The 56187-nt window shown below is 68.6% G+C and carries 49 protein-coding genes and 1 tRNA gene (1 of these 50 only partly in view); 29 read left to right on the top strand and 21 right to left on the bottom strand.

What is annotated here, in order from left to right; all coding sequences use genetic code 11:
• From P2PM1_RS01195 to P2PM1_RS01180, 4 genes are all read left to right on the top strand, one after another.
• Positions 1–1273 carry the 3' portion of an ABC transporter substrate-binding protein gene (locus tag P2PM1_RS01195; RefSeq protein ID WP_186390314.1) on the top strand. It extends 47 nt beyond the left edge of the window, so only the last 1273 of its 1320 coding nucleotides appear in the window; the start codon falls outside the window, past its left edge; its stop codon occupies positions 1271–1273.
• A 40-nt stretch (positions 1274–1313) separates the two neighbouring features.
• On the top strand, positions 1314–2132 hold the full coding sequence (locus tag P2PM1_RS01190) for an ABC transporter ATP-binding protein (RefSeq protein WP_186390315.1): 819 nt from the start codon (positions 1314–1316) through the stop codon (positions 2130–2132).
• Between the two features lie 44 nt (positions 2133–2176).
• Complete coding sequence (locus P2PM1_RS01185; RefSeq protein ID WP_186397887.1) at positions 2177–3418, top strand: phenylacetate--CoA ligase family protein; 1242 nt, start codon at positions 2177–2179, stop codon at positions 3416–3418.
• Between the two features lie 117 nt (positions 3419–3535).
• On the top strand, positions 3536–4015 hold the full coding sequence (locus P2PM1_RS01180; RefSeq protein WP_186390317.1) for a response regulator: 480 nt from the start codon (positions 3536–3538) through the stop codon (positions 4013–4015).
• A 33-nt stretch (positions 4016–4048) separates the two neighbouring features.
• On the opposite strand, the gene P2PM1_RS01175 is transcribed toward P2PM1_RS01180, so the two are convergent.
• On the bottom strand, positions 4049–4534 hold the full coding sequence (locus P2PM1_RS01175) for a response regulator (RefSeq protein ID WP_186390318.1): 486 nt from the start codon (positions 4532–4534) through the stop codon (positions 4049–4051).
• A gap of 403 nt (positions 4535–4937) precedes the next feature.
• On the opposite strand from P2PM1_RS01175, the gene hemH reads away from it, so the two are divergent.
• The 3 genes from hemH to P2PM1_RS01160 all read left to right on the top strand — a co-directional run bounded on the left by hemH (position 4938) and on the right by P2PM1_RS01160 (position 7592).
• Positions 4938–5969: a ferrochelatase gene (gene hemH, locus P2PM1_RS01170; protein ID WP_208985160.1), complete on the top strand. Its 1032-nt coding sequence runs from the start codon at positions 4938–4940 to the stop codon at positions 5967–5969.
• A gap of 157 nt (positions 5970–6126) precedes the next feature.
• Entirely contained in the window at positions 6127–7137 is a 1011-nt protein-coding gene (locus P2PM1_RS01165; protein ID WP_186397886.1) for an SPFH domain-containing protein, read from the top strand.
• Positions 7138–7139: 2 nt separating this feature from the next.
• Positions 7140–7592 carry an NfeD family protein gene (locus P2PM1_RS01160; RefSeq protein WP_208985159.1) on the top strand — a complete coding sequence of 151 codons (453 nt, stop codon included), beginning with the start codon at positions 7140–7142 and terminating at the stop codon, positions 7590–7592.
• A 140-nt stretch (positions 7593–7732) separates the two neighbouring features.
• Here P2PM1_RS01160 and P2PM1_RS01155 read toward each other — a convergent pair whose 3' ends face one another.
• The 3 genes from P2PM1_RS01155 to P2PM1_RS01145 all read right to left on the bottom strand — a co-directional run bounded on the left by P2PM1_RS01155 (position 7733) and on the right by P2PM1_RS01145 (position 10542).
• Positions 7733–8584 (bottom strand): flagellar motor protein MotB, encoded by an 852-nt coding sequence (locus P2PM1_RS01155; protein WP_186390322.1) that lies wholly within the window; start codon positions 8582–8584, stop codon positions 7733–7735.
• A 27-nt stretch (positions 8585–8611) separates the two neighbouring features.
• Positions 8612–9379: a motility protein A gene (locus tag P2PM1_RS01150; protein WP_186390323.1), complete on the bottom strand. Its 768-nt coding sequence runs from the start codon at positions 9377–9379 to the stop codon at positions 8612–8614.
• A gap of 155 nt (positions 9380–9534) precedes the next feature.
• Complete coding sequence (locus tag P2PM1_RS01145) at positions 9535–10542, bottom strand: SIS domain-containing protein (protein ID WP_186390324.1); 1008 nt, start codon at positions 10540–10542, stop codon at positions 9535–9537.
• Between the two features lie 222 nt (positions 10543–10764).
• Between P2PM1_RS01145 and P2PM1_RS01140 the strand changes: the two genes are divergently transcribed.
• The 3 genes from P2PM1_RS01140 (at position 10765) to P2PM1_RS01130 (ending at position 14313) form a co-directional block, all read left to right on the top strand.
• Complete coding sequence (locus P2PM1_RS01140) at positions 10765–12255, top strand: outer membrane beta-barrel protein (protein WP_186397885.1); 1491 nt, start codon at positions 10765–10767, stop codon at positions 12253–12255.
• A gap of 128 nt (positions 12256–12383) precedes the next feature.
• A complete protein-coding gene (locus tag P2PM1_RS01135) occupies positions 12384–13619 on the top strand; it encodes a lytic murein transglycosylase (RefSeq protein WP_186397884.1) in 1236 nt (411 codons plus the stop codon).
• 4 nt (positions 13620–13623) lie between these two features.
• Entirely contained in the window at positions 13624–14313 is a 690-nt protein-coding gene (locus P2PM1_RS01130; protein WP_186390327.1) for a helix-turn-helix transcriptional regulator, read from the top strand.
• Here the strand turns inward: P2PM1_RS01130 and P2PM1_RS01125 are convergent.
• A complete protein-coding gene (locus tag P2PM1_RS01125; RefSeq protein WP_186397883.1) occupies positions 14265–14660 on the bottom strand; it encodes a VOC family protein in 396 nt (131 codons plus the stop codon). The two genes, P2PM1_RS01130 and P2PM1_RS01125, sit on opposite strands and share 49 nt — an antisense overlap.
• A 162-nt stretch (positions 14661–14822) precedes the next feature.
• Here P2PM1_RS01125 and P2PM1_RS01120 point away from each other — a divergent pair, with 162 nt between their 5' ends.
• Together P2PM1_RS01120 and P2PM1_RS01115 are read left to right on the top strand one after the other, a co-directional pair.
• Positions 14823–16031, top strand: a complete 1209-nt coding sequence (locus tag P2PM1_RS01120; RefSeq protein ID WP_186397882.1) for a GDSL-type esterase/lipase family protein — start codon at positions 14823–14825, stop codon at positions 16029–16031.
• 150 nt (positions 16032–16181) lie between these two features.
• Entirely contained in the window at positions 16182–17498 is a 1317-nt protein-coding gene (locus P2PM1_RS01115; protein ID WP_208985154.1) for a methyl-accepting chemotaxis protein, read from the top strand.
• Positions 17499–17736: 238 nt separating this feature from the next.
• Here P2PM1_RS01115 and P2PM1_RS01110 read toward each other — a convergent pair whose 3' ends face one another.
• Together P2PM1_RS01110 and gltB are read right to left on the bottom strand one after the other, a co-directional pair.
• Positions 17737–19167 (bottom strand): glutamate synthase subunit beta, encoded by a 1431-nt coding sequence (locus P2PM1_RS01110; protein WP_186397881.1) that lies wholly within the window; start codon positions 19165–19167, stop codon positions 17737–17739.
• A gap of 15 nt (positions 19168–19182) precedes the next feature.
• On the bottom strand, positions 19183–23901 hold the full coding sequence (gene gltB / locus P2PM1_RS01105; RefSeq protein ID WP_186397916.1) for a glutamate synthase large subunit: 4719 nt from the start codon (positions 23899–23901) through the stop codon (positions 19183–19185).
• Positions 23902–24587: 686 nt separating this feature from the next.
• On the opposite strand from gltB, the gene P2PM1_RS01100 reads away from it, so the two are divergent.
• On the top strand, positions 24588–25622 hold the full coding sequence (locus tag P2PM1_RS01100; protein ID WP_186397880.1) for a low specificity L-threonine aldolase: 1035 nt from the start codon (positions 24588–24590) through the stop codon (positions 25620–25622).
• A gap of 141 nt (positions 25623–25763) precedes the next feature.
• Positions 25764–26222 carry a hypothetical protein gene (locus P2PM1_RS01095; RefSeq protein WP_186397879.1) on the top strand — a complete coding sequence of 153 codons (459 nt, stop codon included), beginning with the start codon at positions 25764–25766 and terminating at the stop codon, positions 26220–26222.
• A gap of 169 nt (positions 26223–26391) precedes the next feature.
• Here P2PM1_RS01095 and P2PM1_RS01090 read toward each other — a convergent pair whose 3' ends face one another.
• A complete protein-coding gene (locus tag P2PM1_RS01090) occupies positions 26392–26853 on the bottom strand; it encodes an Hsp20 family protein (RefSeq protein WP_186397878.1) in 462 nt (153 codons plus the stop codon).
• Positions 26854–27122: 269 nt separating this feature from the next.
• Here P2PM1_RS01090 and P2PM1_RS01085 point away from each other — a divergent pair, with 269 nt between their 5' ends.
• Both P2PM1_RS01085 and P2PM1_RS01080 read left to right on the top strand, forming a co-directional pair.
• Positions 27123–27500, top strand: coding sequence for a hypothetical protein (locus P2PM1_RS01085; RefSeq protein ID WP_186390334.1), 378 nt, complete (start codon positions 27123–27125; stop codon positions 27498–27500).
• A 175-nt stretch (positions 27501–27675) separates the two neighbouring features.
• Positions 27676–28635 (top strand): alpha/beta fold hydrolase, encoded by a 960-nt coding sequence (locus P2PM1_RS01080; protein ID WP_186397915.1) that lies wholly within the window; start codon positions 27676–27678, stop codon positions 28633–28635.
• A gap of 19 nt (positions 28636–28654) precedes the next feature.
• On the opposite strand, the gene hisN is transcribed toward P2PM1_RS01080, so the two are convergent.
• Together hisN and P2PM1_RS01070 are read right to left on the bottom strand one after the other, a co-directional pair.
• The gene (gene hisN / locus P2PM1_RS01075) at positions 28655–29485 is read right to left on the bottom strand and encodes a histidinol-phosphatase (RefSeq protein WP_186397877.1); all 831 of its coding nucleotides are present in this window, start codon (positions 29483–29485) and stop codon (positions 28655–28657) included.
• A 548-nt stretch (positions 29486–30033) separates the two neighbouring features.
• The gene (locus P2PM1_RS01070) at positions 30034–30924 is read right to left on the bottom strand and encodes an N-formylglutamate amidohydrolase (RefSeq protein WP_186397876.1); all 891 of its coding nucleotides are present in this window, start codon (positions 30922–30924) and stop codon (positions 30034–30036) included.
• 305 nt (positions 30925–31229) lie between these two features.
• Here P2PM1_RS01070 and cpdR point away from each other — a divergent pair, with 305 nt between their 5' ends.
• The 5 genes from cpdR (at position 31230) to P2PM1_RS01045 (ending at position 34214) form a co-directional block, all read left to right on the top strand.
• A complete protein-coding gene (cpdR, locus tag P2PM1_RS01065) occupies positions 31230–31589 on the top strand; it encodes a cell cycle two-component system response regulator CpdR (protein ID WP_067218617.1) in 360 nt (119 codons plus the stop codon).
• A 251-nt stretch (positions 31590–31840) separates the two neighbouring features.
• Positions 31841–31915, top strand: a tRNA-Val gene (locus P2PM1_RS01060).
• A gap of 243 nt (positions 31916–32158) precedes the next feature.
• Positions 32159–32284, top strand: a complete 126-nt coding sequence (gene ykgO, locus P2PM1_RS01055; protein ID WP_029059454.1) for a type B 50S ribosomal protein L36 — start codon at positions 32159–32161, stop codon at positions 32282–32284.
• Positions 32285–32412: 128 nt separating this feature from the next.
• Positions 32413–33078, top strand: a complete 666-nt coding sequence (locus P2PM1_RS01050; RefSeq protein WP_186397875.1) for a tetratricopeptide repeat protein — start codon at positions 32413–32415, stop codon at positions 33076–33078.
• 65 nt (positions 33079–33143) lie between these two features.
• Positions 33144–34214 carry an alpha/beta fold hydrolase gene (locus P2PM1_RS01045; protein ID WP_186397874.1) on the top strand — a complete coding sequence of 357 codons (1071 nt, stop codon included), beginning with the start codon at positions 33144–33146 and terminating at the stop codon, positions 34212–34214.
• Positions 34215–34262: 48 nt separating this feature from the next.
• Here P2PM1_RS01045 and pyk read toward each other — a convergent pair whose 3' ends face one another.
• From pyk to P2PM1_RS01025, 4 genes are read right to left on the bottom strand one after another with little or no spacing between them, the layout of a single operon-like run.
• Positions 34263–35699 carry a pyruvate kinase gene (gene pyk / locus P2PM1_RS01040; protein WP_186390339.1) on the bottom strand — a complete coding sequence of 479 codons (1437 nt, stop codon included), beginning with the start codon at positions 35697–35699 and terminating at the stop codon, positions 34263–34265.
• Positions 35696–36190, bottom strand: coding sequence for a DUF1036 domain-containing protein (locus P2PM1_RS01035; protein WP_244293230.1), 495 nt, complete (start codon positions 36188–36190; stop codon positions 35696–35698). Before P2PM1_RS01035 ends, pyk begins: the two co-directional genes overlap by 4 nt.
• A 33-nt stretch (positions 36191–36223) precedes the next feature.
• Positions 36224–37540 carry a glycerate kinase gene (locus P2PM1_RS01030; RefSeq protein ID WP_186397873.1) on the bottom strand — a complete coding sequence of 439 codons (1317 nt, stop codon included), beginning with the start codon at positions 37538–37540 and terminating at the stop codon, positions 36224–36226.
• The gene (locus tag P2PM1_RS01025) at positions 37537–38493 is read right to left on the bottom strand and encodes a DMT family transporter (RefSeq protein ID WP_186397872.1); all 957 of its coding nucleotides are present in this window, start codon (positions 38491–38493) and stop codon (positions 37537–37539) included. The genes P2PM1_RS01030 and P2PM1_RS01025 overlap by 4 nt, the downstream gene beginning before the upstream one ends.
• Before the next feature lie 193 nt (positions 38494–38686).
• Between P2PM1_RS01025 and P2PM1_RS01020 the strand changes: the two genes are divergently transcribed.
• From P2PM1_RS01020 to P2PM1_RS01000, 5 genes are all read left to right on the top strand, one after another.
• Positions 38687–39499 (top strand): N-formylglutamate amidohydrolase, encoded by an 813-nt coding sequence (locus tag P2PM1_RS01020; protein WP_186397871.1) that lies wholly within the window; start codon positions 38687–38689, stop codon positions 39497–39499.
• A gap of 31 nt (positions 39500–39530) precedes the next feature.
• Positions 39531–39836, top strand: coding sequence for a DUF1244 domain-containing protein (locus P2PM1_RS01015; RefSeq protein WP_186397870.1), 306 nt, complete (start codon positions 39531–39533; stop codon positions 39834–39836).
• 176 nt (positions 39837–40012) lie between these two features.
• Positions 40013–40276, top strand: coding sequence for a DUF2312 domain-containing protein (locus tag P2PM1_RS01010; RefSeq protein WP_067218634.1), 264 nt, complete (start codon positions 40013–40015; stop codon positions 40274–40276).
• Positions 40277–40811: 535 nt separating this feature from the next.
• A complete protein-coding gene (locus P2PM1_RS01005; protein WP_186397869.1) occupies positions 40812–41306 on the top strand; it encodes a hypothetical protein in 495 nt (164 codons plus the stop codon).
• Entirely contained in the window at positions 41300–43279 is a 1980-nt protein-coding gene (locus P2PM1_RS01000; protein ID WP_186397868.1) for a bifunctional diguanylate cyclase/phosphodiesterase, read from the top strand. Before P2PM1_RS01005 ends, P2PM1_RS01000 begins: the two co-directional genes overlap by 7 nt.
• A gap of 97 nt (positions 43280–43376) precedes the next feature.
• Here the strand turns inward: P2PM1_RS01000 and P2PM1_RS00995 are convergent, their stop codons facing one another.
• The 7 genes from P2PM1_RS00995 to P2PM1_RS00965 all read right to left on the bottom strand — a co-directional run bounded on the left by P2PM1_RS00995 (position 43377) and on the right by P2PM1_RS00965 (position 51234).
• Positions 43377–44774 carry an NAD(P)(+) transhydrogenase (Re/Si-specific) subunit beta gene (locus tag P2PM1_RS00995; protein ID WP_186390346.1) on the bottom strand — a complete coding sequence of 466 codons (1398 nt, stop codon included), beginning with the start codon at positions 44772–44774 and terminating at the stop codon, positions 43377–43379.
• 13 nt (positions 44775–44787) lie between these two features.
• The gene (locus P2PM1_RS00990; protein ID WP_186390347.1) at positions 44788–45264 is read right to left on the bottom strand and encodes a proton-translocating transhydrogenase family protein; all 477 of its coding nucleotides are present in this window, start codon (positions 45262–45264) and stop codon (positions 44788–44790) included.
• 11 nt (positions 45265–45275) lie between these two features.
• Positions 45276–46415: a Re/Si-specific NAD(P)(+) transhydrogenase subunit alpha gene (locus tag P2PM1_RS00985; RefSeq protein ID WP_186397867.1), complete on the bottom strand. Its 1140-nt coding sequence runs from the start codon at positions 46413–46415 to the stop codon at positions 45276–45278.
• Positions 46416–46464: 49 nt separating this feature from the next.
• Positions 46465–46749 carry an aa3-type cytochrome c oxidase subunit IV gene (locus P2PM1_RS00980; RefSeq protein WP_186390349.1) on the bottom strand — a complete coding sequence of 95 codons (285 nt, stop codon included), beginning with the start codon at positions 46747–46749 and terminating at the stop codon, positions 46465–46467.
• A gap of 165 nt (positions 46750–46914) precedes the next feature.
• On the bottom strand, positions 46915–48297 hold the full coding sequence (locus tag P2PM1_RS00975; protein WP_186397866.1) for an AarF/ABC1/UbiB kinase family protein: 1383 nt from the start codon (positions 48295–48297) through the stop codon (positions 46915–46917).
• Positions 48298–48388: 91 nt separating this feature from the next.
• Positions 48389–49390 carry a DUF3445 domain-containing protein gene (locus P2PM1_RS00970; RefSeq protein ID WP_186397865.1) on the bottom strand — a complete coding sequence of 334 codons (1002 nt, stop codon included), beginning with the start codon at positions 49388–49390 and terminating at the stop codon, positions 48389–48391.
• Complete coding sequence (locus tag P2PM1_RS00965) at positions 49387–51234, bottom strand: M3 family oligoendopeptidase (protein ID WP_186397864.1); 1848 nt, start codon at positions 51232–51234, stop codon at positions 49387–49389. The genes P2PM1_RS00970 and P2PM1_RS00965 overlap by 4 nt, the downstream gene beginning before the upstream one ends.
• A 209-nt stretch (positions 51235–51443) precedes the next feature.
• Between P2PM1_RS00965 and P2PM1_RS00960 the strand changes: the two genes are divergently transcribed.
• The 3 genes from P2PM1_RS00960 to P2PM1_RS00950 all read left to right on the top strand — a co-directional run.
• On the top strand, positions 51444–53006 hold the full coding sequence (locus P2PM1_RS00960; protein WP_186397863.1) for a sigma-54 dependent transcriptional regulator: 1563 nt from the start codon (positions 51444–51446) through the stop codon (positions 53004–53006).
• Between the two features lie 122 nt (positions 53007–53128).
• Positions 53129–54991 (top strand): murein L,D-transpeptidase, encoded by a 1863-nt coding sequence (locus P2PM1_RS00955; RefSeq protein WP_186397862.1) that lies wholly within the window; start codon positions 53129–53131, stop codon positions 54989–54991.
• A 328-nt stretch (positions 54992–55319) separates the two neighbouring features.
• A partial coding sequence (locus P2PM1_RS00950) for a DUF882 domain-containing protein (RefSeq protein ID WP_371636251.1) occupies positions 55320–56187 on the top strand: 868 nt, incomplete at its 3' end.

Genomic DNA, 56187 nt, shown 5'->3' with positions numbered 1-56187 from the left:
CTCGCCGATCGCGGCCACGACGGCGTCGGCCTACGAGCTGACAATTCCGTCGCTCGTCTATCGCACCGGCCCCTACGCGCCGGGCGGCATTCCCTTCGCCAACGGCTATGCGGATTATTTCAAGCTCATCCAGGAGCGGGATGGCGGCATCAACGGTGCCACCATCAACTTCATCGAGTGCGAGACCGCCTACAACACCCAGCAGGGCGTCGAGTGCTACGAGAACACCAAGGGTCAGGGCCAGAGCAAGGCGCTGATCTACCAGCCGCTGTCGACGGGCATCACCTATCAGATCATCCCGAAGGCGGCGGTCGACGAGATCCCGATCTTCACCATGGGCTATGGCCGCACCTCCGCCGCCAACGGCACGGTGTTCCCGTGGATCTTCAACTTCCCCGGCACGTACTGGGATGCGGCCTCGGGCATGGTCAACTATGCCGCGGCCATCGAAGGCGGGGCAGACAAGCTCGCGGGCAAGACCATCGCCCTCGTCTACCACAACTCGGCTTATGGCAAGGAGCCGATCCGGACCCTCGAGGAACTGTCGAAGAAGTACGGCTTCAAGCTGGAGCAACTGCCGGTCGATCACCCGGGCCAGGAGCAGAAGGCCACCTGGCTGCAGATCCGCCGCATGAACCCGGACTGGGTGCTGATGTGGGGCTGGGGCGTGATGAACCAGGTCGCCGTCAAGGAAGCCGCCTCGATCCGTTATCCGATGGACCGCTTCATCGGCAACTGGTGGGCCGGATCCGAGCAGGACGTGCTGCCGGCCGGCGCGGGCGCCAATGGCTATCTCTCGGCGACGTTCCACGCGCCGGGCGCTTCGTTCCCGCTGCATCAGGAGATCCTCGAGACCCTCTATGACAAGAACATGGGCGCCGGCGAGCGCGGGCGTGTCGGCGAGGTGCTCTACAATCGCGGCCTGATCGCCGCGGTGTGGACGGTCGAGGCGATCCGCAAGGCGATGGAGATCAAGGGATCGAACGAGATCATCGGCGCGGATGTGCGCGAAGGTCTGGAAGCCCTGGACGTCACCGAGGAGCGTCTTGCCGAACTCGGCCTGCCGAACTTCACCTACCCTGTGAAGATCACCTGCGCCGTGCACTCCGATCCGGGCACCGTGCTGATCCAGCAGTGGGATGCGAGTGGCGGCGTCTGGAAGGTGGTCGCTTCGGGCATCGAGCCCGACCGCGACGTCATCGCGCCGCTGATCGAGGAGGACTCCGCAGCCTACGCGGCGGAGAACAACATCACCCCGCGCGACTGCAACTGACCTTACGGTCCAGCGCAAGTCCACAGGAGTGGAGACAGGAATGAGCGAGACGTCCGCTTCGACGATCCTCTCGGTGAACAATATCGAGGTGATCTACAACCACGTCATCCTGGTGTTGAAAGGCGTTTCGCTCACCGTTCCCGAGGGGGGCATCGTCGCTCTCCTCGGGGCCAACGGCGCGGGCAAGACGACCACGCTCAAGGCGGTGTCGAACCTGCTGCATGCGGAGCGGGGCGATGTCACCAAGGGCAATATCGTCTTCCGCGGCGAGGAAGTGCAGTCGCTGTCGCCGAACGATCTGGTGCGGCGCGGCTGTATCCAGGTGATGGAGGGCCGTCACTGCTTCGGCCACCTCACCATCGAGGAGAACCTTCTGACCGGGGCCTTCACCCGTCGGGACGGGGCGGCCGCGATCAAGGCCAGCCTTGAGAAGGTCTACACCTATTTTCCGCGCCTGCGCGAGCGGCGCACCAGCCAGGCCGGCTATACGTCCGGCGGTGAGCAGCAGATGTGCGCTATCGGCCGGGCCTTGATGAGCCGGCCCAACATGATCCTTCTCGACGAGCCGTCGATGGGCCTTGCTCCGCAACTGGTCGAGGAGATCTTCGAGATCGTCAAGGAACTCAACGAGAAGGAGGGCGTGTCCTTCCTGCTCGCCGAGCAGAACACCAATATCGCGCTGCGCTATGCCACTTACGGCTACATCCTGGAGTCGGGCCGGATCGTGCTCGACGGGGCTGCCAAGGCGCTGCGCGAGAACGAGGACGTCAAGGAATTCTACCTTGGCGTCGGCGGCGAGGGGCGCAAGTCGTTCCGCAATGTGAAGCACTACAAGCGTCGCAAGCGCTGGCTCGCCTGAGGCCGAGCCCCTCCCGCCAAGCCAAGAGTCACGAGGAGCGCGTCATGAGCGCAGAGCATTTCGACAGCCTGGAGATCCGGGAACCGGGCGAGCGGGACGCCGACCTCTTCGCGCGGCTGCCCGGCCTCGTCGCCCATGCGATGGCGCAGGCGCCCGGCTGGGCGCGGCATCTGGAGGGGTGCACGCCGACGGCGCTTGTCGACCGGGCGGCGCTTGCCCGCCTGCCGGTGCTGCGCAAGGCGGATCTGATGGCGGCGCAGGCGGCAAATCCGCCGTTCGGGGGCTTCGCCACCGCTCCGGTCTCGGCCATGGGACGGATCTTCATGTCGCCGGGCCCGATCTGGGAGCCGCAGGGCGGCGACAACGACCCCTGGCGGGTGGCGCGGGCTTTCTTCGCCGCCGGCTTCCGCGCCGGCGACATCGTCCACAACGCCCTGTCCTATCACCTGACGCCGGGCGGCTTCCTGCTCGATCACGGCGCTCGGGCGCTCGGCTGTGCCGTGTTTCCCGCCGGTGTCGGCAACACCGAAATGCAGGTCGAGGCGATCGCCACCCTGCGGCCGACCGGCTATGCCGGCACGCCGGACTACCTGAAAGTGCTGCTCGACAAGGCGGCGGAGCTCGGCCGCGACGCCTCGTCGATCCGCCGCGGTCTCGTGTCCGGCGGCGCCCTGTTCCCGAGCCTTCGGGCGGAGTACCGCGCCCGCGGCATCGAGGTGCTGCAGGCCTATGCCACCGCCGATGTCGGCGTCATCGCCTATGAGACCTCGGCCGACCAGGGGATGGTCGTCAACGAGGACGTGATCGTCGAGATCGTCCGGCCGGGCTCCGACGTGCCGGTGCCCGAGGGCGAGGTCGGCGAGGTGGTGGTCACCAATTTCAACCGTGCCTATCCATTGATCCGCTTCGGAACCGGCGACCTGTCGGCCGTGCTGCCGGGCCGTTCGCCCTGCGGGCGCACCAACATGCGCCTCAAGGGCTGGATGGGCCGCGCCGACCAGCGCACCAAGGTCAAAGGCATGTTCGTCGATCCGAAGCAGATCGCGGAACTTCTCGGCCGCCACCCGGAGATCGTCCGTGCCCGCCTCATCGTCGAGCGCCAGGCGGAACAGGACGTCATGCGTCTCGCCTATGAGGCGGAGGCCCATGGCGAGGGGCTCGACCAGGCGATTTCGGCGAGCTTGAGAGAGGTGACGAAGCTGTCCGGCCGGGTCGAGCGGGTGCTTCCCGGTGCCTTGCCGAACGACGGAAAGGTGATTGCCGACGAGCGCAGCTACGAGGCGTGACGCCCCGGGCCGGGGATAGCGCCGGCGGCGACCGGCCTCCTCGGCTCTTGCGCAGGTACAACGCTCTGGCCTATGCAAGGAGACCCGGTTGCGCGGGACCCGATGACGGCGGCCGGCATGGCCCAGATGCGGACGAGCGATATCATGCAGGATGAAGCGGCGAAGGCTTCCGACAGCGCGCTTGTGTTGCTGGTCGAGGACGATCCCGACGACGTCACCATCATTCGCCAGTCGCTGAAGGCGTCGAGCGTGCCGGTGCGTCTCGAGGTCGCCTCGGACGGCGCCGAGGCGCTCGACCATCTCAACCGGGCGGTGGCGGCAGGCGCCCCGGCGCCCGACCTGATCCTGCTCGACCTCAACCTGCCGGTGATGACCGGAACGGAGTTCCTCGGCAAGCTGCGCCAGCACGCGCGGCTCAGCGCCGTGCCGGTCTGCGTCTTCACCACCGCCGACGATCCGGTGACCATCCGCCGCGCCTATGCGGCCGGCGCCAATGCGGTCGTCACCAAGGCGGACAGCCTGGCCGGCATGAGCGAGGTGCTGCACACCATCGTCGAGTTCTGGTTCCGTGTCGCCGAGCGCTATCGCGGCGAGTGAATCGCGCGCTGCCGGCCCGTTCCGGATCAGCGTCTACAGATAGACGATCTCGTAGGGATCGTCGGTCGGGCCGGTCACGGCCTCCGCGTCCGCCGGAGTGGAGACGGCAAGGGGCGGGGCAGGCATTGCCCGGTCGAGCGGCTTGGAGAGTGCCGCGTCGATATGCGACCTCAGCACCTGCATCGAGAACGGCTTGACGATCACCGACTGGGCGCCGAGGGTCGCCGCCTTCTGCAGCACGGTGAGATCGACATGGGCGCTGATGATGATCGCCGGCGTTGCCGCGCAGACGGGATTGTCGTGGGCGCGCAGCCTGGTCAGGAACTCCGCGCCGTCCTGGAGCGGCATGCGCCAGTCGACCAGCATCACGTCGAAGCGGTGCAGCTTCAGCAGCTTCTCGGCTTCGATTCCGTTCCCCGCCTCGGTCACGGCCTGGTAGCCGAGCTCCTTCAGCATGCCGCGCAGCAGGCGGCGGGTGAAGGCGCTGTCCTCGATCAGAAGAATCTTCTCGTTCTTCACGGCGGTCTGTCCCGGTGGCGGCTTGCGGCGTGGCCGCCGCATGCGGCGGCGTCAGGGTACAAGCCTCAGTAATATCGACAGGTTTACCTATCTGTTTGAAAGGACCGTTAACGCTGAGCCGCAGGCGTGCGCGCGAGCGGCCTGCGTCAGCCTGTCGCGGGTTCCCGCCGTGAACCCCTTGGACCGATCCTGCGTAGAGATTACCGGTGGTTCGGTGCCGACATTTGATCCAGCGCCTGGCCGCAAGGAGACTGCAAGTGGCACATTCGTTCCACCAGCAACTGGACCATCCGGCGTTTGCGCCTTATGTGCGGCGCAGCCGGACCGGAACATGATCGGGAGCCAGAAAGACAGCATGAGCGTGATCGACAGCGACAGCGAGCGGGAAGCGAGGCGTCGCGAGATGGGGCGGGTGCGGCTGCCGGAGGGACATCCGGGCGTCAAGGCGGGAAAGATCGGCGTGCTCATCGTCAATCTCGGCACGCCGGACGGCACCGACTTCCGCTCCATGCGCCGCTACCTGAAGGAGTTTCTGACGGACAAGCGGGTCATCGAATGGCCCAGGGCGATCTGGTACCCGATTCTGTTCGGCATCGTGCTCAACACCCGGCCGAAGAAGTCCGGCAAGGCCTATGACGAGATCTGGAACCGGGAGCTCGACGAATCGCCGCTGCGCACGATCACCCGCTCCCAGTCCGACAAGCTCGCTGCCGCCCTGGCCGGCGTCGACGATCGCATCGTCGTCGACTGGGCGATGCGCTACGGCCAGCCCTCGATCCCGGACCGGCTGGCGAGGTTGCGCGAACAGGGCTGCGACCGGCTGCTGGTGTTCCCGCTCTACCCGCAATATTCGGCCTCGACCACGGCGACGGTGAACGACGTGGTGTTCCGCGAGCTCTTGAAGCTGCGCTGGCAGCCGGCGCTGCGCACCGTGCCGCCCTATCACGACGATCCGGTCTATATCGACGCGCTGGCGCGCTCGATCGAAACGACCCTTGCCGGCCTCGACTTCGAGCCGGAGACGGTGCTCACCTCCTATCACGGCATCCCGCAATCCTATTTCCGCAAGGGCGACCCCTATCACTGCCATTGCCAGAAGACGACGCGGCTGCTGCGCGAGCGGCTCGGCTGGCCGCAGGACAAGCTCAAGGTCACCTTCCAGTCGCGCTTCGGGCCGGAAGAGTGGCTGCAGCCCTATACGGACAAGACCGTCGAGGCGATGGCGAAGGCCGGCACCCGCAACATCGCGGTGATCAATCCGGGCTTCGTCGCCGACTGTCTGGAGACGCTGGAGGAGATCGCCGGCGAGGCTGGAGAGATCTTTCACGAGAACGGCGGCGAGAATTTCGCCCATATTCCCTGTCTCAACGACAGTGAGGACGGCATGGACGTGATCCAGACACTGGTGCGACGCGAGTTGTCGGGCTGGATCTGAGTCGCCTGCGTCGATCTTCTTCACCACCGCGCGATGCTTGCGCTTGCAGATCGTCGCCCGCCGGGTACATGTAGCGGCGGGCTGGCCGGTCGGGCGCGACCGGCCTTCGATCCGCTCCGCCGCGTCGAGGACGCGGCCCTGGTGAAGGATGACACAGATGCTCGAAGGCGTTTTCGGATTCGATATCCTGGTCCTTGTCCTGCTGGTGCTCCTGGTTCTCGTCGTCCTGGCGGGCGTCAAGACGGTGCCGCAGGGCTACAACTACACGGTCGAGCGCTTCGGCCGCTATCGCAAGACGCTGATGCCGGGCCTCAACTTCATCGTGCCCTTCATCGATCGGGTCGGCCATCAGATCAACGTGATGGAGCAGGTCCTCGACGTTCCCTCGCAGGAAGTGATCACCAAGGACAATGCGACGGTGACCGCCGACGGCGTCACCTTCTACCAGGTGCTCGAGGCGGCGCGCGCTGCCTATGAGGTGTCGGGGCTGGAGAACGCCATTCTCAACCTGACCATGACCAACATCCGCTCGGTCATGGGGTCGATGGATCTCGACGAACTGCTGTCCAACCGCGACGAGATCAACGAGCGCCTGCTGCGGGTGGTCGATGCGGCCGCCTCGCCCTGGGGCATCAAGATGACCCGCATCGAGATCAAGGACATCAACCCGCCGCGCGATCTGGTCGAGGCGATGGGCCGGCAGATGAAGGCCGAACGCGAGAAGCGCGCGGCGATCCTGGAGGCGGAGGGCAAGCGGGCCTCCGAGATCCTGCAGGCGGAAGGCCAGAAGCAGTCGCAGATCCTGGAGGCGGAAGGCCGGCGCGAGGCCGCGTTCCGCGATGCGGAGGCGCGCGAGCGCGCCGCCGAGGCCGAGGCCAACGCGACCCGCATGGTCAGCGAGGCGATCGCCGCCGGCGACATGCAGGCGATCAACTACTTCGTCGCCAACAAATATGTCGAGGCGCTCGGCCAGTTCGCCCGCTCGCCCAACCAGAAGCTCCTGATCCTGCCGACCGAGACCACCGCCGTGCTCGGCTCGCTCTCGGGCATCGCCGAGATCGCCAAGGAGGCCTTTGGCGGCGGGGGAGCGGCGTCGCGGTCGCGCGCCAGCGTCCCCTCGACCACGGCGCCCTCCGCGCCGCGCGATGGCGACGGTCCACGCTCATGAGCCTGGTCGAACGCATCGTCATGGAGGTCGGGCCGTGGCTGTGGTGGATCGTCGGCCTGTTGCTGCTCGGCCTGGAGGTGCTCGCTCCCGGCACGTTCTTCCTGTGGTTCGGCCTCGCGGCCATCGTCGTTGGCACGCTGGCGATCATGATCGACATGCCCTGGCAGCTCGAGATCGTGCTGTTCGGTCTGCTGTCCGTCGCCAGCGTGCTGGTCGGACGGACCTATATGCGCCGCCAGGGCAGCGAGGGCGACGAGGCCGGGCTGAACCGGCGCGGCGCGCGGCTGGTCGGCCGCGAATTCGTGCTGACCGCCCCGATTTCCGGCGGCCAGGGTTCGGTGCGGGTGGACGACAGCGTCTGGCGGGTCAGCGGGCTGGACTGCCCGGCCGGCACCAGGGTCCGGGTGGTCGGCATCGACGGCAGCGCGCTGGTGGTGGTGCCGGTCGAGGCTTGACGCGACCGCCAGCGACCGGCTTCGCCGCCGTTTCACGTTCATTGCCGTTCAAGGCGGCTCGACACATGCGAAAGGGCCGGAAATTCCGGCCCTTTTGTCGTTTCTGCCTTGCCGCCCCGGCTGTTCCGGTGCCCGCCCCCTTACGGATTGTGGCCGAGCGGGATCGGCGGCTCCTCGCGCATCAACAGGATGCCGATGCGGCGGTTGGCGGCGAGATAGGGATCGTTGGGAAACAGCGGTTCGCTGTCGGCCTTGCCGACGACGCCATAGAAGCGGTCGGCCGGCACGCCGAATTCGGCGAGGATCTGGCGCGCGGCATTGGCCCGGTCGGCCGACAGTTCCCAGTTGGTATAGCCGGGATTGAGCGGGATGCCGCCGGAGGTGGTGTGACCGGTGATCTGCACCCGGTTCGGCATGCGGGCGATCACGGGCGCCATCCGGGCGATCAGCCGGCGGGTCAGGTCATAGGGGTATTTCGAGCCTTCCGGGAACATCGAGCGCCCGTCCTGGTCGACCAGGCTGATGTTCAGGCCTTCGTCGGTCTCCTCCAGAATGATGTTGGACGAGACTTCGGTGATGTCCGGCATTTCCTGCCAGGCCTGGCGCAGCGAGGCGGCGGCGGTGGCGAACTGGCGCGGTTTCTCGATCTCGGCCTTGCGCACGTCGTGGGTGTTGGCCTCCGGCCCCTGCTTGCGCCGCTGCTCGTGGCGCTCCTGCGCGAAGTCGGAATCGAGCTCTTCGGGAACCCGGCTGATATCCTTCATGTAATCGCGGACGGGAATGCCCTCGACCTCGATGATGCCGGTGCGCCGGGCCGTCTCCTTGACGCCGAAGGCCTCGCGCATCGAGCCGGCGACCACCTGCAGCTTCTGCTTGTCCTGGATCGAGAAGGAGATGATCAGCACGAAGAAGCAGACGAGCAGGGACATCAGGTCGGCGAAGGTGACCAGCCACTCCGGGGCGCCGCCGCCTGCTTTTTTCTTTCTGGACATGGGGCGCCGCTCTCCGTCGCGTCTTGATCAGGCGGCTTCCGCGAACTCGGCGCGAGCCTTTTCCGGCAGATAGGCGATCAGCATGTCGCGGATCAGCGCCGGGCTCTTGTTCTCGCGGATCTGCAGGATGCCGTCGATGACGAGGGTCTGGTTGACCTCCTCGGTCTCGAACTTGGAATCGAGCTTGTCGACCAGCGGCAGGCAGACGATGTTGGCGATCAAGGCGCCGTAGAGCGTCGTCAGCAGCGCGATGGCCATCGACGGGCCGATGGTCGAGGGATCGTCCATGGTCGCGAGCATCTGCACCAGGCCGACCAGGGTACCGATCATGCCGAAGGCGGGGGCGGAATCGCCAAGCGCCTTGAACACCTTGCGTCCCTCCTGCAGGCGGTCGAGATAGAGGTCGCGGTCGCGCTCCATGGCGTTGCGGATGAACGGGCCCTCGTAGCCGTCGGCGATGTATTGCACGCCCTTGGCCAGGGTCGGGTCGCTCACCTCGACATTTTCCAGCCCCAGCGGGCCGGACTTGCGGACGACGTCGGCGAGGGTGCTGATCTCCTCGATCAGGTCGCGCGGGTTGGACTTCTTGTGGGTGAAGGCGACCTTGCTGCCGACGACGAAGGCGCCGCCGATCCCGGCGAGCGGAAAGCGCACCAGCGTCGCGGCGGACGCACCGCCGATCACGATCAGGATCGAGGGCATGTCGATGAATTGCGTGATGTTGCCGCCGACGAAAATGGCGGCGATCACGACCGCAAATGCCGCGATGATACCGATGATCGAACCGAGATCCATGCCCTGCAACTCTCCGAAAGCCGTCAGGCCCGGTGGCGGACCCGAGACGATCATAGGCAGGCGAGGCTAATCAATCCCTAAACCGGGCGCAGGTTGTCGTCTCCAGCTTGGAAAAAATCCCGAGGGATCCACGCGCGATGCAGGGGGACGCGACGTCAGGCAACCCCGTGCCGCAGCAGATCGTGCAGGTGAATGATGCCGACCGGCCGGCCGTCCTCGACGACGAAGACGGCGGTGATCGAGGCGCGGTTGATGAATTCCACCGCCGAGGCGAGCAGCATGTCGCCCGGAATCGACTTCGGCGCCCGGGTCATGACGTCGCCGGCGGTCTTGTCGAGGAAGTCGTGGCTGAGATGGCGGCGCAGGTCACCGTCGGTGATGATGCCGGTCAGCAGGCCGGCCGCATCGACGATGCCGAGCACGCCGAATCCCTTGCGGGTGATCAGCACGATGGCATCGCGCATGCTGGTCGCCGGGGTGGCGAGCGGCAGCTTGTCGCCGGCATGCATGATGTCGCGGGCATGCAGCAGGCTGGCGCCGAGACGGCCGCCGGGATGGTAGACCTTGAAATCCTGGGCGGTGAAGCCGCGCGCCTCCAGCAGGGCGATGGCGAGCGCGTCGCCGGTCGCCATCTGCAGGATGGTGGAGGTGGTCGGGGCAAGACCGTGCGGGCAGGCTTCCTCCACCTTCGGCAGGGCGAGGACGATGTCGGCGGCCGCGCCGAGGGCGCTTTCGGCGCGCGAGGTGATGGCGACCAGCGGCACCTTGAAGCGGCGGGTATAGGCGATGGTGGCGGCCAGTTCCTGGGTTTCGCCCGACCAGGACAGGGCCAGCACCACGTCGTTGTCGGTGATCATGCCGAGGTCGCCATGGCTGGCTTCGGCGGCATGGACGAAGGAGGCGGGGGTGCCGGTGGAGGCGAGGGTCGCGGCGATCTTGGCGCCGACATGGCCGCTCTTGCCAAGGCCGGTGACGATCACCCGGCCACGGGCGGCGGCGATCGTCGCCACCGCCTCGGAAAAGGGCTGCGACAGGCCGTTGCCGAGCGCCGCCTTGAGGATCTCGAGCCCTTGCGCCTCCGTCGCGATCGTCCGCAGGGCGGAGGCGCAGGCGTCCTGACCGCCGCCGGCCGGCAGGGTGGTGAGGGTCAAGGGTGCGGTCATGGGTGCGGGTCCGGCGATCTCGGTGTTGGGTTGCGCCCGTCTTACCTCCGGGGAAGGGGCGAGCGCAAGGGCGGCGGGCGAGGCGAGAGGCGCGAGCCTAACGCTCCGTTAACCCTAACAGACCATTATCATGGCAAAAGTTGGCCGCAGCCCGGCGGTTCCGGCGCTTGCGGCCTGTCGTAGTCGGCCCGGTGCCCCCGGCCTGCCGTATCTGGACGAAGCATGACACGTCGCGCCCTTTCCGTCGTCGCCGTTCTGGCCCTGCTCGCCGCGCAGGTGCCGATGGCCGCGCGCGTCGGCGCGCAGGAAAGTGGCGGTTTCGGCGGCGGGTTCGGGTCGGCGGCGGATGTCGACGCGGAGGACGACACCGATCCGCTCGCCCGCCAGGACGGGGTGGCGCCGCTGGGGCGGACCGGCACCCGCGGGACGATCTCGGAGATCGGGCCGGGCGCGGGCGAGAGCGCGCAGGGCCTTGCGACCGGCGGGCGCGCCGCACCGGCGCAGCCCTTCGCCGAGCGGCTGCGGGCGGTGCAGCGGCGCGGGCCGATCGGTGGCGGCGGCCGCGTGACGAACACCGCCTATGCCGGCGACACCACCCGCGACGAGCCGCGCGGCATGCGCGTCGGCTCGTTCCTGCTCTATCCCGAGCTCTTTACCGGGCTCGGCTGGTCGGACAACCGGGCGAACAGCGCCAAGGGCGATGGCGGCGCGGTCTATCGCATCGCCCCGAGCCTCAGGGTGCAGTCGGACTGGTCGCGCCACAGTTTCGGCCTCAATTTCCGCGGCAGCTATACCGGCTATCCCGACAGCAGCCTGAAGGCGGACCCGAACGTGACGGCGGACGCCCTGTTGCGGCTGGAGGCGGGGGAGCGCAGCGACATCGGCATTTCCGGGCGCTACGGCCTGTCGATGCAGGATCGCGGTACGGCCGAGGCGGCGGGCGGCGACCGGGAAGTGCACGATCTGGGCGCCGGACTGTCGCTGCGCCGCGATCTCGGCCTCGTCGGCGCGGAACTGCGCGGCCAGGTGGATTCGACCCATTACACCGGCACCGGCGGGGGGCCGTCCAATCGCGACCGCGACAACGCGCTGGTCACCGCGACCCTGCGCGTCGACGGCAACACCGGCGCGGCGGTGACGCCCTTCGCCGAAGGGAGCCTGTTCGCCCGCCGCTACATGGACCGCTGCACCGACCCGATGCTGTGCGAGGATCGCGACTCCACCGGCTACGGCCTGCGCACCGGCCTTGCCTTCGACAATGGCGGCAAGATCTCCGGCGACATCGCCGTCGGCTGGCGCAGCGAGACGCTGAAGGACAAGCGCCTTGCCCGGCTGGAGGGGCTGACGGTGGACGGATCGCTGGTCTGGTCGCCGACCCGCCTGACCACGGTGACGGCGCTCGCCAGCACCAATTTCTCGCCGTCCTCGCTGGCCGGCACGCCGGGCTCGGTCACCTATACCGGCGACCTCCGGCTGGCGCATGGCTTCAGCGAGGCGCTGAGCGGCGAGGTCGGCGTCGGCTATACCTGGCGCGACTATACCGGCCTCGTGCTGACCGAGCAGGAGGCGCGGGCGACGACCGCGCTGACATGGGCCCTGACGTCCAACGTCGCGTTGCAGGGCCGCTACACGTTCCGCCGGTTCATTTCGAGCAACTCGGGATCGAGCTACAATTCGAATGCGATCGAGGCGGGGTTGAGATTCCGGCACTGAACCATACTTGCCGACGGGGATGGCGCCGCCGCCCGTCGGTTCGGTCCGGAAATCCGGGGCGTCGGGGGGCGAGGGAACGGGTCTGCGGGACGAGCGGGCCGTTCCACCGGGAGACGACAGGAGTGTTGATGTTCTTGCTTCAAAGTCATGCAAGGGGCGCCGTCCGCACCGCTCGGCGGCTGGCCGGTGCCCTCGGGCTTGCCCTGGTGCTGTGCCTGCCCTCCGGCACGGCCAAGGCCGATCCCGGCTTCACCGCCTTTGTGGACTCGTTCTGGCCGACCGCCCGCGAGGCCGGCGTGTCGCAGGCCACCTATCGCCGCGCCTTCCAGGGGGTTGTCCCCGATCCGGATACGATCAGGCTGATGAATCGTCAGTCGGAATTCGTCAAGCCGATCTGGGAATACCTCGATACGGCCGTCTCCGACACGCGGGTGGAGAAGGGACGCGAGATGCTGGCGACCTATGCCCGCGAACTCGCCGTCATCGAGAACCGCTACGGCGTCGAGCGCCACGCGGTGGTGGCGATCTGGGGCATGGAGACGAATTACGGCTCCTTCATGGGCCAGCACTATGTGGTGCGGGCGCTGGCGACGCTCGCCTATGCGGCGCCGCGCCGGCGCGAGTTCTGGCAGCGCGAGCTGGTGACGGCACTGCAGATCCTGGAGGCCGGCCATGTCGCCCCCGACCGCATGGAAGGGTCGTGGGCGGGCGCCATGGGCCATACCCAGTTCATGCCCTCGAGCTGGAAGCAATATGCCGCCGACTATGACGGCGACGGCCGCCGCGACATCTGGACCAACATCCCCGATGCGCTGGCCTCCACCGCCAATTACCTGAAACGGCACGGCTGGCAGAGCGGCAAGACCTGGGGCTACGAGGTCGAGCTGCCGCGCGGCTTCGACTACACGCTCGCCGACACCGACCGCTCGATCGCCGACTGGGCGCGGCTCGGCGTGCGCCGTCCGGGCGGGCGCGACTTCCCGCGTGCCTCGGACAATGCCGAGCTGGTGCTGCCTGCCGGCGCCTCCGGCCCGGCCTTCCTGATGCTGAAGAATTTCTTCGTCATCAAGCGCTACAACAACGCCACCGCCTATGCACTGGCCGTCGGCCATCTGGCCGACCGGATCCGCGGCGGCGGGCCGTTCGTCCATGCGTGGCGGCGCGACGCGCTGCCGCTGTCGCGGCCGCAGGCGGAGGAATTGCAGACGCTGCTCAACCGGCGCGGCTTTTCCGTCGGCACCGCCGACGGCCAGGTCGGCCCGGCGACCCGGCGGGGCATCCGTGCCTATCAGACATCGGCCGGCCTGATCCCCGACGGCTATGCCTCGGTGGCTCTGCTGGAGCATATCCGCAACGGGCGGTAAGCGGATGGCGGACGCGGCCGATTTCCTTGCCTGGCGGCATGTGGCGGCGGGCACCGAGCGCGCCCCCGTCCTGCCCGACGGCTGCCGCGACGTGCTGGTGCTGCATGTCCCGGGAGCCGCGCCGCGGGTGCTGCTGACCGGCCTCGACCTTGGCCCGCGCATCGCCGTGCTGGCCGCCGGAACGCGGATCGACGGCTACCGGCTGCGGCCGGGGGCGGCCGTCGGGCCGGCGGAGCTTGAGGCCATCGCCCGCGATGCTGTCCTCGGGCCGGGCGACGGGGCGGCGGACATCCTCGGCAACGCCCTGGCCGGGCGGGCGGCAAGGCCGGACGATGTGGATGCGGCGATCCGGCTGCTGGCCGGACCGGACGCGACCCTTGCCTCGGTCGCCGGCAGCCTCGGCCTGTCGCCGCGTTCGCTGCAGCGGCGGTTTCGCGAGCGGGGCCTGCCGCCGCCCGATCTCTGGCGACTGCTCGGCCGGGTCCGGCGGGCGGCCGGCCGGCTCGACGGCGAGATGCCGCTGGCCGGCATTGCCGGGGACTGCGGCTTTGCCGACCAGGCGCATATGACGCGGGAGTTCCGCCGCTGGTTCGGCGCAAGTCCCGAGCGGCTGCGCCGGGACCGCGCCCTGCTGGAGCTTGCCCGTCAGCCGGCGCTGGGCAACTGGACCGGCGAGCAGATTTCCACCAGATAGCCGTTGGGATCGCCGACATAGGCGGTGGTCTGTCCCCAGTCCTCCTCGCGCACATCCTGCAGCTGCGTGGCGCCGGCGGCGAGGGCGCGGTCCAGCGCCGCGCGCACGTCGTCCGTCTCGAAGGCAAGCTCGAAGACGGGCGCCTTCGGCTCGGCCCGGCCCGGCGTCTTGCCGAGGCGGTGCATCAGGGCCTTGGAGGAAAAGGCGAGGCGGGTCTCGCCGGTCGCAAGCTCGCCATAGTCGCCGCTGTCATGCAGGAAACCGCGCGAAAGGGCGAAGGCGCGCTCGTAGAAATCGAGCGTCGCCGGAACGTCTTCGACATAGAGAATGGTGTATCTGAGGATCATCGCCGTCTCCAAGGACAGGGGGTGGGAAAGGGTTCGGGGCGCAGTCTCGCAGAGGCGGCGGCGGCCGTCTTGAAGGATCGCGACAGGCGAGACGGAGCAACAAGGAATGGCGCGCGCGGGCCATCTATTCCCTTCCCCCCGGAACGGGCTTAAAATCGCGCCATGAAGATCCGCTCGCTCCGTCCCGTCAGGCCGTCTCCCGCATCGCGTGGACCGTGGGCGCGCGGGCGTGCGCGCCTTGCCACGCTGGTGGCGCTGGTCACCGCCCTGTGCCTGTTGCTGCCCGAGCCGGGAGCGGACCTTGCGGCGCCGTTCGGCCCGGCGGCGGCGCTGGCGCAGTCGCGGCCGATCGTGCAGCCGGGAGATACGCGCGACACCGGCTTCCATCCGCTGTCGCCCTTGCTGCGCCTGTTCGGCGTCGACAACAGCCGTCGGCGGACGCGCATCGAGGAGCTGCCGCCGCGCCAGCAGATGCGGCCCCAGCCGACGCGCGAGCCGGCCCGGCCGGTCGTGGTCGAAGTGCCGAAAGAGGCGGACGCGCGCTCGATCCTGGTGGTCGGCGGCGCGCTGGCGGGCGAGCTTGCGGAAGGGCTGGAGGCGACCTACGCGGAGGTGCCGTCGGTGCGTGTCGACAGGCTGTCGCTCGCCGATGCGGGGCTGGCCGGCGCCGGCCCCGGCGTGCTCGTCGACCGGATCCGCGGCGCCGTCCAAGGGCGCAACAGGATGGCGGCGATCGTCATCCTGATCGGCTCGCTCGACGTGCGCGACATCGCCACGGACAGCGGCGGCGCGGCGTTCCGCAGCGATGCCTGGAACGCCATTTACAGCCAGCGGGTCGGCCAGCTCATCGCCGCCGCGCGGGCGCAGCGCCTGCCGGTGCTGTGGGTCGGCCTGCCGCCGCCCAAGGGCGTGGCCCGGCGCGCCGATTTCGGCCATCTCAACACCGTCGCCAAGCAGCAGGTGGAGGCGGCCAACGCCATCTATGTCGATGTCTGGGACGTGTTCCTCGACGAGAACGGCGGCTATACGTCCTATGGGCCGGACGTCGCCGGCACGCGGCGAAAGCTTCGCTCCGACGAGGGCATCGGCTTCACCTGGCACGGGCGGCGCAAGATCGCCTTCTTCGTCGAGCGCCAGATCGCGCGGATCCTGGGATCGTCCGGGAGCTTCGCCTTCGACGGCGTCGACGACGACCCCGATTTCATCGTCCTGACCGGGCGCCAGGGCGCGCCGGAGACCATACTGGCCGGCGGCGCGGAGGCGGCGAACGAGCCGGTCGCCGACACGCCGCAATATCAGTTGATCGTCCAGGGCACGCCGATCCCGCCGCAGAACGGCCGGGTCGACGACTTCCGCGCCGCCACGCCCTGAGAGCGGCCGGCCGGATCGGTCGAATCGACCGAGACATTACCCAAATGTTCATGTTTCTGAGGCAGCTTGTCGGCGACGCAATCTAGCCCGGGTCCCGACATGGCCATTTCCCGTTCCTCTCCCTGGTCCCTCACGGTGATGGGCAGATTCATGCTCATGGTCGCGTCGGCAGCCCTGATCATGATGGGGGGAACGGGCTATGCCTTCTATGTCTTCCGTCATTCGCTGCTGTCGGCGCTGGGCGATCCGGCGCAGGCGCAGGAGTTTCTCGGTCCCACCGCGACGGCGAAGCTCGACGGCCTGATCCTCCACAACATGATCGAGATCGCGCTGGTCTGCACGCCGGTCGGCATCGCCTTCCTGGCGCTGGCCTTCTGGCTGGCGATGGGCGTGCGGCGGCCGCTGAAGGCGCTGCAGGAGGGGCTGGTCGCCCTGTCGGGCGGCGACTTCGGCATCACCGTCGCCGGCGCGGAGCGGCGCGACGAGATCGGCGCCATCGCCCGTTCGGTGGCGGATTTCCGCGTGCGGCTGTCGGAAAAGGCACAGCAGGACGCGCGCGCGGCGCTGGAACAGCAGGAGCAGATGGCGCGCCAGCGCGGCGAGACGCTCAAGCAGGTCGCCTCCGAATTCGAGCAGACCGTCGGCGTCGTCGTGCTGCGGCTGGGCGATGCGGCCGGGCGCGTCGCGCATCTGACCAAGGATCTCGACGGGGCGGTCGACATGGCGACGAGCGCCGTCGACGAGGCCTCCGGCTCCTCGATCCAGGCCTCCAGCTCGGTCTCCACGGCGGCGGAAGCGGCCGACGAGATGACCCAGTCGATCCTGTCGATCGGCCGGGAGATGGAGCAGGCGGCGCAGATGGCGCGGGCGGCGGTGGAGGAATCCCGCTCCACCGACACGATCGTCGGGCGGCTGGCCGAGAGCGGGAGGGCGATCGGCGAGGTGGTCGACCTGATCAAGCAGATCGCCGACCAGACCAACCTTCTGGCGCTCAACGCCACCATCGAGGCGGCGCGGGCCGGGGAGATGGGCCGGGGCTTTGCCGTCGTTGCCAATGAAGTCAAGACCTTGGCCGGCCAGACCTCGCGCGCGACCGAGGATATCTCGCAGCAGGTCGAGGCGGTGCAGCAGGTGTCCGAACAGGCGGTCGGGGCGATCCGCTCGATCGCCGGCACGGTGGAGCGCATCCACGCGATTTCCGACACGATCCTGCAGTCGGTGCAGAAGCAGATGGCGGCGACCGGCGAGATCAGCCAGAGCGTCGAGTTCGCGACGCAAAGCACCGAGAACGTCGCCTCCAGCATGGACGCGCTCGGCCGCGCCAGCGGCTCGACACGGGCGGCGGCGGACGAGATCCGCGGGGCGAGTTCCGAGCTTGCCGAGCTCTCCGAGGCGCTGCGCCAGCAGGTCGGCGGCTTCCTGTCGAGCATCCGCGACAGCTATGAGGGCAGCTCGCGCGCCGCGTGAGGGCGGGGATAGCGAGCGGGCGAAGGGGTCCCGCGCTGCGGGGACAGGCGATGCGCCGGCCCGCCCGCGGAGCGGGGACAAGTCGGGTTCTGAGGCCTTGAGAAATTGAGAAAGGCGCCGCAAGCGGCGCCTTTCCCTTTGATATTGCTCATCTTTTTTTGAGACGATTTTGCAAAATTTTGCGAGATTTTGCGAAAACCCGTCTCAAACGGCCTCACGCGTCGCAAAATCGGCCCGGTCAGCGCGGCAGGTTGGAGCTGCCGGTCAGATGCAGGTCGATGGCCCGCGCCGCCTGGCGGCCCTCGCGGATCGCCCAGACCACCAGCGACTGGCCGCGGCGGACGTCGCCGGCGGCGAAGATGCCGTCGATCGAGGTCTTGTAGTCCTGGGTGTTGGCCTTGACGTTGGCGCGGGCGTCGCGCTCGATGCTGTCTCCGAGCTCGGCGAGATAGGTGCCCTCCAGCGGACCGGCAAAGCCGATGGCGACCAGCACCAGTTCGGCGCGCAGGATGAACTCGCTGCCCGGGATCGGCCGGCGCTTCTCGTCGACGCGGGCGCATTTGACGCCGGTGACGTGGCCGTCCTCGCCGACGACGGCGAGGGTGGCGGCGGCGAATTCGCGCTCGGCGCCCTCCGCCTGGCTGGACGAGGTGCGCATCTTGGTCGGCCAGTACGGCCAGACCGTCAGCTTGTCCTCCTTCTCCGGCGGACGCGGGCGGATGTCGAGCTGGGTCACCGAGAGGGCGCCCTGGCGGAACGAGGTGCCGACGCAGTCGGAGGCGGTGTCGCCGCCGCCGATGACGACGACATGCTTGCCGCCGGCCCAGTAGGGCGGCTCGGCCGTGACGTCCTCGCCGCCGACGCGGCGGTTCTGCTGGACCAGGAAGGGCATGGCATACATGCAGCCCTGAAGGTCCATGCCCGGCAGCTCGGGATCGCGCGGGCGCTCGGCACCTGCGGTCAGCAGCACCGCGTCATGGCGCTGCTTGAGCTCGTCCACCGTCAGGTTGACGCCGACATTGGCGCCGTAATGGAAGACGACGCCCTCGCCCTCCATCTGCTCGACCCGGCGATCGATATAGTGCTTTTCCATCTTGAAGTCGGGAATGCCGTAGCGCAGCAGGCCGCCGGCGCGCGGCTCGCGCTCGTAGACATGCACCGTGTGGCCGGCGCGGGCGAGCTGCTGGGCGGCGGCAAGGCCGGCGGGACCGGAGCCGACGATGGCGACCGTCTTGCCGGTGCGGAACGGCGCCGGCTCGGGGCGGATCCACCCTTCGGCCCAGGCCTTGTCGGCGATCGCCTGTTCCACCGTCTTGATGGCGACCGGCGCGTCCTCGAGGTTCAGCGTGCAGGCTTCCTCGCAAGGGGCGGGGCAGATGCGGCCGGTGAACTCGGGGAAGTTGTTGGTCGAGTGCAGGTTGCGCGCCGCCTCTTCCCAGTCGCCGTTATAGACGAGGTCGTTCCAGTCCGGGATCTGGTTGTTGACCGGACAGCCGACGGGGCCATGGCAATAGGGCACGCCGCAATCCATGCAGCGGGCGGCCTGCCGCTCGACGTCCTTGTCGGCAAGCGGCAGGGTGAACTCGCGGAAGTGGCGGATGCGGTCGGAGGCCGGCTGGTACTTCTGTTCCTGCCGGTCGATCTCCAGGAAACCGGTGACTTTTCCCATGATCTGTCGTCTCCCTTACTCGGCCGCCACCAGGCCGAGCCGCTTTTCTTCCATTTCCCTGAGGGCGCGGCGGTACTCGACCGGCATCACCTTCACGAATTTCGGGCGGAACTCGTCCCACCTCTCCAGGATCTCCTGCGCCCAGGCCGAGCCGGTATGGGCGATGTGGTTGGAGATGATCTGGCGCAGCCGCTCGTCGTCGTGCCGGGTCATGTCGGCCGACAGGTCGACGCGGCCCTTGTGCTCGATGTCGCCGCCATGGTGGTGGAGCTTCTCCAGGAGGTCGTCCTCCTCCGGGACCGGCTCGATATCGACCATGGCGAGGTTGCAGCGGTTGCGGAACGAGCCGTCCTCGTCCAGCACATAGGCGACGCCGCCCGACATGCCAGCGGCGAAGTTGCGCCCGGTCCAGCCGAGCACGACGACGACACCGCCGGTCATGTATTCGCAGCCATGGTCGCCGACGCCCTCGACGACGGCGATGGCGCCCGAGTTGCGGACCGCGAAACGCTCGCCGGCGATGCCGCGGATGTAGCATTCGCCCTCGGTCGCGCCGTAGAGCACGGTGTTGCCGGCGATGATCGAGTAGTCCGGATCGGCGGCGCTCTTCGGGTTCGGCCGGATGACCAGCTTGCCGCCGGCAAGGCCCTTGCCGACATAGTCGTTGGCATCGCCCTCCAGCGTCAGGCTGACGCCGCGCGCCAGGAAGGCGCCGAAGGCCTGGCCGGCGGTGCCGGTCAGCCGCACGTCGATGGTGCCGCCCTTCAGGCCCTTATGGCCGTAGCGCCGCGCCACCTCGCCCGACAGCATCGCACCGGCGGAGCGGTCGACATTGCCGATGGTCTCGGTGATCACGACCGGCTCCTTGCGCTCCAGCGCCGGCGCGGCGGCGGCGATCAGGCGGCGGTCGAGCACGTCGTCGATCGGATGCTTCTGGCGCTGGGTCCAGCGCTTCTCCTCGGCCGGGGCGTCCGGCATGTGGAAGATGCGCGAGAAGTCGAGGCCGCGGGCCTTCCAGTGGTCGATCGCCGTCTCCTGGTCGAGCAGGTCGGTGCGGCCGATCAGCTCCTCGAAGCGGGCGATGCCCATCGCGGCCATGATCTCGCGCACTTCCTCGGCGACGAAGAAGAAGTAGTTGACCACATGCTCCGGCGCGCCCTTGAAGCGCTTGCGCAGCACCGGATCCTGGGTGGCGATGCCGACCGGGCAGGTGTTGAGGTGGCACTTGCGCATCATGATGCAGCCGGCGGCGATCAGCGGCGCGGTCGAGAAGCCGAACTCGTCGGCACCGAGCAGCGCGCCGACGATGACGTCGCGCCCGGTCTTCAACCCGCCGTCGACCTGCAGGGCGATGCGCGAGCGCAGCCCGTTCAGCACCAGGGTCTGCTGGGTCTCGGCAAGGCCGATCTCCCAGGGGCTGCCGGCGTGCTTGATCGAGGTCAGCGGCGAGGCGCCGGTGCCGCCGTCATAGCCGGACACGGTGATGTGGTCGGCGCGCGCCTTGGCAACGCCGGCGGCGACCGTGCCGACGCCGACTTCCGACACCAGCTTGACCGAGATGTCGGCGACCGGGTTGACGTTCTTCAGGTCGTAGATGAGCTGCGCCAGATCCTCGATCGAATAGATGTCGTGATGCGGCGGCGGCGAGATCAGGCCGACGCCTTGCGTCGAATGGCGGACCTTGGCGATCACCGCGTCGACCTTGTGGCCGGGCAACTGGCCGCCCTCGCCGGGCTTGGCGCCCTGGGCCACCTTGATCTGGATGACGTCGGAGTTGACCAGATAGTCGGTGGTCACGCCGAAGCGGCCCGAGGCGACCTGCTTGATCGCCGAGCGCATCGGGTTCTGCGAGCCGTCCGGCAGCGGCCGGTAGCGCTCCGGCTCCTCGCCGCCCTCGCCGGTGTTCGACTTGCCGCCGATCCGGTTCATGGCGACGGCGAGCGTCGAGTGGGCCTCGCGCGAGATCGAGCCGAAGGACATGGCGCCGGTCGAGAAGCGCTTGACGATCTCGGCGGCCGTCTCGACCTCGTCGAGGGCGATCGGCGCGCGGCCGACATCCTCGGCGGTCTTGACACGGAACAGCCCGCGGATGGTGAAGCGGCCGTTGTGCTCGTTGGTCTCGCGGGCGAACTCGCGATACTGGTCGGGCAGGTTGGAGCGCACCGCGTGCTGCAGGAAGGCGACGCCTTCCGGCGTCCACAGGTGGTTCTCGCCGCGCACCCGATAGGCATATTCGCCGCCGACATCGAGCGAGCGGCGCAGCACCGGCACGTCGGCGAAGGCGACGGCGTGGCGGCGGGTGGTTTCCTCGGCGACCTCGGCAAGGCCGATGCCCTCGATCATCGTCGCGGTGCCGAAGAAATACTCGTTGACGAAATCGGTCGACAGGCCGACCGCGTCGAAGATCTGGGCGCCGCAATAGGACTGGTAGGTCGAGATGCCCATCTTGGACATGACCTTGAGGATGCCCTTGTCGATCGACTTGATGTAGCGGTAGACGACCTCGTCGGCGTCGACCTCTTCGGGAAAGTCGAGCTCGGCATGGAGCTGCAGCAGCGTCTCGAAGGCGAGATAGGGGTTGATCGCCTCCGCGCCGTAGCCGGCCAGCACGCAGAAGTGATGCACCTCGCGCGCCTCGCCGGTCTCCACCACCAGGCCGACCGAAGTGCGCAGGCCCTTGCGGATCAGGTGATGGTGCACGGCGGCCGTTGCCAGCAGCGCCGGGATGGCGATGCGGCCGCGGCTGACCAGCCGGTCGGACAGGATGACGATGTTGTAGCCGTTGGTGACCGCCTTCTCGGCATGGGCGCACAGGTTGTCGAGCGCCTCGCGCATGCCCGCCGCGCCCTTGGCCGCGCCATAGGTGATGTCCAGCGTCTTGGCCGAGAACTGGTTGTCGGCGGTGTCGCCGATGGTGCGGATCTTCTCCAGATCGTCATTGGTGAGGATCGGCTGGCGCACCTCCAGACGCTTGGAGGTGGCGAGGCCCTTGAGGTCGAACAGGTTCGGCCGCGGCCCGATGAAGGAGACGAGGCTCATCACCAGCTCCTCGCGGATCGGGTCGATCGGCGGGTTGGTGACCTGGGCGAAGTTCTGCTTGAAATAGGTGTAGAGCAGCTTCGGCTTGTCCGACAGGGCGGAGATCGGCGTGTCGGTGCCCATCGAGCCGATGGCTTCCTGGCCGACGGTCGCCATCGGCTGCATCAAGAGCTTGATGTCCTCCTGGGTGTAGCCGAAGGCCTGCTGGCGGTCGAGCAGGGTCTCGGCGGCGACCGGCGCGCGGCCGCGCACCGCCGGCATCTCCTCCAGCACGATCTGGGTGCGGTGCAGCCAGTCCTTGTAGGGATTGGCGGTGGAGAGCTGGCGCTTGATCTCCTCGTCGGAAATGATCCGGCCTTCCCGGAGATCGATCAAGAGCATCTTGCCCGGCTGCAGCCGCCACTTGCGGATGATCTTCTCCTCCGGCACCGGCAGCACGCCGACCTCGGAGGACATGATGACGAAGTCGTCGTCGGTGACCACGTAGCGCGCCGGGCGCAGGCCGTTGCGGTCGAGCGTCGCGCCGATCTGGCGGCCGTCGGTGAAGGCGACGGCGGCCGGCCCGTCCCACGGCTCCATCAGGGCGGCATGGTACTCGTAGAAGGCCCGCAGGTTCTCGTCCATGAGCGGGTTGCCGGCCCAGGCCTCGGGGATCAGCATCATCGCCGCATGGGCGAGCGAATAGCCGCCGCGCACCAGGAACTCGAGCGCGTTGTCGAAGCAGGCGGTGTCGGACTGGCCCTCGTAGGAGATCGGCCACAGTTTGGTGATGTCGTCGCCAAACAGCGGCGAGGAGACGCTGGCCTGGCGCGCGGCCATCCAGTTGACGTTGCCGCGCAACGTGTTGATCTCGCCGTTATGGGCGACCATCCGATAGGGATGGGCGAGCTCCCAGGACGGGAAGGTGTTGGTCGAGAAGCGCTGGTGGACGAGCGCCAGCGCCGAGGTGAAGCGCGGGTCCTTCAGGTCGGCGTAATAGGCGCCGAGCTGATAGGCGAGGAACATGCCCTTGTAGACCAGCGTCCGGCTCGACAGCGAGACGATGTAGAAGCCGCGGCCGACCGCGTCGGTCTCGGCGCGGATGGTGTTGGAGATCACCTTGCGCAGCACGAAGAGGCGGCGCTCGAAATCGTCCTCGGTCTCGCAGTCGCGGCAGGCGATGAAGACCTGGCGCGAGCGGGGCTCGGTCGCGGCGATGTCCGGCGCCTTGGACAGCGAGGAATTGTCGACCGGCACGTCGCGCCAGCCAAGGCAGGCCTGGCCTTCGGCGTTGATGACGCGCTCGACGATCTCCTCGCAGCGGCGGCGCAGCGCCGCGTCCTGCGGCAGGAACAGGAAGCCGACGCCGTAGCGGCCCTTTTCGGGAAGGTCGATGCCGAGGCCCTTCGCCTCAGCCACGAAGAAGTCGTGCGGGATCTGCACCAGCATGCCGGCGCCGTCGCCCATCAACGGGTCGGCGCCGACCGCGCCGCGATGGGTGAGGTTTTCCAGCACCTGCAACCCATCGGCAATGATGCGGTGGGAGGCGACGCCCTTGAGATGGGCGACGAAGCCGACGCCGCAGGCGTCATGCTCGCGGGCGGGATTGTAGAGGCCGACGCGCGCGGCCTCCGCGCGTCGCTCGTTCAGCGTTTTGCGGGCAGTCGTCGCTTTGGCCGGTGCGGTTTCGGTCACGAAGTCCAGCGCCTCGATCATCGCTTCGGTCTTGCTCATGTCTGCCCTCTTTCATCCTGCGCCGGGACCGTCCTTCTCCGTTCGGGTCGCGCTCGCTCGTGATCGAGGAGCCCGGCTCGTCCGTCGAACGGGCGTTCGCCCTGACGCTGACCAGTGAAGCGGACCTGCCCTTCGGTCCGCCTTTTCCGGCGGTTCGTGTCCCTCGCGGGACGTGCCGTCGGCATCTTCCTGCCGGTGCCGCGCAACAGCGCTGCACCGGTGACGCGGCCCCTGACCTGCATCGCCCCGGCACCGCGGCCGGGCGGGATCGCAGGGCATGCCGCGCCCTGTTGTAGCATATGCCGGCCCTTGCGTTCAGCCACCGGATGCGCCTGGCGCTCCAAGGCCGAGTGCTGCGGGCGCGGGATGCGCTCCAGCGGAAGCCGGCCAGCCCCGGCCGCTTCCGCTCCGTCCAAAAGGGACAGTAATCCTGTCCTATCTGGCGGAGGCGCACAATGCCAGATTTCAAGGGGGGGAGCAAGCGGCTTGCAAGCCCGCGCAAAACTATTTCTTGCGCCGGGCATGGGGCGTTTTGTCATTATCGCAACGCCGGCGCGGCGCGAAGGAAAGAATCTGTCGGCGGACGAGGCAGATGGGTCCCGCGCATGCCCTCAGGGAAGCCTACGGACGGGCTTGCAAGGCTGCGTGCCCCGGTCTTAGATCGCGCCATGATCTTCGCCAGCGACAATTGGGCGGGGGCCTCGCAGCCGGTCATGGATGCGATGCTTCGCCACAACACGGGCGCCGCGCCAGCCTATGGCACGGACCCGCTCACCCTCAAGGTCCGCGACCGGTTTCGCGAGATCTTCGAGAAAGACGACCTGACGGTCTGGTTCACCGCCACCGGCACGGCGGCCAATGCGCTGACCCTGGCGGCCTGCGCCAGGCCGGGCGGGCTGGTGCTGACCAGCGACATCGCCCATGTGCTGTGCGACGAGTGGGGGGCGACGGAGTTCTTCTCGCACGGCATGAAGATGGTGCCGGTGGAAACGCGGAACGGGCGGATCTCGGCGGACAGCCTCTCGCGCGAACTGGCCAAGCACCCGGACGGCAGCCGCTTCGGCACGCCGGTGGCGGTGAGCCTGACCCAGGCGAGCGAATGCGGCACGGTCTATGGCCCCGGCGAGCTGGCGGCGCTGACGCGGGCTGCGAAGGAACGCGGTCTCGTCTGCCACATGGACGGGGCGCGCTTCGCCAATGCCCTGGTGCATCTCCAGTGCAGCCCGGCGGAGATGACCTGGAAGGCGGGGATCGATGTCCTGTCCTTCGGCGGCACCAAGAACGGCTGCTGGTGCGCCGAGGCGATCGTGGTGTTCAACCAGGATGCCTTGCGCGATCTTGCCGCGCACCGCTCGCGCGCCGGGCATCTGTTCTCCAAGTCGCGTTTCGTCGCGGCCCAGCTCGACGGCTATCTGGAGAACGGCCACTGGCTGGACAGCGCCCGCCACGCCAATGCGATGGCGAGCCGACTTGCCGAGGGACTTGCGGCGTCCGGCCATGCGCTCGCCCATCCGGTGGAGGCGAACGAGGTGTTCCCGGTGCTCGACCTTGGTACCATCGCGCGGCTGCGCGAAGCGGGCGCGGCGTTCTACGAATGGCCGGAGATCGAAGCGGGCGAGGGCACGTCCGGCGTGCGGCTGGTGACGTCGTTCGCGACCAAGCCGGAAGAGGTCGCGCGCTTCCTGGAGATCGCCGCGGGGTAGGCGGCTGCCCGTAGAAGAATTTTCTCCGCGCGCGGCTGTCCTGCCGGAAATTTGGAAACGGTTTTCGTATTCTGAGTTGGCGCAAAGCCGAACGGGGCTAGCTTCGCGCCGGTTCAAGCGAAACGACCGGAGCGATTGCCGATGAAGATCCATCCCACCGAGGACATGCATGTCCTGTCGATGGCCCGCAGGCTGACCATTCCCGAGGTGGCATCGGCCGCCGCCGAGCTGTCGACCGTGATCGAGGCGGAGCGCCAGCGCGCCGGTCTTGCGGCGGCGGGGCCCTGGACTTTCCTCGCGCAGAACCTGCCGCGCGACGGCAAGACCGCGTTCGACTGGCGCATCTGCCTGCCGGTGGCGGGTGCCGCCGCCTATGACGGCCCGCTGGAGGTTCTGCATCTGGAGCCGATCATGGTGGCCTCCGCCGTGCATCTGGGGCCGGTCCGGACCCTGTTCACGCAAGGATACGCGCCCTTGCTGCGCGCCATCGGCGAGACGCGGCACCATCTGTCGGGCCAGAGCCGGGAGGTCTATCACGACTGGCGCGGCGGCAAGGCCGGCTACAACCGCATCGAGATCCAGTTCGAACTGTCGCGCTGACGGGGTGCCCCGAACGCAAGGCGCCCGGCCTTGGGAAAGGCCGGCCAGAACGCAAGGCGCCCGGCCTTTCGCAAGGCCGGGCGCGAGGGGCAGGCGTCTCTCTCGCCGAGGGGGGATCGCGAGGGTCCGCCTGCCGGGTGTCGGTGCCTGATCCTTCAGGGGTGGATCTTTAGTGGGTGCTGCCCTCGATCTGCTTCTCGATCTGTTTCTGGCCGGCCTTGCCGATCTCGATCTTGCGGGGCTTCATCGCCTCGGGGATCTCGCGGGCCAGGTCGATATGCAGCAGGCCGTTCTCCAGGCTGGCGCCCTTGACCTCGACATGGTCGGCGAGCTGGAAGCGGCGCTCGAAGGCGCGCGCGGCGATGCCGCGATAGAGCACCTCGCCGGCCTCGGTCTCCTGGGCGCGCTCGCCCTTGATGGTGAGCGTGTGCTCCTTGGCCTCGATCGTCAGGTCACCTTCGCCGAAGCCGGCCACCGCCATGGTGATGCGGTAGGCGTTCTCGCCGGTGCGCTCGATATTGTAGGGCGGATAGCTCGGCGTCTCCTGGCCGCTGGTGCTGTCGAGCATGGAGAGCAGGCGGTCGAAGCCGACGGTGGACCGATAGAGCGGGCTGAAATCGAAGTGACGCATCGGTGTGTCCTCTCGTTGAGCAACAGATGATGGTTCCGGTTCCGCTGTGTCCCGCCGTCATGGCCGGGAGGGGAACCGCGCGCGGGCCCGTTCGTGGCGCCCGCGCCTTACGAGATGGGGAGGGCGAAAACGGCTTTCAAGAGGGACGGGCGGGCCGGATTTTCGACCTGAACGGCAGGTGAACGGCGCCTTCCGGGAGGGTTCACGCGGGGCGGTGCATCTTCATGATCGTCAACAGGCGCTGACGCGCCCCAACAGGAGACAGATCCATGAGGAAGTCGCTTCTCGCCGCCGCCGCCGTCCTTGGCCTCGCCCTTGCGGCGCCCAGTGCCCAGGCTTTCGAGATCCGCACCGGCGGCCCGTCGGCCGGCCTCAGCATCGAACTGCAGGTCGCCGGCTACCGCGGCCACGACCGGCGCGGCTACCGGTATGAGCGGCTCGCCCCGCGCCAGATCGTCCACCGGCTGCACCGCCAGGGCTACCGGGACATCAGCAACCTGCGCTCGCAGGGCCATGTCTATGTCGCCCATGCCCGCGGCCATCGCGGCATGTCGCAGCGCCTGGTGGTCGATGCCTATTCGGGCGAGGTCGTCGGCCGCTCGCCGATCGGCCGCGGCCACGGCTGGGGCGGCTACGGCCGGATGTGACCTTTCGGCGGGCCGCGATGCCCGCCCGCCGACCGCAAACGGGGCCGCCGGAGTTGAGCCGGCGGCCGCGCTCCTGTATGGGTCAAGATACCGGGATCGTTGGACTTGTCCCGACGCGGCGGGGCCCCTCCCGTCGCCAACAAGGCCGACAGGCTGGAGCACGGCGCGGGTGGCAATGCAGCTCTACGATCATCCGGACAATCCGGTTCCGGCCGGAGCGGTCTGCCAGCAGGTGACGACGCCCGACGGCATCCGCCTGCGCACGGCGCGCTGGATGCCCGACCGCAGCCCGCTGAAGGGCACGGTGACCTTGCTGCAGGGCCGGGCCGAATTCATCGAGAAATATTTCGAGACCGTCGCGGACCTGCGGGCGCGCGGCTTTGCCGTCGTCACCTTCGACTGGCGCGGCCAGGGCGGGTCTGAGCGCCTGCTGTCCAACCCGGCGCGCGGCCATGTGGACGATTTCGCCGATTTCGTCACCGATCTCGACACGGTGATGGACAAGGTGTCGCTCGCCTCGATGCCCGGTCCGCACCATGTGCTGGCGCATTCGACCGGCGGCGCGGTGCTGCTGCTGGCGGCCGGGCGGCTGCGCACCCGCATCGAGCGGGCGGTGCTGTCGGCGCCGCTGCTCGGCCTCGGCAAGGTCGGCCTGCCGCAGGGCCTGATCTGCCCGTTGTCGGCAGCGCTGTCGGCGGTCGGCTTCGGCACCGCCTTCGTGCCCGGTGGCAAGGCGCGGCTCGACATCCCCTTCGAGGGCAATCCGCTGACCTGTGACGAATTCCGCTTCCGCCGCAACGCGGCGGTGCTCTCCGCCCATCCGGAGCTGGAGGTCGGCGGGCCGACCATCGACTGGCTGGCGGCGGCCTGCCGGGCGATGAAACGCTTCTTCGAGCCGGATTTCGGCCCCTCGCTGCAACTGCCGGTGCTGCTGGTCGCCTCGACCGGCGACCAGGTCGTCTCGCCGCGGGCCAGCGAGCGCTTCGCCCGCCAGACCCGCTCCTGCCGCTATGTCGAGATCGCCGGGGCCCGCCACGAATTGCTGATGGAAGACGACTTCCACCGCGACCAGTTCCTTGCCGCCTTCGACGCCTTCGTCAGCGACGGCGAGCCGGCCGGCGCCTGGAGCCTTTGAGCCCAGGCGAGCCGCTGCCTCACACGGCGGCGGAGGCGAGGATCTCCAGCACCTTGTCGTGCAGGACCGGATCGCCGGAAGCGACGATCTGGCCGCCGGCGGCCGGCGAGCCGCCGCTCCAGTTGGTCACCACCCCGCCGGCGCCCTCGACGATCGGCGCGAGGGCGACGATGTCATAGGGCTGCAGGCCGGTCTCGATGACGAGGTCGACCTGGCCGCTGGCGATCATGCAATAGCCGTAGCAGTCGGTGCCGTAGCGGGCGGTGCGCACGGTGCCCTCGATCCGCCGGTAGACCGCCTGCTCGGCGCCCTGGAACAGGCCCGGATGGGTGGTGCACATGATCGCCTGCGAAAGGTCCGCGCAGGGGCGGGTGGCAAGCGGCCGGCGGCCGTCGCGGTTGACCAGCCAGGCGGCCTCGCCATCGCCGAGGAACCGCTCCGCCACATAAGGCTGGTCCATGACGCCGAAGACCGGCCGGCCGGCGCGCGTCACGCCGATCAGGGTGCCCCAGGTGGGCAGGCCGCAGATGAAGGCGCGGGTGCCGTCGATCGGATCGAGCACCCAGACATGCTCGGCATCGAGACGGACGCTGCCATGCTCCTCGCCAAGGATGCCGTGATCGGGAAAGCGCGCCTCGATCAGGGCGCGCAAGGCCTCCTCGCCGGCCCGGTCGGCAACCGTCACCGGATCGAAGCCCTCGGCGATCTTGTTTTCCACCGACAGGATTTCCCGGAAATGCGGCAGGATCGCCGCCGCCGACGCGCGGCACAGGTCATCGGCGAAAGCGGCAAGGTCTTCGGACAGAAGGTTTTCGGGGAGAGGGCCAGGCTGGGGACCTGAATGGGGCATCGGTCGGTTCCTTGCGGGGGCGACTAGCGGGTCGAGGTGCACGGATGGGGCGCGGCGCCACGACGGCGCCGCCCCGCCCGCAATAGCCTGTGAACGGGCGGCGGGCAATGTCCGGAAAGCGACGCTGCCGCCGGATGGCCGCGCCGAGTCGCTGCCTTAAAATGAGGCAGGTCGCCGTATGGCAGCATTTTATGCAGAACCGGACCGGCAAGAACACGCCGCGGCAGGGGGTGCGACGAATTATTCAAGGGGATTTATCAATAGCTATCTATTTGAAATATATTAATAAATTTCATGAGCTTCGGATTTTTTCGGAGAAAATTCGACCGGGTGGCTTGACTTTTGTGCGTCGCGATGGAAACTTGTTGCAGTGCGATATGGCTTGCCATGTCGCGCCGCCCTCCTTGGGCGTTTCCTCCCTAGACTCGGGCCGCCTCGCAAGAGAGCGGCCCTTTTTTCTGCGCGGCTTTCCGGCTGCCGCAGGCGCGGTCGTCCCTGGGTCGACGTGAACGGGTCGGGGAAGGCGAGGGGAAAGGGGCGGGGGGAGGCTATTCGGCCGCCAGCGCGTCCGGCGCGAGATCGGCATCGCTGCCTGCCACCAGCTCCTCGCAGAAGCGGCGCAGGTCGCGGGCAAGCTCGGCGAAGCCGGAGCTGCGGTCGGTGCGCGCCTCGTCCATGTAGAGGCTGCGATTGATCTCCACCTGCAGGGCGTGCAGGCCCTTGGCCGGGCGGCCGTAATGCTCGGTGATGAAGCCGCCGGCATAGGGCTTGTTGCGCGCCACCGTGTAGCCCATGCCGCGCAGGATGTCGCTCGCCTGGTCGATGACCGAGCGGGCGCAACTGGTGCCGTAGCGGTCGCCCAGGATGAAGTCGGGCCGCGGGCCATTGTCGCTGGTGCGGATGGTCGAGGGCATGGAGTGGCAGTCGATCAGCACCGCATGGCCGAAGGCGACATGGGTGCGCGCCAGCAGGCGGCGCAGGGTCTGGTGATAGGGCTTGTAGATGGTCTCGATGCGGTCGAGCGCCTCGCGCACGGGGAGGCGCTCGCGATAGATCTCCTGCGCCTCGCCGACGACGCGGGCGATGGTGCCGAGCCCGCCGGCGACGCGGATCGAGCGGCTGTTGGCATAGGGCGGCAGCCGGTCCTCATACATCTTCGGATCGAGCTCATAGGGCTCGCGGTTGACGTCGAGATAGGCGCGCGGGAAGCGGGCGCACAGGAGCGGCGCCCCCAGATCGACGACGCCGGCGAAGAGCTCGTCGACGAAGGCATCCTCCGAGCGGCGGATCGCCATCGCGTCGAGCCGCGAGGACTGCAGGAATGGAAGGGGGTAATGCCGCCCGGAATGGGGGGAGTTGAAGACGAAGGGGGCGGACTGCTCGGCAGGCTGCAGAACGTCGAAAGGCGGCGTCTCCTGAAACCCGCTGATGACCTGCATGGGCATGCTCTCCGCCGGACGATCTTCGTCAAACTTCCCTATTTGCCCCCGAATCGGCGTTAATGTCCACACGGGCGGTGGGTAACCGATGCGCCCGACCGGCGGGACGCCGCTTTCACTGGATGTTTACCGTCGTTCGGCCTTATAACGATCCGAAAGATGTGCCAAAACGGGATCTTCGGGCGAACCTCCCGCGTCTGCCCGTCCGAGGATGCGCAAGACCGGATGCGCAAGACCGGATGCGCGCAAGTTGGGCGCGCGCAAGATCGGCAGATTCGCCAGGCGAAGCGGAACGGAAGCGACGAATGACACGGATCCTACTTGCGGAAGACGACAATGACATGCGCCGCTTCCTCGCCAAGGCGCTGCAGAAGGCGGGATACGACGTCGTCTCTTTCGACAATGGCAAGAGCGCCTATGAGCGCCTGCGCGAGGAGCCCTTCTCGCTGCTCCTGACCGACATCGTGATGCCGGAGATGGACGGGATCGAACTGGCCCGCCGGGCGACCCAGCTCGACCCGGACCTGAAGGTGATGTTCATCACCGGCTTCGCCGCCGTGGCCTTGAACCCGGACTCGCAGGCGCCCAAGGATGCCAAGGTCCTGTCCAAGCCGTTCCACCTGAAGGACCTGGTGCTGGAAGTGGAGCGCATGCTGGCCGCCTGAGCGGCTTGCTGCCGGCTCTCAACAGGTTTTCCACCGCGCATGGAGCGGGCGCGCGGGCGGACAATTAAGTTTGCGAGAAGGGCTTGCACCGAAAATCGAAGCCCGCTATATCGCATCCCACCGCGCCGTCCCGTCGGCGTCGGGTTTCCGGCTTCCTGCCGGACCACGGCAATTTGCCGGATTTCGACACCTTGTCGCCATCGGCGGCTTGCTGGGTCGACATCGGCGGCTTGCCGGAACCGAAGAGTTTCGGGCGTGTAGCTCAGCGGGAGAGCACTACGTTGACATCGTAGGGGTCACAGGTTCAATCCCTGTCACGCCCACCATCTTCGCCGGACCGCCGAGATTGCGAGGCGGTCGGCACAGCCCGGCAACCGTCCGCCATGGCAGCGCTGCATCACGCCGCCTGCCGTCGCGGATCGGGCATCGCCCCCGGCGCGCGGTTCTTGTCGAACCAGCGCGACGACGGCGGATCCGCCGGGTCAGGACGCCAGAGAGCCGATGCCGCAAGGCGAGGCGCAACATGAGGATGCCGCCGCCAACGTGGCACCGTTGACGGAGACGAGACGATGAAGATCAAGAATTCGCTCAAGGCGCTGATGGGCCGTCATCGCGACAACCGCATGGTTCGCCGCAAGGGCCGCGTCTACATCATCAACAAGAAGGCGCCGCGCTTCAAGGCCCGCCAGGGCTGAGTCGCGACGGCCGGCCGCTGATCGCCCCGCGTCCCTGCGGACGCCTCGGGCGACGGCGTAATGGCCTGACCGCTTTCACTTTTTGCTGATGCCATTGACGATCGCATCCAGGGCGACATACTCCCTGAATGCGATCGTTTCTGCTTGCCTGCTTCCTTGTGTGCTTCGGGGCCTCCGCGCTTGCGCAGGAGCTGTCTCCGGACGTGCTGCCGCCCGAGGTGCTGCCGCCCTCGCTCGACGATCTCGACGCGCCGACGACGGAGATCGAGCCGCCTTCCGGACCCGCTCCGGCGGTGACGGAGACCGAGACGCCGAGAAGCGAGCTCGACGGGCTGTTCACCGAACTTGCCAAGGTTACCAGCGACGAGCAGGCGCGCCCGCTGGTCGGCCGCATCCAGCGGATCTGGTCGCGCTCGGGCAGCGCCACGGTCGACCTGTTGATGATGCGCGCGGGCGCCGCCATGCAGGCCAAGGACTATGCGCTGGCGCTCGACCTGCTCGACGTGACGGTGCGGCTTGCCCCCGATTTCCCCGAAGCCTGGAACCGCCGCGCCACGGTGAATTACCTGCGCGAGGATTTCGGCCGCGCGATGGTCGATATCGAGCGGGTGCTGGCGCTGGAGCCGCGCCACTGGGGCGCGATGTCCGGCCTTGGCATCATCCTGCGGCGGATCGGGCGGAGGGACGAGGCGCTGGAGACCTTCCGCCAGGTGCTGAGGATCCATCCGGTCAGCGAAAACGCGCGTAAAGCGGTCGAGGACATGGAGAAGGCGGCGGCCGGTTCGCCGATCTGACGCGGCCGCGCGGACCCGCCCTTTCCCCTGTCGCCCGTTCTTCGCAAAGCCGGACCCGCCCGCCCATGCCTACCCTTGCCCTTGTCCTGCTGTCGGCACTGGCGCTGCTGCTCTCCGGCCTTGCCCTCTTGGCGGAGATGCGCGGGCGCGAGGCGGAGGCGCGCTATCCGCCGATCGGCGCCTTTGCCGAGATCGACGGCGTGCGGCTGCACTATGTCGACCTGCGCCCCGACGGCTGGCGGGCGGGCGACCCGGTGCTGGTCTTCGTGCATGGGGCGAGCGCCAACTTGCGCGATCCGCATATGGCGCTGGCCGGGCCGCTGAGCGAATGGCCGGCGGAGAAGGGGAGGCCCGCGCGGCTCGTCTTCGTCGACCGGCCCGGCCACGGGCATTCGCAGCGCGGCGGCGGTGACATGCACCGCCCCTTTGCCCAGGCGGCGCTGATCGCCGGCCTTGCCGACAGTCTCGGCATCGGGCGGGCGGTGGCGGTCGGCCATTCCTGGGGCGGGGCGGTGGCGGCGCAGCTTGGACTTGCCCGCCCGGACCTCTTCGCCGGGCTGGTGTTCCTGGCGCCGGCGACCCATCCCTGGCCGGGCGGCGTCAACTGGTATTACGACGCCGCCGCGCTGCCGGTCGCCGGCACGGTGTTTTCCGCAACGCTCGCCCCGTTCGGCGCGGCGCTGGTCGCGCCGACCGCCATGGGCGGCGTCTTCCGCCCGGGCGAGGTGCCGCAGACCTATGCCGAGCGGCTGGGCCTGCCGCTGCTGTTCCGCCCGCGGAGCTTCCGGGCGAATGCGCGGGACGTCGCCTTCCTGAAGAGCGAGGTGGAGGCGGCCTCGCCGCGCTACCGCGAGATCGCCCAGCCGGCGGCGGTGATCACCGGCGAGACGGACGGCGTCGTCTATCCGCATATCCATTCGCACGGGCTGGTGCGGGACCTGCCCAATGCCTGGCTGGTGACGCTGGAGGGCGCCGGCCACATGCCGCATCACACGCGCACCGACGCGGTGCTGGCGGAGATCGCCAAGGTGGTGGCACTGGCCTTCCCGCAGGCGGGATGGGACGGGGAGGGCAGCCGAAACGAAAACGGGACGGCCAGGGCCGTCCCGTCGAAAGCTGCTGCTGCGAGCGAGTGAGCCCCTGAACGTGGCTCAGAGCCCGCCGCTGCTGCGAGCGGCTGAGGCTCAGAGCCCGCCGCGACCGTCGCTGCCGACAAAGGCGATGCGCAGCATGTTGGTCGAGCCGGGGGTGCCGAAGGGCACGCCGGCGGTGGTGATGATGCGCTGGCCGGGCTTGGCCAGTTCCTGCTGGAAGGAGATCTGGCAGGCGCGGTCGACCATGTCGTTCTCGTCGCGGGCGTCGTCCGAGACGACGCAGTGCAGGCCCCAGGCCAGCGACAGGCGGCGGGCGGTCGACAGGACCGGCGAGATGACGATGACCGGCACGGAGGGACGCTCGCGCGCGGCGCGCAGGCCGGTGGCGCCGGAGGTGGTGTAGCAGACCACGGCGGCGAGGTTCAGCGTTTCGGCGATCTGCCGCGCGGCGGCGGCGATGGCATCGGCGCCGGTCGGCTCCGGCTCCTGGCGCTGGGCGTGGATGATGCCGCGATAGTTCGGGTCGCGCTCCACCTGGCGGGCGATGCGGTCCATGGTGGCGACGGCCTCGACCGGGAACTGGCCGGCAGCGGATTCGGCCGAGAGCATCACCGCGTCGGCGCCCTCGAACACGGCGGTGGCGACGTCGGAGACCTCGGCGCGGGTCGGCACCGGGGCGGTGATCATCGATTCCAGCATCTGGGTGGCGACGACCACCGGCTTGCCGGCGCGGCGGCAGGCGCGGACGATCTGCTTCTGCAGGCCCGGCACCTGTTCCAGCGGCATCTCGACGCCGAGATCGCCGCGGGCGACCATCAGCGCGTCGGAGAGGTCGATGATCTCGGAGAGCCGGTCGATGGCCTGCGGCTTTTCGATCTTGGCGAGGATGCCGGCACGCCCACGCGTCACCTTGCGCACCTCGGCAAGGTCGTCCGGGCGCTGGATGAAGGACAGGGCGATCCAGTCGACGCCGGCTTCGAGCGCCGCGTCGAGGTCCTTGCTGTCCTTCGGGGTGAGCGCGCCGACCGGGATCTCGGTATCGGGAACGCTGACGCCCTTGCGGTTGGACAGCTTGCCGCCGACCTCGACCACCGTCTCGGCGCTGGTCCGGTCGCAGGAGGTCACGCGCAGGCGGATCTTGCCGTCGTCGAGCAGCAGGCGATGGCCGGGCTCGAGCGCCTCCAGGATCTCGCGATGGGGCAGGTGGACGCGGGCGGCATTGCCGGGCGCCGGGTCGCTGTCGAGGGTGAAGCCGGCGCCGTTCTCCAGCATCACCGCGTCGCCCTCGAAAGTGCCGACGCGCAGCTTCGGTCCCTGCAGGTCGGCGAGGATGCCGATGGGACGGCCGACCTTCGTCTCGATCTCGCGAATCATCGCCACCAGCGCATGCAGGCGCGGGTGGTCGGTGTGACTCATGTTGATGCGGAAGACATCGGCACCGGCGGTGTAGAGCTTCTCGATCGTTTGCGGATCCGAGGAGGAGGGTCCGAGTGTCGCAAGAATCTTGACCCGCCTGTCACGCTTCATTGTCCGCCTGTCCCCCCTTGCACGGGCTCGGTGAGCTGAACCGTCCAGCTCGTCTGCTCGCCCGTGTCGATTTCGAAGAATCCGGTTCGCTCGAAGCCGCGCGCGACGCAGTCATCGATGCCCCGGATGGTGAATTCCTTCTCGCGGGTGCACATGAAGGCGCGGCCGCCCCATTCCCCGAACTGATCGTAATCCACCGCATAGATATAATAGAAACGTGACACGAGCGAGCCCGCCACCAACGTTTCACAGGAATTTGCCGGCAGGTTCCACCAGCCCTCGGTGACCCAGTCGGCCTCCTCGCGATAGCCGATGGCGACGCCGACCTGGCTTTCGGTCTTGTTGCACAGACGAAGCTCGGCCTGGGCCGGTTGCGCGGTGAGAAGGCCAAGGGCGACAAGGGCAAGCGCTGCCGCGCCGCAGGATGCAAGTCCCCGCCCGATCGTTCCGACTGCCGTGGTTCGCCGCTGCCTCTCGGCTTTTTGCATCATTCGATTTCTCGTGCCACGACTTTGCGCGTCATCTTATGGCTGACCGGCTTCCGCCTTGTCAATGATGACGGCCCTGAAGTCATTGACGTTGGTATAGGTCGGTCCAGGTCTCAGCAGATCGCCGAGTCGCTCGAAGAAGCCGGTGCTGTCGTTTCTCTCCAGAAATGCGGCGGCATCATGACCTGACCTTGCGGCGCGCGCGAGAGTCGTCTCGTCGACAAGCGCGCCGGCCGGATCATCTGCCGAACCGGTGCCGCCATCCGTGCCGTCGGTATCGCCGGCCACCGCGGCGATGCCGGGCGCCCCGTCCAGCGCCAGGGCGAGGGCAAGGGCGTATTCCTGATTGGGTCCGCCATGCCCGTCGCCGCGAATGGTCACGGTGAGTTCGCCGCCCGACAGCAGCACGGCGCGGCGGCCGGCTGCCGCGAGCTCGCGGGCCATGCGGGCATGCTCCGTTGCCACCTCGCGCGCCTCGCCCTCCAGACTGTCGCCGAGGAGCTCCGGCTCGAAGCCGCGGGCGCGGGCGATTGTCGCAGCGCGCTCCAGCGACAGGGCGGGGCGGGCGACGATCTGAAAGCGGGCGCCGGAAAACAGCGGGTCGCCGGGCTTCGGCGTCTCGTTGGCCGGATCGAGAAGCGCCCGGTGGACGTTTTCGGGCGCATCCGGCGCATAACGGGCGACCAGCGCGCGGGCATCCGCCAGCGTCGTCGGATCGGGCACGGTCGGGCCGGAGGCGATGGCGATGGGCTCGTCGCGCGGCACGTCGGAGACGGCGAGGGTCGTCATCGGCACGCCGTCAGGCCGGGCGGCGGCAAGGCGGCCGCCCTTGATGCGGGAGAGATGCCGGCGGACGGTGTTGATCTGCTCGATGGTGGCGCCGGAGCGCAGCAGCGCGCGGGTCAGCGCCTGCTTGTCGGCAAGCGTCAGGCCGTCGACCGGGGCGATCCAGTTGGCCGAGCCGCCGCCGGACAGGAGCACGACGATATGATCGCCCGGCTGGGCCTGGGCGGCGAGTTCGAGCGTGCGGCGGGTGGCGTCGATGCCGGCGCGGTCGGGCACCGGGTGGCCGGCCTCGATCAGCTCGATCCACTCCATCGTCCGCCCGTAGCCATGGCGGGTGACGCCGAGGCCGACGAGCCGGTCGGGGCCGAGGCCGTGGGCCTCGCGATAGTGGCGTTCGGCGACCTGCATCATCGCGCCGGCCGCCTTGCCGGCGCCGAGCAGCACGATGCGGCCGCTGTCGGAAGGGGCGGGCAGATGCGGCGGCAGGCAGGTCTCGGCGCGGGCGGCATCGACGGCGGCGGCGAACAGCTCCTGCAGCAGGGCGCGTCTGGCGGGGATGTCGGTCATTGCGGCGTCCTGAAAGGGTCTGGCGTTGCGGGGGCCGCCGGCGCGGCAACGGGCGCGCGCGGACGGGCGATGTAGATGCCGGCAAGGATGACGGCGCCGCCGAGGGCCTGGGCAAGGCCGATGCTCTCGGCCAGGAAGAGATAGCCCATGGCGGCGGCGGCGACCGCTTCGAGAAAGATCACCAGCGCGGAAAAGCCGGCCGACAGGGTGCCGAGGGCAAAGGCCAGCAGGCCCTGGCCGAGCGCGTGGCTGAAGACGCCGAGCGCGACCAGCATGGCGATGCCCATCAGCGAAGCGGGGAGGATCGTCTCTTCCAGCAGCAGGGCGACGACGAAGAGCACGGCGGCGGTGACGAGCGAGCTGCGATAGACCAGGAGGCCGGGGGTCATGCCGGTAGCACCGCGCCGGGCGAAGCGCATGGCGATGAAGTAGCTGCCGAAGAACACCGAGGTGGCGAGGCCGTAGAGATCGCCGAGGAGGCGCTCCGGCGCGAAGGCGAAGCTGCTGCCGACGAGCAGGGCGGCGCCGAAGAGGCAGGCGGCAAGGCCAAGGGCCATGGCGCGGGTCACCGGCTCCTTGAGCAGGGCGCCGGAGGCCAGCATCACCCAGAGCGGGGCGAGGGTCGCCAGCAGCGTCGCATTGGCGGCGGTGGTGTTCATGATCGCCAGGTGCCAGAAGAACAGGTCGCCGGCGAAGAGCACGCCGGCAGCGAGCGTCGCTGTGTTCCAGCGCGGGGCGGCGGTGCCTGCGGGCCGCTCGATCCGCGCCCAGACGGCGAGCAGCGGCAGGGCGAGGGCGGCACGCCAGAAGGCGCTGGCGAAGGGGCCGACATCCGCGAAACGCACGAAGACCGGCGACACGCCCATGGCGATCGCCCCGGCGAGCAGCGCGAGGAAGGCGGCAAGGAGGCGCTGGTCGGGAGCGGCGGCGAGCGGGGCGGGGGCGGTGGTCATTGCCTTGCGGTCTTTCGGGGAAGCGTTCGGATGGTCCGGGCAAACGGGCCTGGCGAAGATTAGGCATCCGTTGCCGGCCTGTCTCGCCGGAAATCACGGATAGCTCTTATCGCGAGTCGCGACGAAAATGCGGTTGAAAGCGGACGCCGGATATGGTGCACAGCGGGGCCGCAATCCCGCAAACGGAACCGAGATGGCCGAGACGCTTTTCGCTGCCCCGAAATCCCCCGACGAGACGCCGTTCGAAAAGATCGAGGGCGACCGCTCGCGCGGGCTGCTGCTGCTGTGCGACCATGCCAGCAACGCCCTGCCGGCGCGCTATGGCTCGCTCGGCCTGCCGGCATCGGAATTTTCGCGCCACATTGCCTATGACATCGGCGTGCGCGAGCTGACGCTGGGACTGGCGCAGGCCTTCGGCGCGCCGGCATTGATGACCACCTATTCGCGGTTGCTGATCGACCCGAACCGGGGCGAGGACGACCCGACGCTGGTGATGCGCCTGTCGGACGGATCGGTGGTGCCCGGCAATGCCAGCCACGACGCGGCCGAGCGGGCGCACCGGCTCGCCACCTATCACCGGCCCTATCACGCGGCGATCACGGCGGAGATCGATGCGGCGATCGCGGACGGCCATCCGCCGGCGATCCTGTCGATCCACAGCTACACGCCGGTGTGGCGCGGCGTGCCGCGGCCCTGGCATGCGGGCATCCTGTGGGACCGCGATCCGCGTTTCGCGCTGCCGCTGCTTGACGCACTTCGCGCCGATGCCGATCTGGTGGTGGGCGACAACGAGCCCTATGACGGGGCCTTGAAGAACGACTGCATGTACCGGCATGGTACGGCGCGAGGCCTGGCGCATGCGCTGCTGGAGGTCCGCCAGGACCTGATCGCGGATGCGGCCGGCATCGCGGCCTGGACGCGGCGGCTGGTGCCGCTGGTGGCAAAGATCCTGGCGGAGGTGCCGGACCTCAACACGATCCGCCACTACGGATCGCGCTGCGACTGAGCCGGCAGAGCTGCGAGAGAGGGAGACTGAGATGGCTGAAATCGACGAGGCAACGCGCACCGAGCTGGAGGCGGCGGCGTTCCGCCGGCTGGTCTCGCATCTGCGCAAGCGCACGGATGTGCAGAACATCGACATGATGAACCTTGCCGGCTTCTGCCGGAACTGCCTGTCCAACTGGTATCTGGACGCGGCAAACGAGAAGGGCGTGCCGCTCGACAAGGAGACCGCGCGCGAGATCGTCTACGGCATGCCCTATGCGCAGTGGAAGGATCTGCATCAGACGGAGGCCAGCTCCGACCAGCAGGCCGCCTTCGAAAAGGCCCGCCCGCACGAGTGAGCGGGCGCAACTTCCCCCATGTGAATATCGTTCCGTCTTCGTTCCCCGGTCTTGCATCCGCCCGATTTTCCGCGCATGCAGATCGGCATCACGGGAGGCGCCCGCCTCCCGGCTCCGTTCCATCACCCCGATCCCGCGGGCCGTGCCGCCCGCATCCATGAAGGAGACGAGTACCCATGTCCGATCCAGGCGGCGTCGCCGGCGACCAGTTGCGTGCATTTGTCGAGCGCATCGAGCGTCTCGAGGAAGAGAAGAAGGTGATCTCCGACGACATCAAGGATGTCTATGCGGAAGCCAAGGGCACCGGCTTCGACGTCAAGATCCTGCGCAAGGTGATCTCGCTGCGCAAGAAGCAGCCGCACGAGCGCGAGGAGGAGGACGCGATCCTCGACCTCTACATGCACGCGCTCGGCATGAACGGCCCGGCCAACGACGCCTGACCGGCAGGTCCGTCCGAATGATGCCTCCCGGGTGCGCCCGGGAGGCCGTTGCGGGGCGCGCCGTCGCGCCTCGGCTCGCCTCACGCCCCTGCGGCGCCCGCCGCCTGACCGGCGACGCGCAGCGTCGAGGTGGGGACTAGGTATAAATCACGAGTCATTTACCGCGAATCGCCTTATCCTGCCGAGAGGTTTTGACGGGGCTGCGTTCGCGCCGTACCCTGCGGGGCAAGGCGGAACTGTGTCGCTGGAGTGGTGAATTCGAAATGCGCCCCGTTTCGGCGGCGTCCGCCGGGCTGTGTTCAAATTCGAAAACCACATCAGAAACATGCGCTTGCCGGCAGTTCTCGGGGATCTGGCGTCCGTCCGGAGACTGCCGTGAAACAGGACGCATTGCAGATTCCGGCGGCTGGTTAAGCTTGCCTTCACGGCCGCAGGCTAGGGTCGAGACCTGACCCAAAGGGGTCTCCAATGGCGGAATGCGGCGTCGCGCAAGGCGGAGGGAGCCTTTCCGGACGCCGGGCGGAGGGAGGACCGCATGCCAATCGCACGGATGTTCGCAGCTCTTTTTGGCGCCGCGCTTCTCGCCTTGGCGGGGATGGCGCAGGCCACGAGCGTGGCCCCCGCCGATGCGGCGGGGCATATCCTGCTGACCCAGGGCGGAGCGACGCGAGACCTGGCGATCGAGGAGATCGAGCGCCTGCCGATGGTCGAGATCGAGGGCCGCGCCAGTCCCGACGAGCCGATGACCGTGTTTCAGGGGGTTCTCCTGTCCGATCTCGTCCGGATGATCGGCGCCGACGAGGCGAGCGGTCTGATCGTGCGCGCCTCCGACGGCTATTCGGCCGACATTCCGCGCGAGGACTGGGAGCGCTGGCCCATCGTCGTTGCGACGCGCGTCGGCCAGGAGCGGCTGACCGTGCGCCGGCGCGGTCCGGCACGGATCATCTATCCCATCGTCCGCTATCCGGAACTGGACGCACGCGCCTATATCGACCGCAGCGTCTGGCTGATCGCCGAGATCGAATGGTGAACGGTCCAAGACGGATCCTTTCCCAACTCTCCCTGCTCCGCCCGGTGCATCCGTGGCTGATCGTGGCGGCCGTCGCCTGTGCCTGCGTGGTGGCGACGCTGGTGGCGCTGCGCGGCGTCGCGACGCTGAACCAGCCGGAGCCGGATGCCGGGCAGCATATGGTGCGCCACATGCGGTTCACCTTCGCCGAGGTGGCGCAGGTGGACGGCATCCTGCAGGCGCTGCGCGTCGACGCCGCATCGCCGGAAGCGCGGCAGATCATTTCGACCGCTGCCGACCATCTGCACATCCGCTTCGAGGTTCTGGCCGGCCTCTCCCGGGGACCGCTGGTCGAGCCCGATTCCAAGGTGGCGCCGGTCGCCTGGGCGCTGCTCGACGGGCTGGACAAGCTTGCCTCGGGCGAGACGCCCCTCGATGACGACGCGCTCATCCGCCTGCGCCGCGTCAGTGCCGACCTGGTGCGCCAGACCGGCGACTACATCCGCGGCGTCGAGGCGGATATCGATGAGGCGCTGAAGATCCGGGCGGAGAATACCGCCGGCGCCTGGTTCGAGGTGATCGGCAGCGTCACCATGCTGCTGGTCCTGTCCTTCATCTCGCTGGCGCTGCAGTGGCGCAACCGGCGGATCGTCGCCGAACTGCGGCTCGCCAGCGGCCGCGACAGCCTGACGGGGCTTGCCAACCGGCGCGGCTTCGCCGAATGGGCGAGGGAGACGACCGCCGCCGGGCCGGTGCCGGCGCATGCCCTGCTGATCTTCGATCTCGACCGGTTCAAGGCGGTCAACGACCGGCACGGCCATCTGGCCGGCGATGCGCTGCTGAAGACGGCGGCCGACTGGCTGGTGGCGCATTTCGGGGATCGCGGCATCGTCGCGCGTTGGGGCGGCGACGAATTCGTGGTGACGCTGGCGCTCGGCCAGGACGGGCGCGACGATCTCGCCGCGCTGATCGGCGCGCGCATGGCGGAGCCGCCGACGCTGGTGTTCAAGGGCGAGACGATCCCGCTGCGCTTCAGTTGCGGCATCGCGGTGTGGCCGGATCACGGGGCGACGATCGACGAGACGATGGTCGCGGCCGATGCCGCCCTCTATGAAGCGAAGGCGCGCGGCCGTGGCCGCCAGGTGTTCTACGAGGCGGGCATCTCGGATCGCCGCGACCGCGCCGAGGCCCTGCGCGCGTCGCTGCCGCAGGCGCTGGCGGCCGGCGACCTGTTCCTGGAGTTCCAGCCGCAGATCCATCTCGGGCGCGGCACGGTGATCGGGGCCGAGGCGCTGGTGCGCTGGCGCGATGCGGCGACCGGCACGGTGATCCCGCCGGGACTGTTCATTCCGATCCTGGAGGAAGGCGACCAGATCGTCGACCTCGACGGCTTCGTGATCGACGCGGCCTGCCGCGCCGCCGCCGCCTGGCACGCGCTGGGACGGCGGATCCGGGTGTCGGTCAACCTGTCGCCGCGCACCTTCCAGAGTCCCGGTCTGGCCGCGCAGGTGGCGGCGGCGCTGGCCCGCCACGGCCTCATGGTCCGGCAGTTGGAGATCGAGATCACCGAAGGGGTGCTGTTGATCGACGACGCGCAGGTCGCGGCCAATCTCGCCGACCTTGCCGAACTCGGCGTTCGCCTGGCGCTCGACGATTTCGGCGCCGGCTATTCCAACATCGCCTATCTGATGCGGCTGAAGCCGGATGTCTTGAAGATCGACCGCTCCTTCGTGCTGGAGGGCGACGAGCGCCTGCGCGCCAGCATCGTGCAGGGCATCCTGCAACTGGCCGAGACGCTCGGCGCCGAGACCCTGATCGAGGGCATCGAGACGGCGGAGCAGTTGCGCTTCGTCCGCGACACCGGCTGCCAGACCGTGCAGGGCTTCCTGTTCGCGCGGCCGATGGCGGCAAGCGGCATCCCGGCCTTCTGCGAGGAGATCGAGGCGCAGCACCGCCCGGTCAGGGAAACGCCGCTGCTGCAGCAGCGCTCCTGATCCCGCGCGTCTCTCTCTTCTCTCACTTCCGGGCCGAGAAACGCAAACGGCGCGCCCCCAGGGACGCGCCGTCTTCGTTTCAGGATCGCTTGGCCGGTCAGAGCGCCTTGACGATGCCCTCGGTCATCTTCTTGGCGTCGCCGAACAGCATCATCGTCTTGTCGAGGAAGAACAGCTCGTTCTGGATGCCGGCATAGCCGGAGCCCATGCCGCGCTTGACGAAGAGCACCGTGCCGGCCTTGTCGACATCGAGGATCGGCATGCCGTAGATCGGCGAGGACGGATCGTCGCGCGCCGCCGGGTTGGTGACGTCGTTGGCGCCGATGACATAGACGACGTCGGCCTGGGCGAACTCGGAGTTGATGTCCTCCAGCTCGAAGACCTCGTCATACGGCACGTTGGCCTCGGCCAGGAGCACGTTCATGTGGCCGGGCATGCGGCCGGCCACCGGGTGGATGGCGTATTTGACCTCGACGCCCTCCTCCTTGAGCGTGTCGGCGAGCTCGCGCAGGGCGTGCTGCGCCTGGGCCACCGCCATGCCGTAACCCGGCACGATGATCACCTTGGCGGCGTTCTTCATGATGAAGGCCGCGTCCTCGGCCGAGCCCTGCTTGACCGGACGGTCGTCCGCCCCGCCGCCGCCGGCCGCGGCGGTCTCGCCGCCGAAGCCGCCGAGAATGACGGAGATGAACGAGCGGTTCATGCCCTTGCACATGATGTAGGACAGGATCGCGCCCGAGGAGCCGACCAGCGCGCCGACGACGATCAGCGCCATGTTGCCGAGCGTGAAGCCGATGCCGGCCGCTGCCCAGCCCGAATAGGAGTTGAGCATCGACACCACGACCGGCATGTCCGCGCCGCCGATCGGGATGATCATCAGGCCGCCGAAGACCAGCGACAGGACGACGATCATCCAGAACACGGTGTGGCTCTCGGTCGCGACGAAGACGGCGACCAGCACGACGATCAGCGCCGCCAGGCCGCCATTGATGACATGGCGCATGGGCAGCAGGATCGGCGCGCCGGACATGCGTCCGTCGAGCTTGGCGAAGGCGATGACCGAGCCGGTGAAGGTGATCGCACCGATGGCGACGCCGAGCGACATCTCCACGAGGCTGGCCCCGTGGATGGTGCCGACCGTGCCGATGCCGAAGGCCTGCGGCGCATAGAGCGCGCCGGCGGCGACCAGCACCGCGGCCATGCCGACCAGCGAGTGGAAGGCGGCGACGAGCTGCGGCATCGCCGTCATCGGCACGCGCCGGGCGATCACCGCGCCGACGCCGCCGCCGATGGCGAGGCCGGCAACGATCAGCGCCAGGCCGCTGAAGCCGGGTGCGGCGGTCAGCAGGGTCGTGACGATGGCAATCGCCATGCCGACCATGCCGAACAGGTTGCCCTGGCGCGAGGTCTCCGGGCTGGACAGCCCGCGCAGCGCCAGGATGAAGAGAACAGCCGAAACCACATAGAGGACGGCGGTGACATTGGCGGAAAGCATCGTGTCCGGCCCCCTATCTCTGCTTCTTCTTGTACATGGCGAGCATGCGCTGGGTGACCAGGAAGCCGCCGAAGATGTTGACGCTGGCCATGACCAGCGCCAGGAAGCCGAAGCCCCGCGCGTATCCCGCGCCGTCGGCGGCAAGGTCGACGCCCACGGCCAGCAGCGCGCCGACCACGATCACGCTCGAAATGGCGTTGGTGACCGACATCAGGGGCGTGTGCAGGGCCGGCGTCACCGACCAGACCACGTAGTAGCCGACGAAGATCGCCAGCACGAAGATGGTGAACTGGAAGACGAAGGGATCGATCGCCCCGCCGGTGAGGGCGGAGGCGGCATGGGCGAGCGAGTCGCTCGCCCCGCCGGCGATCTGGTCCGCATAGGCGCGGGCGGCATCGGCCGCCGCCTGGGCGGTCTCGGCCGCCTCGCGCGCGGCCTCCGCCGCGGCGCGGGCGCGCTCCAGCGTTTCGTTGGCGTTGAGTTCCGACATGGCGTCCCCCCTTATCCGGCTGCCGGCGCGAAGGCCGGGTGCACCACCTTGCCGTCATGGGTGAGGGCGGTCGCCTTGACGAGCTCGTCCTCCCAGTTCACGGCAATGGCCTTCGCCTCCTTGTCGACCAGCGTCTCGGCGAAGGCGACCAGGTTCCTGGCATAGAGCGCCGAGGCGGAGGCGGCGATCCGGCCGGGCACGTTGAGATGGCCGACGATGCGGACCTCGCCGACCTTCGCCACCTGGCCGGGCACCGCGCCCTCGACATTGCCGCCGCGCTCGACCGCGAGATCGACGATCACCGAGCCGGGCTTCATCGAGGCAACCATGTCCTTGCTGATCAGGCGCGGCGCCGGCCGGCCGGGGATCAGGGCGGTGGTGATGACGATGTCCTGCTTGGCGATATGCGAGGCGACCAGTTCGGCCTGCTTCTTCTTGTACTCGTCCGACATTTCCTTGGCGTAGCCGCCGGCCGTCTCCGCCTGGCGGAACTCGTCGTCCTCCACGGCGATGAACTTGGCGCCGAGCGATTCGACCTGCTCCTTGGCGGCCGGGCGCACGTCGGTGGCGCTGACCACGGCGCCGAGGCGGCGAGCGGTGGCGATGGCCTGCAGACCGGCGACGCCGGCGCCCATGACGAAGACGCGGGCGGCGGGAACCGTGCCGGCAGCGGTCATCATCATCGGCATGGCGCGGTCATATTCGGCGGCGCCGTCGATGACGGCCTGATAGCCGGCAAGGTTGGCCTGCGAGGACAACACGTCCATGACCTGGGCGCGGGTGATGCGCGGCATGAACTCCATGGCGAAGGCGGAGATGCCGGCCTCGGCCATCGCCTTGACCGCGTCGTCATGGCCGTAAGGGTCCATGGTGGCGATGACCACGGCGCCTTTCTTCATCAGCCCAAGCTCGGCCGCGCTGGGGCGGCGGACCTTGAGGACGAGGTCGGCGCCGTCGAGCGCCGCCTTCGCCGTCTTGGCGATGGTGGCGCCCGCGGCCTCGTAATCGGCATCGACGATGCGCGACGCCGTGCCGGCGCCGGCTTCCACAGCGACCGCGAAACCGAGCGAGACGAACCGCTTCACGGTGTCGGGCGTTGCGGCGACGCGCGTTTCTCCTGCCTCGCTCTCGCGGGGCACAGCGAGTTTCATCGGTTGTCTCCTCCCAGGATGCGGATGACTGCGACCGCGAGAATTGCGGTCAAGCGGCGGTGACGATCGCGATCAGGCTGGCGACGACGAACACCACGGCGGACGGGATCCAGCCCTTGGCGCCGCTGGCAAGGCCGACGGCCGCCGCGACGAGGGTGGCGATCAGCGCGATCCAGCCGAAGAACGTGCCGGCGCTGCCGCCGAAGGTGAAGAGGATGAGGCACAGCATCACATTCAGGGCGGCGACGGTGCCGACCTTGGAAAAGTTGATGAAGCCGTTATAGGTGCGCTCGTGCTCTGCGTAGTCCATCGACGGAGCGTTGTTGTCTGCCATGGATCCCTCTTGTGGCCAGGGTGGTTGTTTGGCGTACTTATAGCAGACAGAAACCCTTGGGCAACGCGCAGTTTGCACCGCGGGACAAGCTGCGGGAGAAGGCCTCGCGCAGCGAGCGGAAAGCCGGTCGCGGCCCCTCGGAGCGGATGCCGGAGGGGCGGGACGTCAGGACGGCGGGCGCGGGGCGAGGCCGACCCCTTGCAGCAGCGCCTGCTGGCGGGCGGCGACGGTGCTCTCCTCGAAATCCTCGATCTGCTCGTTGAACAGGCGGTAGAAGTTCAGCTCGGCCTTCAGATGCAGGAAGACGCCGCCGAGGCCAATCGCCGCACGGTCCATGAAGACGAATTCGCGCGGCACCGTCACCGGCCCCTTCTGCTTGAGCGCCTGATGGACGCGGAAGGCCTCGCGGCGGCCGTATTCGGCCGGCTTGATGCCGTCGGCGATGGAGCGGACCCGGTCGCTCAAGAGCGGGCCGTAGATGAAGCGGGCCCAGATGTTGAGGATGTCGATCAGCTCGCGGCTGAGGCCGCGAAAGCCCCAGCGCTCATAGGCGGAGACGACGAGGTCGTCGTCGCCATGCAGCAAGCCGCGATAGAGATCGACGACGCCCTGGACGAAGCCGGGCGGGAAGATGCGGATGCAGCCATAGTCGAGCAGGTTGATGCCGGCCGGCGCATCGCCGTCGGTGAAGACGGTGTAGTTGCCCAGATGCGGGTCGCCATGGATCAGGCCGTGATGGCTGAACGGGTGCCACCAGGCGCGGAACATGACTTCGGCGAGGCGGTTGCGGTCCTCCAGCGGATGGTCCCTGAAGCTCAGCAGCGGCCGGCCGTCGAGCCAGGACATGGCGAGCAGGCGCCCGGTCGACAGCTCCGCCCTGACCTGCGGCACGCGGATGCGCGGCTCGTCCGCGAAGATCCGCGCATAGGCGGCCATGTGCCGGGCCTCGCGCACATAGTCGAGTTCCTCGCGCACCCGGTCGCCGATCTCGCGGGCGATCTCGCTGGTGTCGATGGCCGGTCCCATGCGGCGATGCACGGAGAACAGCAGCGACAACTGGCGCAGGTCCGCCTCCACCGTCGAGGCCATGTCCGGATATTGCAGCTTGCAGGCAAGCTCCTCGCCGTCCTGCGCGCGGGCCCGGTGCACCTGGCCGAGCGAGGCGGCGGCCGAGGGCTCGCGGTCGAAGCTGGCGAAGCGCGACTGCCAGTCGCGGCCGAGCTCGGCCGACATGCGCCGCTTGACGAAGGCCCAGCCCATCGGCGGGGCATCGGACTGAAGCTGCGCCAGTTCGGCGGCATATTCGGGCGGCACCGCGTCGGGAATGGTGGAGATGAGCTGCGCCACCTTCATCAACGGGCCCTTCAGCCCGCCGAGGGCGGCGGCAAGCTCGGCCGCCTGCTTCTCGTTGTCGATGGTGTAGCCGAAGACGCGCGCGCCGGCGATCTTCGCGGCGAGACCGCCCATGTTGGCGCCGACGCGGGCATAGCGTCCGACGCGGGCGGTCAAGCGGTTCTGCTCGCGGTCGCGGGGGGGCTGTGTGCTCATTCGTGCCTCGGCCTGTCGCGGAGCGGGATGCCCCGACCTGCTGCTACGTCATGACAGATATAGTGGATCGATCCGGATCCGGCAGGGGCACTCACGCCGGGGATCGGGAGGGCGCGAGGGAGGCGGCGAGGCTTTCCAGGGCGGCGGCGATGGCGTCGCGGTCGGCGGCAAGGCCCTTGTAGGCGGCCTGGGCGGCATCCAGCTCCAGCAATTGCCGGCGCAGGCCCTGCGCCAGCTCGCTCCCCTGCGGATGGCGCGCGAAGGCGGCGACCGGATCGTGATGGATGCGGATGGTGAAGAGGATGTCGCCGCTTTGCGGCAGGCGGCGCAGGGTCTGGCGCTCGACCCGCACATGCAGGCCGCCGGCCTCGTCGCGCGCCAGACGCTGCGGATCGGTGCCGTCCGCGGCGATCCGCTTGGGGAAGGGGCGGTGCAGCGCCGGGCCAGTATAGAGCGACCAGTTGAGCCGCCAGCTTGGCCGCTCGACGGGAAGATTGTCGAAGATGCGTGCGACCATCGGCCCCATGCGCCCGTCGTTGAAGCCGGGCACCGTCTCGTGGATCGCGGTCATCGACTGGGCGAACTTGTCGGCCAGCGACCAGGAGGAGGGAAAGCACAGCGCGCCGGCGGCAAGTCGGTAGCCTTGCGGCGAGGCGCGCATCAGGATCAGGTCCTCCTGCACCAGCCGGGCGGCGCGGGCGAGCGGGATGTCGCCCGGTTCGGCAAGATCGATCACGCGCCCGGTGGGCAGGATGCGGATCGCCGTGCCCTCGCGGCGGTAGAGATCCGGGAAACGGTTCGGCAGGTGGTTGCCGAGAAGATCGAGCACTTCCTGCTGGGCGCTTTCCGTTCCCTCTTCCGCGAGCAGGACGGGCGCCTCGCCGCCGCCGGCGAGCAGGCGCTCCTTCTCGCTGAGCTGTTCGGCGAGCCGGGCGTCGGGCTCGATCCAGTCGGCAAGGTCGAGCGGCTGCAAGCCGACGCTGAAGGGCCGGGTCGAGCCGTCATAGGGCGTGTGGGAAAAGGGGGTGTGGGAAACGGGCGGGCCGGCGGGGGAGGAGGACCGGTCCTCCTCTCCGCCCGTGGTCGTGCTCATGCGTCGAGCCGCTCCAGCTCGTCGATAAAGCCGGCGATCACCGACAGGCCCTTGCGCCAGAAGGCGGGGTCGGTGGCATCCAGACCGAACGGGGCGAGCAGCTCCGAATGGTGCCTGGTGCCGCCGGCCGACAGCATGGCGAAATACTTGTCCTGGAAGCCGGCCTCGGCATCCTCGTAGACCGCGTAGAGCGAGTTCACCAGGCAGTCGCCGAAGGCATAGGCATAGACATAGAAGGGCGAGTGGATGAAGTGCGGGATATAGGTCCAGTAGGTCTCGTAGCCCTCACTGAGGCGAATGGCCGGGCCAAGGCTCTCCGCCTGCACCGACATCCACAGCTCGCACAGGTCGGCGGAGGTCAGCTCGCCCTCGCGCCGGGCCGTGTGGATCTTGCGCTCGAACGTGTAGAAGGCGATCTGCCGGACCACCGTGTTGATCATGTCCTCGACCTTGCCGGCGAGCAGGATCTTGCGCTTTTGCGGCGTCTCGGCCTGGCCGAGTAGCGCCTTGAAGGTCAGCATCTCGCCGAACACGCTCGCGGTTTCGGCGAGCGTCAGCGGCGTCGGCGCCATCAAGGCGCCGTTCGGCGCGGCCAGCACCTGGTGGACGCCGTGGCCGAGCTCATGGGCAAGCGTCATGACGTCACGGGTGCGGCCCTGGTAGTTGAGCAGCACGTAAGGGTGGGCGCTCGGCACGGTCGGATGGGCGAAGGCGCCCGGCGCCTTGCCGGCCCGCGCCGGGGCGTCGATCCAGCCCTTGTCGAAGAAGTCGCGGGCGATGTCCGCCATCTTCGGCGAGAAGCGGCCATAGGCGGCAAGCACCGTGTCGCGCGCCTCGTCCCAGGGGATGCGGCGGGTGTCGGCGGAGGGAAGCGGCGCGTTGCGGTCCCAGAAATCCAGCACGTCGCGGCCGAGCCAGCCGGCCTTCATCGCGTAATAGCGGTGGGAGAGGGACGGATAGGCCTCGCGCACCGCCTCGACCAGGGCGTCGACCACCTCGCGCTCGACCCGGTTGGCAAGGTGCCGGCTGTCGGCGATGTCGGCAAAGCCGCGCCAGCGGTCGGAGATTTCCTTGTCCTTGGCCAGCGTGTTGGTGATCAGCGTGAAGACCGGCAGGTTCTGGCGGAAGGTGGTGCTCAGCGCCTTCGCCGCCGTCTCGCGGCGCGCCGCATCGGCGTCCTGCAACAGGTTGAGGGTCGGCTCCAGCGACAGTTCGGTGCCCTCGACATCGAAGCGCAGGCCCGCCATGGTCTCGTCGAACAGCCGGTTCCAGGCGCCGGCGCCGGTCACCGACTTCTCGTGGAAGAGCTGCTCGATGCGGTCCTCGAGCTGGTAGGGCCGGGTCTTGCGGATGTCGTCGAGCCAGGGGCGGTAATGCGCCAGGTCCGGATCGCCGGCGGCCTCGTCGAGGACGGCCTCGTCGATGCGGTTGAGCTCCAGCGCGAAGAAGATCAGATGGGTGCTGGCGGTGGTCAGCTTCTCCTGCACGTCGCCATAGAACTTCTGGCGCACCGGATCGGTGGTGTTGCCGGCATAGAACAGGCCGGCAAAGGAGGCGAGGCGGCCCATCAGGTCGTCGAGCGCCTCCATCTCGCGGATCGCGCCGGCGAGCTGCGCGCCGGAGCGGCGGGCGATCTCCTCCAGCCTGCCCTTGTAGCGCTCTTCGAAGGCGCTGGCATCGCGGGCCGCCCGCGCCAGATCGGTGGGGACCTGCGGCGCGTCGTGGCCGGGATAGAGGTCGGCAAGGTTCCACTCCGGCAGGGCGCCGAGCTCGCTCGCCGCGCTGCCGCCTTCCGCCGCCGAGCGGGCGATCCGTGCCTGTGTCCAGCCTGCCCTGTCGGTCATGACGTCTCCGCTCTCGTGTTCTGGTCTCGTGTTCTTGCGCGGGCGCTCGTGCCGCGCCTTCCTGTGTCTGGATATTGTGAATTGTCGGTGGAGGGCAACGCCTAAAGACCGGGCAGGCGAGGGGCCTTCGGCAAACGTGGACATTTTGTTTACCGGTGCGCGGCTACGGTGACCCGAATTGAGACAAGTCCCGAAAGGCAGGCGCACGCATGATCCCGACAGGCGGACGCATCCTCATCGCCGACGACGATCCGGTGCAGCGGCGCCTGCTGGAAGAGGCGGTCAAGCGCTTCGGCTACCGCGCGCGCAGCGTCGAGAACGGCGCGGAAGCCGTGGCGCTGATGGCCTCGCCGGAAGGCAACGACATCAACCTCGTCATCCTCGACCTGGTGATGCCGGAGCTCGACGGCATGGGCGTGATCGCGCGCTTGCGCGAGATGAAGAAGACCGTGCCGATCATCGTGCAGACGGCCCATGCCGGCATCGACGCGGCGGTCAATGCGATCCGCGCCGGGGCGCAGGACTTCGTGGTCAAGCCGGTGTCGCCGGAGCGGCTGGAGGTGGCGATCCGCACCTTCATGCGCATGTCGGCGCTGGAAGGCGAGATCACCCGGATCCACAAGCAGGCGAGCGGCACCTTCTCCTTCGACGACATCGTCACCCGTTCGGAGGCGATGGAGCGGGTGATCCGGGTCGGGCGGCGGGCCGCGACCTCGCATATCCCGGTGCTGATCGAGGGCGAATCGGGTGTCGGCAAGGAGCTGATCGCCCGCGCGATCCAGGGCTCCAGCGAGCGGCGGGCGAAGCCCTTCATCACCGTCAATTGCGGCGCGATCCCCGAGCATCTGGTCGAATCGATCCTGTTCGGCCACGAGAAGGGGGCGTTCACCGGGGCGGTCGACAAGCATATCGGCAAGTTCCAGGAAGCCCATGGCGGCACGCTGTTCCTCGACGAGGTCGGCGAATTGTCGCTCGACATCCAGGTCAAGCTGCTGCGGGCGCTGCAGGAGGGCGAGATCGACCCGATCGGCGCGAGGCGGCCGGTGAAGGTCGACTTCCGGCTGATCTCGGCGACCAACCGGCGGCTGATCGACCTGGTCAAGGACGGCCAGTTCCGCGAGGACCTCTACTACCGGCTCAACGTCTTCCCGCTGTGGCTGCCGCCGCTGCGCGACCGGCGCGAGGACATCCCCGACCTGGTGCGGCACTTCCTGGCGCGGTTCGCGGCCGAGGAAGGGCGGCCGCAGATCGCGACCGTGGCGCCCGCCGCCATCGCCATGCTGCAGGCCTATGACTGGCCGGGCAACATCCGCCAGCTCGAGAACGCGGTGTTCCGCGCCGTGGTGCTGTGCGAGGGCGATCACCTCAGCCCGGACGATTTTCCGCAGGTGCAGGCAAGCGTCGGCAGCGCGGCGACGGCCGTGCGGATGCCGGCGGCCCGGCCGGCGGAGACGGATCGCGACACTGTGACGGCGCAGGCGGGCGAGACAGCGCCCGCGGCGATGCCGGTGCCGGAGACGGCCGGTGTTGCCCTTGCCGATGGCGGGAGCGGACCGGCGGCGCCGTTCGGCTTCGTGCGCTCGCTCGACGATCACGGCCATGTCCGCAAGCTGGAAGATGTGGAGGCGGAGATGATCCGCACCGCCATCGACCACTATGGCGGGCGGATGACCGAAGTCGCGCGCAGGTTGTCGATCGGCCGGTCCACCCTTTATCGCAAGTTGAAGGACTATGGCCTCGATGCAACAGGCGATGCCGAGGCGGCCGAGTAGCGGCTCCCATGACGCAACGTGACTTGCATTGCCGCCGCCGAGCCGGCTTGCTGGCCGGATATCCAGACGAATCACCTTGGCGCGGGACAGGTGTGCCCGTGCCGGACAACCGGAAGAGCTTCATGGCCTGCAGCATCCGTTTTCGCCCGGCCCGCCTCGCCGCCGCCACCTTCGCCGGCCTGATGCTGACGAGCGCGCTGCCGGCGCTGGCGACAACCGGGTCGATCACCGGTGCCGACACTGCCGCCGCCGTCGCGACGCCGCTGCCGCAGCCGCTGCCCGAGCCGGCGCTGGCCACCCTGCTGCAAACGGGGGCGGGGCTTGCCGACAGCGACGGGGCGCTGCCGTTCATGAGCGCCGAGCGGCGCCGGCAGCTCGTCGAGTTCTACGCCGCGCGCGGCCATGAATTGCTGTGGATTGCCGACGGTGTGCCGACGCTGGAGGCGCGGCGGCTGGTGGCCCGTCTGGCCCAGGCCGAGCGCGACGGGCTGCGGCGGGCGGACTATGCCCTGCCGGGCGATCTGGCGCGCTCCGCCGGACGGATGGACGAGGAACGGGCGGCGCGGTTCGAGGTGCTGCTGTCGGCGGCGGCGCTCGCCTATGCCGAACATGCGCAGGCCGGCCGTATCGCGCCGTCGTCGCTGTCGCGGAACGTGACGCTGGAGCCGCAGCGCCCGGATGCGCAAGGGGTGCTGGCGGCGCTAGCCGCCGCCACCGACGCGGCGACGACGCTCGACAGCTACAATCCGCCGCAGCCTGGCTTTGCGGCGCTGCGCGAGAAACTGGCCGAGATCCGCGCACAGGACCGGCAGGAGACGCCGCCACTGGTGCCGGAGGGCGCGGCGCTGAAGGAAGGCATGCGCGACCCGCGCGTTGCCGTGCTGCGCGCCCGGCTCGGCATGGAGCCGGCGGGCGAGGCTGCCGAAAGCGACGTTCCGGGCGAGGCGGAGCTGTTCGACGCGCGGGTGAAGGACGCGGTGGTCGCCTTCCAGAGCGAGAACGGGCTGCAGGCCGACGGGGTCGTCGGCAGCCGGACCCTGCTGGCGCTGAACGCCGCCTCCGAGGACGGCATGACCGTGTCCGACATTCTCGCCAACATGGAGCGCTGGCGCTGGATGCCGCGCGACATGGGCGCCTTCCACATCTTCGTCAACATTCCGGAATTCTCGGCGCGGCTGTTCCGCGACGGGACCAAGGTCTACGAGACCCGCGTCGTCGTCGGCAAACCGTCGAACCAGACGCCGGTGTTCTCCGACGTGATGGACCACGTCATCGTCAATCCCTACTGGAACGTGCCCTATTCGATCGCCTCCGAGGAACTGCTGCCGTCGATCCTGTCGGATGCGAGCTACCTGCCGCGGCGCAATTACGAGGTGCTGGCCGGGGGCCGCGTCGTCGATCCGGCCTCGGTCGACTGGTCGGGCGTCAACCTCAACCAGGTGCGCATCCGCCAGCGGCCGGGCGATGGCAACGCGCTCGGGCAGATCAAGTTCATGTTCCCCAACCGGCACGCGGTCTATCTGCACGACACGCCGTCGAAGAGCCTGTTTGCCCGCTCTGCCCGCGCCTTCTCGCATGGCTGCGTGCGGGTGCAGGACCCGTTTGCCTTCGCCGACGCCCTGCTGCAACTCGACACGCAATGGACGGCGGCGCGGCTGAAGTCGATGATCGGCGGTGAGGAGAAGCGGGCCGACCTGACCCGGCCGGTGCCGGTGCACCTTGCCTATTTCACCGCCTTTGTCGACGAGAACGGCAAGCTGCAGCGCCGCCCCGACATCTATGGACATAATGCCGCGCTGACCAAGGCGCTGGAGATCGAGGGCTGGGAGGACTGGCAGCGCTTCGCCGTCGCTCCCCCGGTCAAGCGCGCGCGGCCGCCGGCGGCGCCGGTGGCGGAGGCCCCGAAAAAGCAGAAGGTGGTCGATCTCGCGGCCGAGCGGCAGCGCATGTTCGACCGCCGCCAGCGGGCCAGCTCCGACTACTGAGGCGCGCAGAATCGCTTTTGCAGAATCTCTTGTGCAGGCGCGTAGCCATGCCGTTCCGGCCTCGAGGAAGCCTCGACCGGGCGCTGACGGGGTCTTGACTGGGTCTTGACGGGGGCGAGAACCTAAGCGAAAACCCGGGTTGTCAGCATTTTTTCCGGGATTGATGCGCATTTGCCACGATTTGCGCTCATTTCGGAATACGGTAAAGGCTTCTTAACTTCGGTCCCTTACATCAGTCCGACGGGGGGCGATGTTCGGCTGAACCGCCGGCAAACAAGCGAGACTGACATTGCTCGAGGCATGGTTTTCCCGGCTGCGATATCGCGCGTTGCCCGTATTGGCGCTTGCCGCATTCGCCGTGGCACTGCTGTCGCCGATGTCGCTGTCTCCGGCATCCGCCGAGACGCGGACCCTGAAGCTCTACAACACCCATACGCATGAGCGGGTTTCGATCACCTTCAAGCGGAACGGCCGCTATGTGTCGGAAGGCCTGCGCGAGCTGAACCGCTTCCTGCGCGACTGGCGGCGCAACGAAAGCACGCAGATGGATCCGCAGCTCTTCGATCTCATCTGGGAAGTGTATCAGCAGGCCGGCACCAGCGAAGCGATCCACGTTGTCTCCGCCTATCGCTCGCCGGCGACCAACAACATGCTGCGCGACCGCTCGCGTGGCGTCGCCAAGAGCAGCCAGCACACGCGCGGCAAGGCGATGGACTTCTTCATCCCCGGCGTCGACATCAACAGGCTGCGGGCGCTCGGCCTGCGCAAGGAGATCGGCGGCGTCGGCTTCTATCCCAGTTCCCGCACGCCGTTCGTCCATATGGACACGGGCTCGGTGCGGCACTGGCCGCGCATGACCCGCTCGCAGCTCGCCGGCGTGTTCCCGCGCGGCGACACCATTCACGTTCCCAGCGACGGCAAGAAGATGCCCGGCTATGCCGAGGCGCTGGCGCGGCATCAGCGCGGCGCCTCCAGCCGGCCGACCGCCGTGGCCAGCGTGTCGACGTCGCCGACCCGGCGCTCCGGCGATCTGGAAGAGCGCGGCATCGCCCGCCTGCCGGCCGGCGGCGCCCGCTCGAGCGGCCCCGGACTGTTCGCCCGCATCTTCGGCGGCGACGAGGACGAGGGCGAGGATGTCTCGACGCAGCCGACGCCGCCCGCACCGGTGCGCACGCAGGTCGCCAGTGCGCCGGCGC

Origin of the sequence: Stappia sp. P2PMeth1 (assembly GCF_900185735.1) — a bacterium.
In the GTDB taxonomy this organism is placed as follows: domain Bacteria; phylum Pseudomonadota; class Alphaproteobacteria; order Rhizobiales; family Stappiaceae; genus Stappia.
This window is presented reverse-complemented; position numbering and strand designations above follow the sequence as displayed.

Excerpts from the sequence above, each read along its gene's own strand:
- P2PM1_RS01190 (WP_186390315.1), top strand. The coding sequence starts at position 1,314 with ATGAGCGAGACGTCCGCTTCGACGATCCTCTCGGTGAACAATATCGAG.
- P2PM1_RS01185 (WP_186397887.1), top strand. The coding sequence starts at position 2,177 with ATGAGCGCAGAGCATTTCGACAGCCTGGAGATCCGGGAACCGGGCGAG.
- P2PM1_RS01180 (WP_186390317.1), top strand. The coding sequence starts at position 3,536 with ATGGCCCAGATGCGGACGAGCGATATCATGCAGGATGAAGCGGCGAAG.
- hemH (WP_208985160.1), top strand. The coding sequence starts at position 4,938 with ATGGGGCGGGTGCGGCTGCCGGAGGGACATCCGGGCGTCAAGGCGGGA.
- P2PM1_RS01165 (WP_186397886.1), top strand. The coding sequence starts at position 6,127 with ATGCTCGAAGGCGTTTTCGGATTCGATATCCTGGTCCTTGTCCTGCTG.
- P2PM1_RS01155 (WP_186390322.1), bottom strand. The coding sequence starts at position 8,584 with ATGTCCAGAAAGAAAAAAGCAGGCGGCGGCGCCCCGGAGTGGCTGGTC.
- P2PM1_RS01150 (WP_186390323.1), bottom strand. The coding sequence starts at position 9,379 with ATGGATCTCGGTTCGATCATCGGTATCATCGCGGCATTTGCGGTCGTG.
- P2PM1_RS01145 (WP_186390324.1), bottom strand. The coding sequence starts at position 10,542 with ATGACCGCACCCTTGACCCTCACCACCCTGCCGGCCGGCGGCGGTCAG.
- P2PM1_RS01140 (WP_186397885.1), top strand. The coding sequence starts at position 10,765 with ATGACACGTCGCGCCCTTTCCGTCGTCGCCGTTCTGGCCCTGCTCGCC.
- P2PM1_RS01135 (WP_186397884.1), top strand. The coding sequence starts at position 12,384 with ATGTTCTTGCTTCAAAGTCATGCAAGGGGCGCCGTCCGCACCGCTCGG.
- P2PM1_RS01130 (WP_186390327.1), top strand. The coding sequence starts at position 13,624 with ATGGCGGACGCGGCCGATTTCCTTGCCTGGCGGCATGTGGCGGCGGGC.
- P2PM1_RS01125 (WP_186397883.1), bottom strand. The coding sequence starts at position 14,660 with ATGATCCTCAGATACACCATTCTCTATGTCGAAGACGTTCCGGCGACG.
- P2PM1_RS01120 (WP_186397882.1), top strand. The coding sequence starts at position 14,823 with ATGAAGATCCGCTCGCTCCGTCCCGTCAGGCCGTCTCCCGCATCGCGT.
- P2PM1_RS01115 (WP_208985154.1), top strand. The coding sequence starts at position 16,182 with ATGCTCATGGTCGCGTCGGCAGCCCTGATCATGATGGGGGGAACGGGC.
- P2PM1_RS01110 (WP_186397881.1), bottom strand. The coding sequence starts at position 19,167 with ATGGGAAAAGTCACCGGTTTCCTGGAGATCGACCGGCAGGAACAGAAG.
- gltB (WP_186397916.1), bottom strand. The coding sequence starts at position 23,901 with ATGATCGAGGCGCTGGACTTCGTGACCGAAACCGCACCGGCCAAAGCG.
- P2PM1_RS01100 (WP_186397880.1), top strand. The coding sequence starts at position 24,588 with ATGATCTTCGCCAGCGACAATTGGGCGGGGGCCTCGCAGCCGGTCATG.
- P2PM1_RS01095 (WP_186397879.1), top strand. The coding sequence starts at position 25,764 with ATGAAGATCCATCCCACCGAGGACATGCATGTCCTGTCGATGGCCCGC.
- P2PM1_RS01090 (WP_186397878.1), bottom strand. The coding sequence starts at position 26,853 with ATGCGTCACTTCGATTTCAGCCCGCTCTATCGGTCCACCGTCGGCTTC.
- P2PM1_RS01085 (WP_186390334.1), top strand. The coding sequence starts at position 27,123 with ATGAGGAAGTCGCTTCTCGCCGCCGCCGCCGTCCTTGGCCTCGCCCTT.
- P2PM1_RS01080 (WP_186397915.1), top strand. The coding sequence starts at position 27,676 with ATGCAGCTCTACGATCATCCGGACAATCCGGTTCCGGCCGGAGCGGTC.
- hisN (WP_186397877.1), bottom strand. The coding sequence starts at position 29,485 with ATGCCCCATTCAGGTCCCCAGCCTGGCCCTCTCCCCGAAAACCTTCTG.
- P2PM1_RS01070 (WP_186397876.1), bottom strand. The coding sequence starts at position 30,924 with ATGCAGGTCATCAGCGGGTTTCAGGAGACGCCGCCTTTCGACGTTCTG.
- cpdR (WP_067218617.1), top strand. The coding sequence starts at position 31,230 with ATGACACGGATCCTACTTGCGGAAGACGACAATGACATGCGCCGCTTC.
- ykgO (WP_029059454.1), top strand. The coding sequence starts at position 32,159 with ATGAAGATCAAGAATTCGCTCAAGGCGCTGATGGGCCGTCATCGCGAC.
- P2PM1_RS01050 (WP_186397875.1), top strand. The coding sequence starts at position 32,413 with ATGCGATCGTTTCTGCTTGCCTGCTTCCTTGTGTGCTTCGGGGCCTCC.
- P2PM1_RS01045 (WP_186397874.1), top strand. The coding sequence starts at position 33,144 with ATGCCTACCCTTGCCCTTGTCCTGCTGTCGGCACTGGCGCTGCTGCTC.
- pyk (WP_186390339.1), bottom strand. The coding sequence starts at position 35,699 with ATGAAGCGTGACAGGCGGGTCAAGATTCTTGCGACACTCGGACCCTCC.
- P2PM1_RS01035 (WP_244293230.1), bottom strand. The coding sequence starts at position 36,190 with ATGATGCAAAAAGCCGAGAGGCAGCGGCGAACCACGGCAGTCGGAACG.
- P2PM1_RS01030 (WP_186397873.1), bottom strand. The coding sequence starts at position 37,540 with ATGACCGACATCCCCGCCAGACGCGCCCTGCTGCAGGAGCTGTTCGCC.
- P2PM1_RS01025 (WP_186397872.1), bottom strand. The coding sequence starts at position 38,493 with ATGACCACCGCCCCCGCCCCGCTCGCCGCCGCTCCCGACCAGCGCCTC.
- P2PM1_RS01020 (WP_186397871.1), top strand. The coding sequence starts at position 38,687 with ATGGCCGAGACGCTTTTCGCTGCCCCGAAATCCCCCGACGAGACGCCG.
- P2PM1_RS01015 (WP_186397870.1), top strand. The coding sequence starts at position 39,531 with ATGGCTGAAATCGACGAGGCAACGCGCACCGAGCTGGAGGCGGCGGCG.
- P2PM1_RS01010 (WP_067218634.1), top strand. The coding sequence starts at position 40,013 with ATGTCCGATCCAGGCGGCGTCGCCGGCGACCAGTTGCGTGCATTTGTC.
- P2PM1_RS01005 (WP_186397869.1), top strand. The coding sequence starts at position 40,812 with ATGCCAATCGCACGGATGTTCGCAGCTCTTTTTGGCGCCGCGCTTCTC.
- P2PM1_RS01000 (WP_186397868.1), top strand. The coding sequence starts at position 41,300 with ATGGTGAACGGTCCAAGACGGATCCTTTCCCAACTCTCCCTGCTCCGC.
- P2PM1_RS00995 (WP_186390346.1), bottom strand. The coding sequence starts at position 44,774 with ATGCTTTCCGCCAATGTCACCGCCGTCCTCTATGTGGTTTCGGCTGTT.
- P2PM1_RS00990 (WP_186390347.1), bottom strand. The coding sequence starts at position 45,264 with ATGTCGGAACTCAACGCCAACGAAACGCTGGAGCGCGCCCGCGCCGCG.
- P2PM1_RS00985 (WP_186397867.1), bottom strand. The coding sequence starts at position 46,415 with ATGAAACTCGCTGTGCCCCGCGAGAGCGAGGCAGGAGAAACGCGCGTC.
- P2PM1_RS00980 (WP_186390349.1), bottom strand. The coding sequence starts at position 46,749 with ATGGCAGACAACAACGCTCCGTCGATGGACTACGCAGAGCACGAGCGC.
- P2PM1_RS00975 (WP_186397866.1), bottom strand. The coding sequence starts at position 48,297 with ATGAGCACACAGCCCCCCCGCGACCGCGAGCAGAACCGCTTGACCGCC.
- P2PM1_RS00970 (WP_186397865.1), bottom strand. The coding sequence starts at position 49,390 with ATGAGCACGACCACGGGCGGAGAGGAGGACCGGTCCTCCTCCCCCGCC.
- P2PM1_RS00965 (WP_186397864.1), bottom strand. The coding sequence starts at position 51,234 with ATGACCGACAGGGCAGGCTGGACACAGGCACGGATCGCCCGCTCGGCG.
- P2PM1_RS00960 (WP_186397863.1), top strand. The coding sequence starts at position 51,444 with ATGATCCCGACAGGCGGACGCATCCTCATCGCCGACGACGATCCGGTG.
- P2PM1_RS00955 (WP_186397862.1), top strand. The coding sequence starts at position 53,129 with ATGGCCTGCAGCATCCGTTTTCGCCCGGCCCGCCTCGCCGCCGCCACC.